Here is a 46,985-nt window from a genome sequence, read left to right as displayed (position 1 = left end):
CCGTCCCGCCGTCGCGGCGGCGGGACCCGGCGGGGTTCCGAGGAGCGGGGCGGCACCGGCCGACGGCGCCGCCGGCCGGCCGGTGGCTCGCATCGCGGGCCTCACTCAGCGGGTCGTGAAGGTGAAGTCGTCCACGTCGTACAGGGCCCCGGTGCCGGTCCCCTTGAAGACGAGGTGGAGCGACGTGGTCCCCCGCGGCGCCCGGGTGAGGGCGGCGCCGACGTCCTGGAAGGTCTCCCAGCCGCCGGTCACGGGGACGGTCGCGGTGCCGAGGAGCCGGCCGGTGGGCGAACCCGCGCGGACCTCCAGCCTGCCACCGGTTCCGCCCGACGAGACCCGTGCCGTGAGCTTCGTGGCGTTGCCGAGGACGTACGGCTCGAAGGCGATCCAGTCGCCGTTGTGGATGTCGCCGACGGTCTTGCCGCCGTGCGCGGTGGCCTTCGACTGGACCGTGACGCCCTTGGACGTGCCGTAGTGCTCGGCCTGGCGGTGCTTGGGCTGGACGACGCTCTGGTCGTGGCCGGTGAGCGCCTCCTGGCCGCCGCCCCCGCCGTCGGTGTACTCCGCGTCGAACACGCCGAAGATGTTCGCGTCCTCGTCGTGCCCGCCGTCGGCGCTCGTCTGGATGGTGCCGGAGCAGCCGTTGGCCGAGGTCACCGGGTGGCCGTGGCTGTCGTGGCCGAGGACGAAGGTGACCTTCACCTTGGCGCAGTCGATCGTGCGGTCCTCCGGGTCGGTCACCCGGACCTTGAAGGGCACGGCCTCACCGAAGGCGAAGAGCTGTCCGTCCTCGGGGAGTTGGAGGGTCACCTTCGGCTCGGTGTTGCCGACCACGACGCGTACGCTCGCGCTTCCGGTGCGGCCGTCCGGGTCCTCGGCGGTCAGCGTCGCCGTGTAGGTGCCGTTCCGCTTGTACTTGTGGGTGGGGTTCGCGGCCGTGGACGTGCCGCCGTCGCCGAAGTCCCAGCGGTACGTGAGGGTGCCGCCGTCGGCGTCCGAGGTGCCCGCCGAGGAGAACTTCACCCGCAGGGGCGCCTGTCCGGACGTGCGGTCCGCCGCGGCCTGCGCCACGGGCGAGTGGCCGTCGGTGGCGTTCTCGATCCGGTAGAGGGCGGAGTGCTCGTCGCCGCCGAACCACGCGGTGCCGTAGTCGAGGACGTACAGCGCGCCGTCCGGGCCGAAGGACATGTCCATGATCTGGGTGCCGGTCCACGGCACGTCGTTGACGGACTGCACGGTGCCGTTGTCGTCGGAGACGATCCGCTTGATCCAGCGGCGGCCGAACTCCCCGGCGAAGAAGTCGCCGTCGTACGCCTCGGGGAACTTGACCGGCGAGTCGAGCGCCGGGTCGTAGTGGTAGACCGGTCCGCCCATCGGGGACTCCGAGCCGTCGCCGAACTCGGGCACGGAGGCGCCGTCGTACGGTATCCAGGCGGCCTCGGCCGGCGGGAGGTCGGTGAGGCCCGTGTTGTGCGGCGAGGTGTTCTTCGGCGCCGAGCAGTCGAAGGCGTCCCCGGACGCGCCGGTCGCGAAGTCGTAGTCCACGTAGGCGTCGTTGTCGCCCGTGCAGTACGGCCAGCCGAAGTTGCCCGGCTTCGTCACACGCGCGAACTCGACCTGCCCCGCGGGTCCTCGCGCGGGGTCGGCGGCACCGGCGTCGGGGCCGTAGTCGCCGACGTAGAGGATTCCGGTCTCCTTGTCGACACTGAACCGGAAGGGGTTGCGGAAGCCCATCGCGTAGATCTCGGGGCGGGTCTTCGCGGTGCCGGGGGCGAACAGGTTCCCGTCCGGGATCGCGTACGAGCCGTCGGCGTTCACCTTGACGCGCAGGATCTTGCCGCGCAGGTCGTTGGTGTTGCCGGAGGTGCGCTGGGCGTCGAACACCGGGTTGCGGTCGGCCCGTTCGTCGATGGGCGCGTAGCCGGAGGACTGGAACGGGTTGGAGTCGTCGCCGGTCGACAGGTACAGGTTCCCGGCCGCGTCGAAGTCGATGTCGCCGCCGACGTGGCAGCAGATGCCGCGCGTCGCCGGTACGTCGAGGATCTTCTTCTCGCTGGCGTTGTCGAGGGTGCCGTCGGCCCTCAGGACGAACCGGGAGAGCCGGTTGACGCCGTCGAAGGGCGCGAAGTCGGCCGCGGTGCCGGTCTCGGGGGCGTCGCCCGCCGGGGTGTCGAGCGGCGGCGCGTAGTAGAGGTAGATGAAGCGGTTGTCGGCGAAGCCGGGGTCGACGCCGATGCCCTGGAGCCCCTCCTCGTCGTGGGCGTAGACGTCGAGTTCGCCGGCGATGCGGGTGTTGCCCGCGGCGTCCGTGATGCGCAGTTCGCCGTCGCGGGACGTGTGCAGGACCGAGCGGTCGGGGAGGACGGCCAGCGACATGGGCTCGCCGACCTCGGCCTCGCCCTTGGCCAGGGTGACCTGCTGGAAGTCCTCGGCCGCGGCGGGCGCGGCGGGCGGATCGGCGACGGCGGCGCCCGCGGGTGGCGTGGTCAGGGTGAGGGAGGCGCCCGCGAGGATCGCCCCGGTGAGGAGAGCGAGCGTCCTGCGGACTCTCGGACGTCGTCTGAGGCCTGTGGTTCTGATGGTGCCCATGTGATCGTTCCCGTGCACGGAATGCCTCCAGAGTGGGGCTGGTGGTACATGCGGGTGCGAGATACGCCGGGGTGCGCCGTCACCCCGGAGACACAGAAGCGTTCGGTCGTCTCCGGAGGCCGACGGCGGGCGTCGGCCTCCGCCGGTGGATCCGGCCGTGGAGACGGATGGCGGTGGTCGGGGGCAGGTCGGGACTGCTGCCCGGGCGGGTTCCGGCCGTCCGGGCCGGGCGGTTGCTCGTGCGTGGGGGGACGGGGCGGCTCGTCAGTCGTTGCCCCCGAACGCCGCGTCGAAGGAGGCCGTGGGCGGCTCGAAGTCGAAGGCCTTCAACCGGGCCAGCGCCTCGGGCGCTCCCTGGAGCCGGTCCATGCCCGCGTCCTCCCATTCGACGGAGATGGGCCCCCGGTAGTCGATGGACCGCAGCATCCGGAACACGTCCTCCCAGGGCACGTCCCCGTGGCCCGCGGACACGAAGTCCCAGCCCCGGCGCGGGTCGCCCCACGGCAGGTGCGAGCCGAGCCGGCCGTTGCGGCCGTCGAGGCGCTTGCGGGCCTCCTTGCAGTCCACGTGGTAGATCCGGTCGCGGAAGTCCCACAGGAAGCCGACCGGGTCGAGGTCCTGCCAGACGAAGTGCGAGGGGTCGAAGTTCAGCCCGAACGCGGGACGGTTGTCCACCGCCTGCAGCGCACGCTGCGTCGTCCAGTAGTCGTACGCGATCTCGCTCGGGTGGACCTCGTGCGCGAACCGCACGCCCTCCGTGTCGAAGACGTCGAGGATGGGGTTCCAGCGCATCGCGAAGTCGTCGTAGCCGCGGTCGATCATCGACTCGGGGGCGGGCGGGAACATCGCGACCAGGTGCCAGATGGCCGAGCCGGTGAAGCCGATGACGGTGTCGACCCCGAAGGCGGCGGCGGCCCGGGCGGTGTCGGCGATCTCGGACGCCGCCCGCTGCCGTACGCCCTCCGCCTCGCCGTCGCCCCAGATGCGGGACGGCAGGATCGCGCGGTGGCGCTCGTCGATGATGGCGTCGCAGACGGCCTGCCCCACGAGGTGGTTGGAGATGGCTGCGCAGGTGAGGCCGTACTTGTCCAGCAGCTCCCGCCGCGAGTCGAGGTACCCGGGGTCCGCGAGCGCCTTGTCGACCTCGAAGTGGTCCCCCCAGCAGGCGAGTTCGAGCCCGTCGTAGCCGAAGTCGCGGGCGAGCCGGCAGACCTCCTCGAGTGGCAGGTCGGCCCACTGGCCGGTGAAGAGTGTGAATGTGCGAGGCATGGGGACCGACCCTTCTCAGCTCGCTGTCGGGGTGTAGACGGAGTTCTTGGCGGCGCTCTCCTCGACCGCCGCGAGGACGCGCTGCACCTGCAGCCCGTCGGCGAAGGACGGCAGGGGCCGGCCGCCCTCGGCGATCGCGTGCACCAGGTCGCGGGCCTGGTGGACGAAGGTGTGCTCGTAGCCGAGGCCGTGGCCCGGCGGCCACCATGCCTCCAGGTACGGGTGGTCGGGCTCGGTGACGAGGATGCGGCGGAAGCCGGCGCGGGTCCCGGGCTCGGTGCCGTCGTAGTAGGAGAGTTCGTTGAGGCGTTCCAGGTCGAACGCCAACGAGCCCTCCTCCCCGTTGAGTTCGATGCGCAGGGAGTTCTTGCGCCCGGTCGCGTAGCGGGTGGCCTCGAAGGAGGCGAGGGCGCCCGAGCCGAACCGTCCGGTGAACAGGGCGGCGTCGTCGACCGTGACCGGGCCGAGGTGCCCTCCTGCGGACGCCGAGAGCCCGACGGACGCTCCGGTGGGCAGCGGCCGCTCGCGTACGAAGGTCTCGGTGAGCGCCGAGACGCCCACCACCGGCTCGCCCGCGAGGTACTGCGCCAGGTCGACGATGTGCGCGCCCAGGTCGCCGAGGGCGCCCGAGCCCGCGGACTCCTTGCGCAACCGCCAGGTCAGCGGGAACTGCGGGTCCACCAGCCAGTCCTGGAGGTACGTCACCCGTACGTGCCGGAGGTGGCCGATGCGCCCCTCGGCGACCATGGTCCTGGCGAGCGCGGCGGCGGGCAGCCGGCGGTAGTTGAAGCCGACCATCGCGACCTGGCCGCGGTCGCCGGCGGCCCGGGCGGCCTCGGCCATCGCCTCGGCCTCCCCCACCGTGTTGGCGAGGGGCTTCTCGCACAGCACGTGCTTGCCCGCGGCCAGCGCGGCCAGCGCGATCTCGGCGTGGCTGTCACCGGGGGTGCAGATGTCGACGATGTCGACGTCGTCGCGGGCGATCAGGGCCCGCCAGTCGGTCTCGGCGGCCGCCCAGCCGAGCTGGTCGGCCGCCGTCCGTACGGCAGTCGCGTCACGGCCGCAGACGGCGGCGAGCACCGGTCGCAGCGGCAGGTCGAAGACGTGTCCCGCGGTGCGCCAGCCCTGGGAGTGGGCGGCGCCCATGAACGCGTATCCGACCATGCCCACGCCCAGCGCGGGCTTGTCGGACCCGGTGCCGGACCGGTCCCCTGCCTCGTCGCCCTCGTGCGGCTGTCCCATGCGGAGGTCCTCCTCGTCGTCTCGGCGCTGTGGGGGTGGGGCCTGCCGGGCAGGCCCCCGGAACAGGGCCCATCACTTGAAGCCGGTGGACATGTACTGCTTGACGTTGTCCTTGTCGACGACGGCCGAGTAGAGCGTCAGGGAGGCCGGGATCTCGAACTCGGCGAGGCCGCCGACGCCCTTGCTCTGGCCGAGCGCGCGGGCGAGGTCGATCGCGGACGCGGCCATGGTCGGCGGGTAGAGGACGGTGGCCTTCAGGACGCTGTCGTCCGACTCGATGGCCTGGAACGCGGAGAGGGCGCCCGCCCCGCCGACCATGAGGAAGTCGTCCCGGCCGGCCTGCTTGATGGCGCGCAGCGCGCCGACGCCCTGGTCGTCGTCGTGGTTCCACAGGGCGTCGAACTTCGACTGGGCCTGCAGGAGCTGGGACATCTTGGCCTGCCCCGACTCGACGGTGAACTCGGCGGCCTGCCGGGCGACCTTCTTGATGTTCGGGTAGTTCTTCAGGGCGGCGTCGAAGCCGTCCGTGCGCTGCTGGGTCAGCTCCAGGTTGTCGAGGCCCGCGAGCTCGATGACCCGGGCGTTCTTCTTGTCCTTGAGCTTCTCGCCGATGTAGTGGCCGGCGCTCAGGCCCATGCCGTAGTTGTCGCCGCCGATCCAGCAGCGGTACGCCTGCGGGGAGTTGAAGATGCGGTCCAGGTTGATCACCGGAATGCCGGCGCGCATGGCCTGGAGGCCGACCTGGGTGAGCGCCTTGCCGTCGGCGGGCAGCACCACCAGGACGTCGACCTTCTTGTTGATCAGGGTTTCGATCTGGCCGATCTGCGCGGCGGTGTCGTTGGAGCCCTCCGTGATCTCCAGGGTGACGTCCTTGTACTTCTTCGCCCGGTTCTTGGCGTTGTCGTTGATCGCGTTGAGCCAGCCGTGGTCGGCCTGGGGGCCCGCGAACCCGATGGTGACCTGCTTGCCGGGCTTGTCGTCGGCGGCGGGCTGGTCGTTGGCCGCCGGCTCGTCGCTGGAGTCGTTGCTGGTGCAACCGGTGAGGAGGACACCGGCCGAGACGGCGGCGGTGCCGAACAGCAGTCCTCTGCGGCTCGTGAGTTCTGGCATGAGGTGGGTCCCTTTCCTCGAGGTGTGTCCCTCAGGTGGTGCTTGCGGTGCGGCGCTGGACGAGCACGGCGGCGACGATGATCGCGCCCTTGGCGATCTGCTGGACGTCGCTCTGCAGGTTGTTCAGGGCGAAGATGTTGGTGATGGTGGTGAAGATCAGGACGCCGAGCACCGAGCCGGTGATGGTGCCCCGGCCGCCGCTGAGCAGGGTGCCGCCGATGATCGCGGCGGCGATGGCGTCGAGTTCGTAGAGGTTGCCGTTGGTGTTCTGGCCCGAGCCGGACAGGACGATGAGCAGGAACGCGGCGATGCCGCAGCACAGTCCGGAGAGCAGGTACAGGTACAGGCGCTGGCGGCGTACGTCGATGCCGGCCAGGCGGGCGGCCTCCGCGTTGCCGCCGACGGCGACCGTGCGGCGGCCGAAGGTGGTGCGGTTGAGCACGAGCCAGCCGATGATCGTCACGACCGCGAACACCATGACGAGGGGCGGGACGCCGAGCACGTAGGAGTCGCGCTCGCCGAGTTCGAGAATCCCCTCGATGGAGACGATCTGGGTCTTGCCGTCGGTGATCTGGAGGGCGAGACCGCGTGCCGAGGCGAGCATGGCGAGGGTGGCGATGAAGGGCACCATCGCCCCGTACGCGATCAGCATGCCGTTCACGAGGCCGCAGCCGACGCCGACGAGGACGGCGGTGAAGAGGACGCCCGCGAAGCCGTACTCCTGGGTGGCGACGGTGGTCGCCCAGACCGAGGCGAGGGCGACGATCGCGCCGACGGACAGATCGATGCCGCCCGAGGTGATGACGAAGGTCATGCCGACGGTGACGACACCGATCACCGAGGCCTGGGTGAGGACGAGTTGGAGGTTTCGGGTGTCGAGGAACTCCTCGGGTTTGGTGATGCCGCCGATGAGGATCAGGGCGGCCAGCACGCCGAGCAGGGACAGGGTGCGGACGTCGGCGCGGGCAGCGACCGTCCGCCACGAACCGGGTTCCGCCTGCGGTGACAGCTTCGGAGTGTCGTCCCTGGGTGGGGACACGGGCTGCGTCATGACGCCGGGCTTCCTTCCATGACGAGGTCGAGTACGCGGTGTTCGTCCAGCTCCTGGGCGGGTGCCGTGTGGACGACATGGCCCTCGCGGAGTACCAGGACGCGGTCGGCCAGGCCGAGCACCTCGGGCACCTCGCTGGAGACCATGAGGACGGCCAGGCCGTCGTCGGCGAGGCGGCGGATGACGGCGTACAGCTCGGCCCGGGCGCCGACGTCGACTCCGCGGGTGGGTTCGTCGAGCAGCAGCACGCGGCAGCCGCGCAGCAGCCAGCGGGCCAGGACGGCCTTCTGCTGGTTGCCGCCGGAGAGGGTCCGCACGGGGGCGGAGGGGTTGTCGGGGCGCAGCGACAGTTCGCGCGTCGCCTTGCGGGCGGCGTCCCGCTCCGCGCTCCTGTCCAGCCAACCCGCGTACGAGAAGCGGGACATGGAGGAGACGGACACGTTCCGGGTGACGGACTCCAGCATCAGCAGGGCCTGTGCCTTGCGTTCCTCGGGGGCGAGTCCGAGCCCGGCGCGGACGGCGGCGCGGACGCTGCCGGGCTTCAGCCGGCGGCCGTCGACGAGGACCTCGCCCGCGCTCGGCCGGCGGGCGCCGTAGACGGTCTCCAGGATCTCGGACCGGCCGGAGCCGACGAGGCCGGCGAGGCCGACGATCTCTCCGGGGCGCAGGGTGAGGTCGAGCGGGGCGAACTCCCCGTCGCGGGCGAGTCCCCGGACCTCCAGCACCGGATCGGGCAGGTCCCGGAGTGTGGGCCGCTCCGGGAAGACGTACTCGACGTTGCGCCCGGTCATCAGGGCCACGACCTCGCGGGTCGGCGTCGACTTGGCGGGCAGCCCGCCGGCCACGGCCCGTCCGTCCTTGAGCACGGTCACGCGGTCGCCGATGCGGCGGATCTCCTCCAGCCGGTGCGAGATGTAGACGACGGCGACGCCCTCCGCGGTGAGGTCCCCGACGATCCGGAAGAGGTTGTCGACCTCGTCGGGGTCGAGGGCCGCGGACGGCTCGTCCATCACGATGAGGCGGACGTCGTGGGAGAGGGCGCGGGCCATGGAGACGATCTGCTGCTGTGCGGCGGACAGTTCGCCGACGCGCCGCGCCGGGTCGATCTCCGGGTGCCCGAGCCGCTTGAGCAGCGCCGCGGTCGCCGTGCGCGCGTCCTTTCCGCGGACCACGAATCCGGCGGTCGTCAGCTCATGGCCGAGGTAGACGTTCTCGGCCACCGACAGGCCCTCCACCAGGTCGAGTTCCTGGTAGATGGTGGCGATGCCGAGGCGCATCGCGGCGATCGGGGAGCGCAGGGTGACCTGTTCGCCCCGCCAGCCGATGGTGCCGTCGTCGGGCTGGTGGGCGCCGGCCAGGACCTTGATGAGGGTGGACTTCCCGGCGCCGTTCTGACCGAGCAGGCAGTGCACTTCGCCGGACAGGACGTCGAGGTCGACGCCGTCGAGGGCCCGGACACCGGGGAACGACTTGGTGATGCCGGACATCGTGAGCAGGGGTGGTTCTGGTGCCATGAGGGTTCCCCTCGGCGTGCGGGCCGGTCGCAGGGCAGGGCGGAGTGAGGCAGGGCTGTACGGAAGGGCGCTGTGCTGAGTGACGCGGTGCGGAGGTGCGCTGTACGACGGCAACTACGGTCAGGAACACCGGAGTTGTGAAGTGCGGAAGCTGCGGGGGTGGTGCGGGGGTGCGGCTCCGGAGAGGGCTGTGCCGTGCCGACGGCTCGGTGGGCGGGTGCTACGCGGGTGAGAAGAGGTGGTCGCTGATGAGCCGGGCCGCGCCGATGACTCCGGCGGTGGGTCCCAGTTCCCCGAGGACGATGGGCAGATTGCCGGTCGCCAGGGGCAGCGACTGGCGGTAGACCTGGGTGCGGATCGCGGCGAGCAGGGTGTGGCCGAGTCCGGTCACACCGCCGCCGATCACCACCAGGCCCGGATTGAAGAAGCTGACTAGTCCGGCGATGACCTGGCCGGTTCGGTTGCCGCCCTCGCGGATGAGATCGAGGGCGGTGGCGTCACCGGCCGCCGCGGCGGCGGCGACGTCGACGGCGCTCAGGGCACCCGCCGCCTCCCACCGTGCCGCGAGTTCCTGGGAAAGCCCCTGCTGGGCGGCCTCCGTCGCGTCGCGGGCGAGTGCCGCGCCGCTGAAGTGGGCCTCCAGGCAACCCCTGTTGCCGCAGGCGCAGGGGCGGCCGTCGGGCACGGCCTGGATGTGCCCGATGTCGCCCGCGCTGCCCGTCGTACCGCGGTAGACCTCTCCGCCGACGACGATCCCGCAGCCGATGCCGGTGCCGATCTTGACGCAGAGGAAGTCGCCCACGGAACGGGCCACGCCCGCGTGCTGCTCCCCCATCGCCATCAGGTTCACGTCGTTGTCGACCATGACGGGGCAGCCGAGGTCCTGGCTGAGCGCCTCGCGCACCGGGAAACCGTCCCAGCCCGGCATGATCGGCGGGGCGACCGGCACGCCCTCCGGGAAACGGACGGGTCCCGGGACGCCGATACCGGCGCCGTCGAACCCCTCCGCGAGTCCGGAAGCCTTCAACTTCGCTGCCATGGACAGGACTTGCTCGAAGACCGCGACGGGCCCCTCGCGCACGTCCATGGGCTGGTTGATGTGCCCGAGCACCTCCAGCTCCGCGTTGGTGACGGCCACGTCCACGGACGTGGCACCGATGTCGACGCCGAGGAAGCGGAGCGCGGGGGCGAGCCGGATGTTGTGGGAGCGGCGGCCGCCGCGCGAGGCGGCGAGTCCGTCGGCCACCACGAGTCCGGTCTCCAGGAGCCGTTCGACCTCCACCGCCAGTTTCGAGCGCGAGAGGTCGACCTGGTCACCCAGTTGTGCGCGGGAGTTGGGGCCCCCGTCGCGCAACAGCCTGAGCAGCCGCGCCTGGTGGGCGTTTCCGGGTCGTGCCGTCATTCGTCTCACGAGCCCCTCCCCGCCTCATCGGCACCGCCGTCGCTGGCTTTCGAGGGGAACGTAGCAGTGGCTGCCCAACCTGGGAAGAAGTTGAGCAGGAATTGCCCACGACTTCTTCCACTCAAAGGACAAAGGCGGGTCGGAGCACACCCGTTCACGGGTCCGCGACAGCACGGAGGGCACGGCGGCCGGAGCCGCCGTGCCCTCGGGTGGAAGGGGTCCGCGCCGGACCGCGCCGCGGACCCTCGCCGCCCCCGGCCGTCCCCCGGCGCCCGGGTCCTCGATGCCGTGGCCTGCGCGGGCCGGCAGGAGGAGCGCGGTCGCCGGCGGGCCCGGACGAAGCTCGTCCGGCCCCGCCGGCAACCGGTCCGCCTAGTCGCGCGGTCGCGCGTGGTAGGTCGCGCGGGTGTGCTCGGTGTGGGCCCGCATCACGTCGGTCGCCCGCTGTTCGTCACGGTCGGCGATCGCGGCGATCAGGTCCCGGTGCTCGATCCAGGACTGGCTGCCGCGCTGCCGGGCGACCGGTGTGTAGTACCAGCGCACCCGGCGGTCGACCTGCGCGGCGAGTTCCGCGAGGACCGTGTTGCCCGCCAACTCCATGACCTTGGCGTGGAAGCGGGCGTTGGTCGCCACCGCGGCGTCCACGTCGTCGGCGCCGACCGCCTCCTCGCCCCGGGCGCACAGCTCCTCCAGCGCGGCGATGCCGGCCGTGCCCGCGTTGGCCGCCGCCAGCCGGGCCGCCTCGGCCTCCAGGAGCGTCCGCACGGTGAGGAGCTGGTCCGCCTCGGCCTCGGTCGGCTCGTGCACGAACGCGCCCTGCGCGGGCCGGAGATCCACCCACCCCTCGGTGTTCAGCCGCTGCAGCGCCTCGCGCACCGGCTGCCGGGACACCCCGAGGTGCCCCGCGAGTTCGCTCTCGACCAGGTGCTGACCGGGCCGCAGGGCGCGCGTGGTGATGAGTTCGAGCAGTGCCTCGTAGACGCGGTCCCGCAGCGGGCCGGGCCGTTCGAGCTTGGGCACCGACCCCTGCGGCAGTCCGGTCGACAACATCGCGTCCCCCTCCTGGGCAGCGGCGCCATCGCGGCGGCCGAAACGCCAGTATCAATTGTCTTTCGTCTACAGTCTACGGCGCACAATGGCCAGGCCGAGGGGGAGTTGGCCTCGTCACACCGCCGCCGCCGAAGGGCCGGGCCCACCGTGGAACGCGCACGTCAGGGCCCGGACGGAGGTCCGGTCAGGGGCAGCGGACGACCTGGCCCGCGTACGAGAGATTGCCGCCGAACCCGAACAGGAGCACCGGGTCGCCGGACGTGATCTCCCCCTGTTCGACGAGCTTGGACAGCGCGATCGGGATGCTCGCGGCGGAGGTGTTCCCGGAGTCGCGGACATCGCGGGCGACGACGGCGTTCACGGCGCCGATCTTCTCGGCCAGTGGCTCGATGATCCGCAGGTTCGCCTGGTGCAGGACGACCGCGGCGAGGTCCTCCGGGACGAGGCCCGCGCGCTCGCACGCCTTGCGCGCGAGGGGCGGCAGCTTGGTGGTCGCCCACCGGTAGACGCTCTGGCCCTCCTGCGCGAACCGCGAGGGAGTGCCCTCGATGCGGACCGCGTTCCCCATCTCGGGGACCGATCCCCACAGCACGGGCCCGATGGCCGGCTCCTCGGCGGCCTCGACGACCGCGGCGCCCGCACCGTCCCCCACCAGCACGCAGGTGGTGCGGTCCGTCCAGTCGGCCACGTCGGACATCTTGTCGGCGCCGATGACCAGGACCCGGGTCGCGGCGCCCGCGCGCACGGCGTGGTCGGCCGTGGCGAGGGCGTGCGTGAAGCCCGCGCAGACGACGTTGACGTCCATCGCGGCGGGTGAGGGGATGCCGAGCCGGGCGGCGACGCGGGCCGCCATGTTCGGCGACCGGTCGACGGCCGTGGAGGTGGCCACCAGGACGAAGTCGATGTCCCCGGGGGTCAGGCCGGCGCTCGCGAGGGCCTTGGCCCCGGCGTTCGCGGCCAGCTCGTCGACGGGTTCGTCGGGCCCGGCGATGTGGCGCGTGCGGATGCCCACCCGGCTCATGATCCACTCGTCGCTGGTGTCCACCAGTTCCGCCAGGTCCGCGTTGGTGAGAATCCTGGCGGGCTGATAGTGGCCTACAGCGGCGATGCGTGAGCCGTTCATGGGCGGTCCCCTTTGGTGCCTGGGTAACGGGACTCACCAGTCTGATCAGGTACTCACGGGTACGAGGGCACGTAAAGTCACAGGAATGGAGGGCCACCCTTGTCGGCTTCCGTCAGACCCCCGGACCCCCGAACACCTACCCCGTGAACAGTTGCGTGGCCTTGCGCACCAGCTCGTACAGGCCGTAGGCGAGTGGTGTCCCGACCCAGATCCAGGCGAGGGCGACCAGGCCGCGGCGGCTAGGCGGGCTGCTGTCGCTCCTGGACATCGGCGACCTCCTTCTGGGCGGGGACGTGGTGCCGGACGTGGACGGGGCGGACGAGTTCGTTGGCCACGAAGCCGACCGCGAGCAGTCCGATCATGATGACCAGTGACAGTCCGTAGAGGGACGATCCGGACTTCCCGGCCTCCTCCTGCCGGTCCGCGATCCAGTTGACGATCAGCGGGCCGAGGACTCCCGCGGTCGACCAGGCGGTGAGCAGCCGGCCGTGGATCGCGCCGACCTGGTAGGTGCCGAAGAGGTCCTTCAGATAGGCCGGGACGGTCGCGAAGCCGCCTCCGTAGAAGGAGAGGATCACCAGCGCGCAGACGATGAACAGGGGCTTCGAGGAGTCCCCCGCCCAGGCGATGAGCGCGTACATCAGCGCGCCGACGCCCAGGTAGACGCGGTAGATGTTCTTGCGGCCGATCAGGTCGGAGGTGGAGGACCAGCCGATGCGGCCCGCCATGTTGGCGGCCGAGAGCAGCGCGACGAAGCCCGCCGCCGCCGACACCGAGACGGGGGTCGAGGTGTCCGCGAAGAAGTCCGTGATCATCGGCGCGGCCTTCTCCAGGATGCCGATGCCCGCCGTGACGTTCATGCACAGGACGACCCACAGGCACCAGAACTGCGGCGTGCGCACGGCACCGGCTGCGGACACCTGCACGCCCTCGAGGGGCACGGGGGTTCCGTCCGCGGCGCTCGCGGCGGGACGCGGCACGCGTACGAGCAGCACGCCGAGCGACATGAAGACCGCGTACGTCAGTCCGTGCACGAGGAACGCCTGGGCGATGCCGGTGCTGTCGGAGCCGAAGGACTCCAGCATCTGCGCGGACCACGGCGAGGCGATCAGGGCGCCGCCGCCGAAGCCCATGATGGCGATGCCCGTGGCCATGCCGGGCCGGTCGGGGAACCACTTGATCAGCGTGGAGACGGGCGAGATGTAGCCGATGCCGAGGCCGATGCCGCCGACGAACCCGTAGCCGAAGACGATCAGCCAGTACTGCTCGGTGGCGGCGCCGAGCGCGGCGATCAGGAAGCCGGACGAGAAGCAGACGAGGGCCACCGTCATCGCCCAGCGCGGCCCGTTGCGCTCCACGAGGGTGCCGCCGAACGCGGCGGACAGGCCGAGCATCACGATGCCGAGCTGGAAGGGCAGGGCGCTCTGGGTGCCGCTGAGGTCCAGGGCGGACTCCAGGGACGGCTTGAACACGGACCAGGCGTAGGCCTGTCCGATGGAGAGGTGGACGGACAGGGCCGCGGGTGGGACGAGCCAGCGGCTCCAACCGGGTGGCGCGATGGGGGGACTCATGATCCCGGACGATAGGAAGCGGTTGCTCGGTTGGGAAGTCGGCCCGTGCGAACTCGTCGACCGTATGCGGTGAGCGGTATCCCGGGCGCGACGAACGGTCGTTGGGGTCCGACGAGCGGTCGGAGGGGGTCGACTCCGCCTGTTCACCGAGGGTGCTGCGGTCGCGACGGGCCGTGCCGTGCGGTGCCGCCCGCTGCCGTGCCGCGCCGATCGGGGCCGTGCCGCGCGATGTCGTGCCGCGCCCGCTCGGCGTCTGCGGCCCTGCGCCGCGCGGGGTGGTCCGTTGGGCGGTCGTCGGCGCTCGTGTTCCAGGTCGTGCGCGAACCCTTGCTGCCCCAACTCCCATACTGTAGACAATATTCCGTCGACACGGTTCTTCGTCATGCGGCTCCACCGCTTCGGAGCCGGGCCGTTCCTGGACTCCGGCGCCCCGAAGCCCACGCGAAGCCCCACCGCCCGACGGCCGAACCGCTCCACAGCCTTTCGTCGGTACCCTCGACCGAACGGAGCCCTCCAGTGAAAGTGGCAGTTCTCGGCGCCGGTGCCATCGGCGCCTACGTCGGTGCCGCGCTGCATCGCGCGGGTGCCGATGTGCACCTCATCGCCCGTGGACCGCATCTCGCGGCCATGAGGCAGCACGGAGTGCGAGTGCTCAGCCCGCGCGGCGACTTCACCGCCCGGGCCCACGCCACCGACGACCCGGCCGAGGTGGGCCCGGTCGACTTCGTCCTCCTGGGCCTGAAGGCCAACTCGTACGCGGCGTGCGGGCCGCTCGTCGAGCCGCTCCTGCACGACACCACCGCGGTGATCGCCGCGCAGAACGGCATCCCCTGGTGGTACTTCCACCGGCACGGCGGGCCCCACGACGGCCACCGCGTCGAGAGCGTCGACCCGCAGGGCGCGGTCAGTGCGGTGCTCGCCCCCTCCCGGGCCGTCGGATGCGTCGTCTACGCGGCCACGGAACTGGAGGGACCGGGGGTCGTCCGCCACCTCGAAGGCACCCGGTTCTCCATCGGCGAGCCCGACCGCTCGGTCTCCGCGCGCTGCACCCGGTTCAGCGAGGCCATGACGGCGGGCGGCCTCAAGTGCCCGGTCGAGCCCGACCTGCGCAACGACATCTGGCTCAAGCTGCTCGGGAACATCTCCTTCAACCCCATCAGCGCCCTGGCCCGCGCGACCATGCGGCAGATGTGCCTGCACGGCGGCACCCGCCGGGTCATCGAGATCATGATGACCGAGACCCTCGCGGTGGCCCGCGCGCTGGGGTGCGAGGTGGGTGTCTCCATCGAGCGGCGGCTGGCCGGCGCGGAACGCGTCGGCGACCACCGCACCTCGACGCTCCAGGACCTGGAGCGCGGCAAGCCGCTCGAACTCGACGTCCTGCTGGCCGCGGTCGTCGAACTGGCGGAGATCACCGATGTCCCGGTGCCCACGCTCCGCACCGTCCACGCCATCTCGGACCTGCTCGCATTGAGGACAGCCGCATGAGCCGACGCGACCGGACCCCCAAGACGTACACCCGACTCACGCATCCCCTGGTCCGCGACTCCCGGGACGAGCCCTTCCGGCGCGCCACCTGGGACGAGGCGCTGGACCGCGCGGCACGCGGCCTCGGCTCCGCCCGCGGCGCGTTCGGCCTGTTCTCCTGCGCCCGCGCGACCAACGAGATGAACTACGTGGCACAGAAGTTCGCGCGGGTCGTGATGGGCACCAACAACGTCGACTCCTGCAACCGCACCTGCCACGCGCCCAGCGTCGCCGGACTGTCGGCGGCCTTCGGCTCCGGCGGCGGAACCTCCTCGTACGCCGAGGTCGAGCACACCGACCTCGTCGTGATGTGGGGCTCCAACGCCCGCTTCGCGCACCCGATCTTCTTCCAGCACGTGCTGAAGGGGATCAGGAACGGCGCCCGGATGTACGCGGTCGACCCGCGCCGCACCTCCACGGCCGAGTGGGCCGAGAGCTGGCTCGGGCTGAACGTGGGCACCGACATCCCGATGGCGCACGCCATCGGCCGCGAGATCATCCACGCCGGGCTGGAGAACCGGGCGTTCGTCGAGCGGGCGACCTCCGGCTTCGAGGAGTACCGGCAGCTCGTCGAGCCGTGGACCCTGTCCCTCGCCGAGAAGGTGACGGGCGTACCGGCGGCGGCCATACGGGAGTTGGCGCACGCCTACGCCCGCGCGGAGCGCGCGCAGCTGTGCTGGACGCTCGGCATCACCGAGCACCACAACGGCACGGACAACGTGCGCGCGCTCATCAACCTGTCCCTGCTCACGGGCCATGTGGGGCGGTTCGGCTCGGGGTTGCAGCCCCTGCGCGGCCAGAACAACGTGCAGGGCGGCGGCGACATGGGGGCGATCCCCAACCGGCTGCCCGGCTTCCAGGACATCCTCGACCCGGACACGAGGCGGAAGTTCGAGTCCGCCTGGGACACCGTGATCCAGCCCCACTACGGGCTGAACCTCACCGAGATGTTCGAGGCCATGGAGGAGGGCTCGCTCAGGGCCGTCTACTGCATCGGGGAGAACCCGGCGCAGTCGGAGGCCGACAGCGAGCAGGCGGTCCGCCGGATGCGGGCCCTCGACTTCCTCGTCGTCCAGGACATCTTCCTGACGAGGACGGCCGAGTTGGCGGACGTCGTGCTGCCCGCGACGGCCGGCTGGGCCGAGACCGAGGGCACGACGACCAACAGCGAGCGCCGGGTCCAAAGGGTCCGTGCCGCCGTGACCCCGCCGGGCGAGGCCCGCGAGGACATCGACATCCTCTGCGACCTCGCCTCGCGTCTGGGCCACGACTGGAAGTACGCGGACTCCGAGGCCGTGTGGAACGAGCTGCGGTCGGTCTCACCCGACCACTACGGCATGACGTACGAGCGGCTGGCGGAGCACCAGGGACTCCAGTGGCCGTGCCCGGCGACGGACCGCGTCGAACCCACGTACCTGCACGGCCGGTTGTGGGCGTCCGATCCGGGCGAGCGGGGGCGGCGCGCGCCCTTCGGGATCGTCGCGCACGATCCGCCGGTCGACCTGACCGACGAGGAGTACCCGATCCGGCTGACCACCGGACGGCGGCTCGACTCGTACAACACCGGTGTGCAGAGCGGCGGTTTCGCCTCGCCCCTGCGGCGCGGGGAGTACGTCGAGCTGTGCCCGGAGGACGCGGAGCGCTACGGCGTCGCGGTCGGGGAGGAGGTCCGGGTCTCCTCCCGGCGCGGTTCGGTGCTGGCCCCGGTGTGGGTCGACACCGCGCTGCGGCCCGGGCTCGCGTTCATGACCATGCACTTCCCCGACGAGGTGGACACCAACCAGCTGACGATCGAGGCGAACTGCCCGATCGCGGGGACGGCGGAGTTCAAGGCGTCGGCGATCCGGATCGACAAGCTGCCGGTTGCTCTTCAAGTGAGGTGATGTGGTGGACCTGCACTTCGGTGACAGCAAACCGACGGACGAGGAGCGGGCCGCGGTCGACGCGCTCCTCGGTCCGCCGGAGTCCTCGTGGGAGGGCGCCGACCGCTCCGACGCCGACCTGAGGTGGGCGCGTGGCGGCCGGGAGGCAAGGGAGCGCCGTGACCTGCTGCTGCCGGGGCTGCACGCCGTCAACGACCGGATCGGCTGGATCAGCGAGGGCGCGCTCGGCTACCTCTGCCGCCGGCTGACCGTGCCCCCGGCGGAGGCGTACGGGGTGGCCACGTTCTACGCGATGTTCTCGGTGCGGCCCCGCCCCTCGACCGTCCTGCACGTGTGCACGGACCTCGCCTGCGCCGCGGCCGGCGCTCCGGAGCTGTGCGCGGGCGTCGAGGCGCGGCTCGGTCCGGGCAGCGGCGTGAGTGTCGAGCGCAGCCCGTGCCTCGGCCTGTGCGAGCGCGCGCCCGCCGCCCTGGCGGTCCGGGCCGGCGACCCGGTCCGTACCGCCGTGTCGGCGCCCGCCACCGTCGCGGCGGCGGTGCTCGCGGCGACCGCGCCCGACTCGGCGCCCGTGGAGCCGCCGGCCGCCGCGGCGGTGCCCCAGGCGGGCCGGGACGGCCTCGTCCTGCTGAGCCGCGTGGGCGTGGTCGACCCGTCGAGCCTCGACGACTACCGGGCGCACGGCGGCTACACCGCGCTGCGCCGGGCCTTCGCGATCGGCGCCGCCGGGGTCATCCGCGAGGTCACCGAGTCGGGCCTCGTCGGGCGGGGCGGCGCCGCCTTCCCCACCGGCCGCAAGTGGCAGGCCACGGCCTCGCAGCCGGACCGGACGCACTACCTCGTCTGCAACGCCGACGAGTCCGAGCCGGGCACCTTCAAGGACCGTGTGCTGATGGAGGGCGACCCGTACGCGCTCGTCGAGGCGATGACGGTCGCCGGGTTCGCGGTCGGGGCCCGCCAGGGCTATCTGTACCTGCGCGGGGAGTACCCCCGCGCGCTGGCGAGGCTGGAGCACGCCCTCGGGCAGGCGCGCGCCCGCGGACTGCTCGGCGACGACATCCTCGGGCAGGGGTACTCCTTCGACATCGAGATCCGGCGGGGCGCCGGCGCCTACATCTGCGGCGAGGAGACGGCCCTGTTCAACTCCATCGAGGGCCATCGGGGCGAGCCCCGCTCGAAGCCCCCGTTCCCCGTGGAGAAGGGCCTGTTCGGCAGGCCCACCGCGGAGAACAACGTGGAGACGCTGGTCAACGTGCTGCCCGTGCTCACGATGGGGGCGCAGGCCTACGCGGCGGTCGGCACCGGCGCGTCCACCGGCCCGAAGCTGTTCTGCGTGTCGGGCAGCGTGGACCGGCCCGGCGTCTACGAGCTGCCCTTCGGCGCGACGCTCGGCGAACTGCTGGAGCTCGCGGGCGTGCGCGAGGGCCTGCGCGCGGTCCTGCTCGGCGGCGCGGCCGGCGGGTTCGTACGTCCCGACGAACTGGACATCCCGCTCACCTTCGAGGGGACGCGGGAGGCGGGCGCGACGCTCGGGTCCGGGGTCGTGCTGGCCTTCGACGGCACGGTGCCGCTGCCCCGGCTGCTGCTGCGGATCGCGGAGTTCTTCCGGGACGAGTCGTGCGGGCAGTGCGTGCCGTGCCGGGTCGGGACCGTGCGCCAGGAGGAGGCGCTGCACCGCATCGCCGAGCGCAGGGGCGCGGCGGCCGAACCGGACATCGCCCTGCTCCGCGAGGTGGGCCGCACCATGAAGGACGCCTCGATCTGCGGTCTCGGACAGACCGCGTGGAACGCCGTGGAATCCGCCATCGACCGCTTGGGGGCGTACGAATGACCGTGACACCGCTGGGTATCCCCCGCCGTCTGCTGGAGTTCACGCTCGACGGCGAGCCCGTCCGGGCGCCGGAGGGTTCGACGATCCTGGACGCCTGCCGGTCGGCGGGCAAGGACATCCCGACGCTGTGCCAGGGCGACACCCTGACCCCGAAGAACGCGTGCCGGGTCTGCGTCGTCGAGGTCGCGGGCGCCCGCACCCTGGTCCCCGCCTGCTCACGCACCGCGGAGGCGGGCATGGAGGTGCTCACCGACACCGAGCGGGCCCGGCACAGCCGCAAGGTAGTCCTGGAGCTCCTCGCCTCCTCGGTGGACCTGTCGACGACTCCGGGGGTCGCGGGCTGGCTGAAGGAGTACGAGGCGAAGCCCGACCGCTTCGGCCCGGACGCGGCCCGGCTCAACGAGGAGCCGAGGGTCGACAACGACCTGTACGTGCGCGACTACGACAAGTGCATCCTCTGCTACAAGTGCGTGGACGCCTGCGGCGACCAGTGGCAGAACACGTTCGCCATCTCCGTCGCCGGGCGCGGCTTCGACGCCCGGATCGCGGTCGAGCACGACGCGCCGCTCACGGACTCGGCGTGCGTGTACTGCGGCAACTGCATCGAGGTGTGCCCGACGGGCGCGCTCAGCTTCAAGTCGGAGTTCGACATGCGCGCGGCGGGTACGTGGGACGAGTCGGCGCAGAGCGAGACGACCACGGTGTGCGCCTACTGCGGCGTGGGATGCAACCTCACCCTGCACGTGCAGGACAATGAGATCGTCAAGGTCACCTCGCCGCACGACAACCCGGTGACCCACGGCAACCTCTGCATCAAGGGCCGCTTCGGCTACCAGCACGTACAGAACCGGGACTGATCAGGACATGGGACGAGTCACGGAACGACGCAAGGTGATCCGCATCAGGGACGGGGCGGTCTCGACCCGCCCGGACACGCTCGTCGCCGAGGAGCCACTGGAGATCCGGCTCAACGGGAAGCCCCTCGCGATCACCATGCGCACGCCGGGCGACGACTTCGCGCTGGCGGCGGGCTTCCTGGTGAGCGAGGGCGTGCTCGGCCGGGCCGAGGAGCTGCGGAACATCGTCTACTGCGCGGGCGCGACGGCGGACGGCTCCAACACGTACAACGTCGTCGACGTGACGACGGCCCCCGACGTCGTGATGCCCGACATCACGCTGGAGCGGAACGTCTACACGACCTCGTCCTGCGGTCTGTGCGGCAAGGCGAGCCTGGACGCCGTGCGCACCACGGCGCGCTGGCCGATCGACGACACGCACGGCGACACGGCTCCCCCGGTGCGCCTCGGGCCCGAACTGCTCGCGAGCCTCCCCGACCGGCTGCGCGCGGCGCAGCGGGTGTTCGACCGGACCGGGGGTCTGCACGCGGCGGCGCTGTTCACCGAGGACGGCGAACTCGTCGACATCCGGGAGGACGTGGGGCGGCACAACGCGGTCGACAAGCTGGTCGGCCGCGCGCTCCAGGACGGCCGCCTCCCGCTGTCCCGGACGGTCCTCCTGGTGTCGGGGCGGGCCTCCTTCGAACTGGCCCAGAAGGCGGTGATGGCGGGCATCCCCGTGCTGGCCGCGGTCTCCGCCCCCTCCTCGCTCGCGGTGGACCTGGCCGCCGAGTCGAACCTGACGCTCGTCGGCTTCCTGCGGGGCGCCTCCATGAACGTGTACGCGGGCGAGCACCGCATCGCCCTGCGGGCCGCGGCCGGCCAGGGCTGAACGGTCTCCCCGCGGCACGGCGGCGGGGCCCCGATCCGGCGGGGAGCGCCCCCTGCGCCGGAGGGGCCCCGCCTCGGCCCGCCCGGACCTGTGACCCCGGACACCGCGCCGGGACTGCCCATGGACCGGCGGGGCCTGGGCCACTAACGTCCCGTGCGTGCCCGCCGACACACGAGCACGACAGCGCACGGGGACCGGTCTGGGCCTTCTGCTGGCCCTGGTCCTCGGGGCCGTGCTGCTCACCGCCCTCCCGGACGACGGGGACCGGCACGACGCCTGCGGGGCCCGGACGGTCTCCTCGTGGGCACCGGACGCCGGCCTCACCGACGAGTTCGCCCGGTACGGGAACGACGCGGCGCGGACCGACGACTGGACGGGCGGCGACGGCACCCACTCCGTGCGGCTGCCGGACGGGCGGGTGCTGTGGCTCTTCTCGGACACCTATCTGGGCCGGGTGTACCGTCCGCCCAACCCGGCGGGCGAGTCGTACGCGTGGCGGGACACGGGGGCGCCCCTGGTGCGCAACTCGGCCGTGGTGATGGAGGACGGCCGGCTGCTGCGCACGCTTCCCGCCCCGCTGTTCGCGGACCCCGCGCCGGGCCGCTGGCGCTGGCCGGTGGCGGCGCGCGTCGAGCCCCGCACCCCCGGCTCGTCCGAGCAGGTCGTACGGGTGGTGCTGTGGACCCGCGCGACCGGTGCGGCCCCGTGGATCTACGGCGTCCCGACGGCCACGGAGGTGGCCACGCTGTCGCTGCCCGATCTGCGGGTCGAGGGCATCGTGAGGGTCCTCGACCAGGAGGGGGTACGGGACCCGGCGCGGCGGGTGCTGTTCGGCACGGCGGCGCTGACCGGCGACGCCGACTGGACGTACGTCTTCGGCGGGGACGACGCCCGCGCGGCCTCACGCCCCGCGTCGCGGGCCTACGTCGCGCGGGTGCCGCGCGGCCGGCTCGCGGACCCGTCCGCGTGGCGGTACTGGGACGGCACGCGGTGGAGCATCCCCTCCCTGATGAGACCGGTGCTGGGGGACGGCGGGCACAAGGGGGTGGGCAGCACGTTCACCGTCACCCGCGACCGGGGGACGTACGTGCTGTTCACGATGGCGTCGGGCGCCGAGGGCCTGACGGCGGTCACCTCGTACTGGGCGTGCTCCCCCACCGGGCCCTGGCACGGGCCCGGCCGGGACTTCAGTCCGCCGCTGCCCGAACGGCGGGCGGGCGTCGCGGCGTACAACCCGCAGCTCCATCCGGCGCTCGGCCGGCTCGTGCTGAGCTACGACGTCAACTGGCTGGACACGAACGGGATCGCGGCCCAGGCGAACCTCAGCCGGAACGTGTCCCTGTACCGGCCGCGATTCGTGACGCTGCGGCTGGGTTCCGGCTGACGGGCGGCCGTGGGGCCGCGAGGTCGCGGGAGCGCCGTTTCGCGATGACCGCGCAGACCATGAGCTGCATCTGGTGGAAGAGCATCAGCGGCAGGACGGCCAGCGAGGCGTGGGCGCCGAACAGCACGCTCGCCATGGGCAGTCCGGACGCCAGGGACTTCTTCGAACCGGCGAACTGGATGGCGACGCGGTCCTCGCGCCCGAAGCCGAGCGCCTTCGACCCGTACCAGGTGAGGGCGAGCATCACCGCGAGCAGCACCGCCTCGACCACGAGCAGGCCGCCCAGGCGGAGCGGGCTGATCCGGTGCCAGACGCCCTCCACCACGCCCTCGCTGAACGCGGTGTAGACGACGAGGAGGATCGAGCCGCGGTCGACAAGGCCGAGCACCCTGCGGCGGCGGCTCACGAACCCGCCGATCCAGCGGCGCAGCAACTGCCCCGCCAGGAAGGGCACGAGCAGTTGGAGCACGATCCGCAGCAGCGAGCCGACGGAGAAGCCGCCGCTGCCGCCGAGCAGCGCGGCCGCGAGGAGCGGGGTGAGCACGATGCCCGCGAGGGAGGAGAAGGAGCCGGCGCAGATCGCCGCGGGCACGTTGCCCCGGGCCATCGAGGTGAAGGCGATCGACGACTGCACAGTGGAGGGCACCAGGGTGAGGAAGAGCAGTCCCGTGTACAACGAGTGGTCCAGGAAGGCCGGTTCGAGCCCCCGGGCCGCCAGGCCCAGCAGCGGGAACACGACGAACGTGCAGGCCAGGACCGTGGCGTGGAGCCGCCAGTGGCGCACGCCGTCCATCGCCTCACGGGTGGACAGCCGGGCCCCGTAGAGGAGGAAGAGGACCGCGATCGCGGCGGTGGAGGCGCCGGAGGCGACCTCCGCACCGGTGCCCCTGGCAGGCAGGAGCGCGGCCAGGCCCACCGTCCCGAGCAGCAGCAGGATGTACGGGTCGATCGGCGGCCGGGACGGCCACTTCAGGCGTTTCACAGTGCTCCGTCGTTCGGTCGGTCCGGTGCTCGGTCGTGCCCTCCCCATCGTCCTCCCCGGAGCCTTGATCGGGAATCCCGCACACCGCACTGACTGTCATCACGCTTCGCGATAGCCTGGCCGGGTGTACGACCCCTCGCAGCTCCGTACGTTCCTGGCCGTGGCCCAGACGCTCAGCTTCACCCGGGCCGCCCGCCGGCTGGGGCTGCGCCAGTCCACCGTCAGCCAGCACGTGCGGCGCCTCGAGGAGGCGGCGGGGCGGCAGCTGTTCTCGCGGGACACCCACTCCGTGGAGCTGACGGAGGACGGCGAGGCCATGCTCGGCTTCGCGCGCCGCATCCTGGAGGCGCACGAGCAGGCGGCGGCGTTCTTCACGGGCACACGGCTGCGCGGCCGGCTGCGCTTCGGGGCGTCGGAGGACTTCGTGCTGACCCGGCTGCCCGAGGTCCTGGAGCGCTTCCGCCACGACCACCCCGACGTCGACCTGGAACTGACGGTGGAGCTGTCGGGCACCCTGCACGAGCGGCTGGCCGAGGGGAAGCTCGACCTGGTGCTCGCCAAGCGCCGCCCCGGGGACCCGCGCGGCGAGCCCGTCCGGCACGACCGGCTGGTCTGGATCGGCGCGGAACGCCTCCGGCTGGACCCCGAGCGCCCGGTGCCGCTGATCGTCTACCCGCCGCCGGGCATCACCCGGGCCCTCGCCCTGGAGGCCCTGGAGCGCCAGGGCCGGGCCTGGCGCATCACGTGCACGAGCGGCAGCCTCAACGGGCTCGTCGCGGCGGCGCGGGCCGGACTGGGCGTGATGGCCCACTCCCGCGGCCTGATCCCGCCGGGCCTGGTCCGCGTCCCCGACCGGGCCGGCCTCCCCGAACTGGGCGGGGTCGAGTTCGTCCTCGTCCACGGCCGCCGGGCCACGGCGGCCCGCGGGGCGGCCGACGCCCTGGCCGCGTCGATCCTCTCGGCGGGCGACACCCTCCGGCGGAACCCCTGACCGCTCTCCCCGGGGGCGGGAGGGGCCGGGCGTTCGGACGCACCCCCCACGGGCCCGCACGGACGCGGAACAGGGCTCGACCCGACCTCGCGGCCGCCCTCGGCGCACCGTCCCGGACCCGCCCGGGCGCCCGGGCCGCCGCCCCGTAATCACCCCGTACAGATTCCGTGGAGATTACGGAACCGAAACTTACGGAAGAGTAAGGATTCTGTCCCGGCCTCCCCCCTTGTGGCCGCATTTCAACGCCTGACCAGTGCGTACGCCCCACCGCGCCCCGCTGCGCCACCCCTCCCGCCCCGGCGCCCGGTGGGGTAGCTTTCACCGCGCTGCGAGCGCCACGAGGAGCTGGATTGCACGAGTTCACCAACCCTCCCCTGGCGTCGGCGCCGCCGGTGGGCGGCCTGGCCGACGTCGTCTTCGAACATGCCCAGGAGGATCCCCTCCACATCGCGCTCGGCCGCAAGGACGACGAGGGCCGATGGCGCGACGTCACGTCCGCCGAGTTCCGCGACGAGGTGCTGGCCCTGGCCAAGGGCCTCCTGGCACACGGCGTCCGGTTCGGCGACCGGGTCGCCATCATGTCCCGTACGCGCTACGAGTGGACCCAGTTCGACTACGCCCTGTGGTCGATCGGCGCCCAGGTCGTGCCGATCTACCCGACCTCGTCGGCGGAGCAGGTCTTCTGGATGCTGCACGACGCGCAGGTGTCGGCCGCGATGGTGGAGCACGAGGACCACGCGATGACCATGGCCACGGTCATCGACCGGATCCCCTCGCTGCACAAGCTGTGGCAGCTCGACGCGGGTGCGGTGCAGGAGCTGTACGAGGCCGGCGGCCACATCGACGACGAGGTGGTGCACCGGCACCGGCGCGCGGTCACCCCGGACTCGACGGCGACGATCATCTACACGTCCGGGACGACGGGACGCCCCAAGGGCTGCGTCATCTCGCACGCCAACCTCATGTTCGAGACCGACACCGCGATCGCGCGCTGGGAGCCGCTCTTCCACTCCAAGCGCGGCGACGAGGCGGCCACACTGCTGTTCCTGCCGCTCGCGCACGTCTTCGGGCGGATGGTGCAGGTCGCCGCGGTCCGGGGCAAGGTCAAGTTCGGCCATCAGCCCCAGCTCCACGCGTCGGCCCTGCTGCCCGACCTGGCGGCGTTCCAGCCGACGTTCTTCCTCGCGGTGCCGTACATCTTCGAGAAGGTCTTCAACGCGGCCCGCAGGAAGGCCGAGCGCGAGGGCAGGGCCGGCCCGTTCGAGAAGGCCGTCGACGTCGCCGTGCGGTACGCGGACGCGGTGGAGGCGAAGGCCTGGGGCATCGGCCCCGGACCGTCGGCGGCCCTGCGGGTGCAGCACCAGGTCTTCGACAAACTGGTCTACTCCAAGATCCGTGCCGCGATGGGCGGACGCGTACGGCACGCGATGTCCGGCGGCTCCGCCATGGACCGGCAGCTCGGGCTGTTCTTCGCGGGCGCCGGGGTGCAGATCTTCGAGGGGTACGGGCTCACCGAGTCCACCGCGGCCGCGACCGCCAACCCGCCGGAGCTCACCCGTTTCGGCACCGTCGGCCAGCCGCTCCCCGGCACCACCGTGCACATCGCGGAGGACGGCGAGGTCTGGCTGCGCGGCCCCAACGTGTTCCAGGGCTACCTCAACGACCCCAAGGCCACCGACGCGACACTGCACGACGGCTGGCTCGCGACGGGCGACCTGGGCGCGCTCGACGAGGACGGCTATCTGACCATCACCGGACGCAAGAAGGAGATCCTCGTGACCTCCGGCGGCAAGAGCGTGTCGCCGGGCGCGCTGGAGGAGCGGGTGCGCGACCATCCGCTGATCGCCCAGTGCATCGTCGTGGGCAACGACCGGCCGTACATCGCCGCGCTCGTCACGCTCGACTCCGAGGCCGTCGAGCACTGGCTGCAGATGCGGGGCAAGCCGCAGCCGACCGCGGCCGAGCTGGTGCGCGATCCGGACCTGGAGACCGAGGTGCGCCGTGCGGTGGTGGCGGCGAACACGCTCGTCTCCCAGGCGGAGTCGATCCGCACGTTCCGCATCCTGGCCCACCAGTTCACCGAGGAGCACGGGCTGCTGACGCCCTCGCTGAAACTGAAGCGCAGGGCCATCGAGGACGCGTACTCGTCCGAGGTCGAGGCGCTCTACCGCGCCTGACCGGCCCCCTCCCGCCCCGCGGGGCGGCCCGGCACGTCACCACTCCGCCGTTTCTGACGGATCGTCAACTGTCGATGCATCAGATATTGACGCCTCGTCAGATCCCGCCGATTATGCGGTCACTCGACGGAGGGGGACCGACCGTGTCGCGACCGATTCGCACCATCGCCGCCGTCGCGGCCGCGCTGCTGCTCGCCGGCGCCTGCAACTCGGCTTCCACGGGCGGGAGCCCGGATGAGAAGGGGTCCGCGGTACGCGGCGTGACGGACACCTCCGTGAAGGTCGGGGGCATCGTCTCGATGACCACCGCCAGCGGCTACTCGAAGAAGGACACGGACCTCGGCGCCCGGGCCCGTTTCGACCGCGCCAACGCCGAGGGCGGCGTGCACGGACGGAAGATCGACTACCTCGGCGCGCAGGACGACGGCCAGGACCCGGCCAGGAATCTCGCCGCGGCCCGCAGACTCGTGCAGCAGGACGAGGTGTTCGCGGTGGCGCCGATGAGTTCGACCACCTTCTCGGGCGCCGACTTCCTGCAGAAGCAGCGGGTGCCGACCTTCGGCTGGGGCACGCTGCCCTCGTTCTGCGGACCCTCGTACATCTACGGATTCGGCGGCTGCATGGTGCCGATGCCCGGCGGCACCATCTCCCAGACCTGGCCCGAGGGGCTCAAGAAGGTGATGGGCGGCTCGGCCGGCCGGAGCGTGGCGATCCTCGCCAACGACAGCGACGCGGGGACCTTCGCCATCCGGACCTACCGGCAGAGCTTCGCCTCGGCCGGTTTCGAGGTGACGTTCGCGAAGGCCTCGGTGCCCGCCACCTCCGTACCGAGCGACTGGTCGGCGTACACCAAGGAGATCCTGCGCAGCGACGGCGGCAAGGCCCCCGACGCGGTCGTCTCCGTGATGCAGACCCCGTACAACATCGGCCTGTTCACCGCCGTCAAGCGCACCGGGTACGACGGCGTGCTCACCGATCCGACCGACTACGACCCCGGGCTGCTCACGAAGAGCGCGACGAGGAAGGCGCTCGACGGGGTGCACGTCCTGCTCTCCTTCCAGCCGTTCGAGCAGGACAGCGCCGACATGACGCGGTTCAGGCAGGACATCCGGAAGGCGGCGGGCAAGGAGGTGCCGCTGAACATGCACATGATGACCGGATACATGTCGGCCGACCTGTTCCTCGCCATCGCGGGGAAGGCGGGCAGGAACCTGACCACGGCCTCCTTCCAGAAGGCCGCCGACGGCTTCTCCGACACCGGGACCATGGTCGGCGACCGGGCGGAGCCCAAGGGGCAGAAGGAGTCCTTCGGCTGCGGCGCCCTCGTCAGGCTCAAGGGCGACACGTACGTCGTGTCGGCGCCCTTCACGTGCTACCCGCCGATCCCCTTCTCGTAGGCGGGCCCCGGCGCACCTCGGCCACGACGAGGAGGACTCGGCATGTCGGACCTGCTCGGATTCGTCCTGAGCGGACTCGTGTCGGGCGCGCTGTACGCGCTGCTCGCCACCGGGCTCGTGCTCTCCTACTCGGCCTCGGGCCTCTTCAACTTCGCGCACGGGGCGACCGCCTACCTGTGCGCGCTCGCCTTCCACGAACTGCACTCGGGGTTCGGCCTGCCCGCCGTTCCGACGGCCGTCCTGCTGGTGTGCGCGGTCGCCCCCGCGCTCGGCCTGGGACTCGACCGGCTCATGTTCCGCAGACTGGCGCGGGTCGGGGAGACCGCGCAGATCGTCGCGACCATCGGGCTGCTGGTGGCACTGCCCGCCCTCGGGCTGTGGACGGTGGAGCTGCTGGAGGACGCCGGCGCCCCCGTGAGACCGGCCGAGAACCAGTTCGGGCTGCCCGGCGTCGGGCCGAGCCCCGCCGTGTCCTGGCAGGTGGCGGACGGCGTCGGCGTCGACTCCGACCAGCTCATCACCTGGGTGGCCACCGCGGCGGTGGCCCTCGCCCTGTGGGTGCTGATGCGGCACACCCCGCTGGGTCTGAAGCTCCGGGCCACCGTCGACAACCGCTCGCTGGTGGAACTGCGCGGGATGAGCGCGGACCGGCTGTCGTCGATCGCCTGGATGCTCTCGTCGGCGCTCGCGGGCCTGGCGGGCGTCCTGGCGACACCCCTGCTCGGCCTGTCCGCGCACGACTTCACGCTCTTCCTGTTCGTGTCGGCGACGGCAGCGGTGCTCGGGCGGTTCGTCTCCGTGCCGCTGGCGTTCGCGGGGGGCCTCGGCCTCGGGGTACTGCAGAACCTGGTCGCCGGGTACGCCGGCTTCGCCGAGCGGATCACCGGATTCCGTACGGCGGTGCCGTTCCTGATCCTCTTCGCCGGCCTGCTGCTGCTGACGCGGCGCGGCCGGACCGCCGGCACCGCGGTGGTCGACGCTCCGCCGGTCGACCCCCAGGCCGGGCTGCCGTGGTCGCGCCGCTGGGGCCCGTGGGCCGCGGCCGCCGTGCTGCTCGGCTCGTCCTTCTACACCGTCACGACGCCCTTCTGGAGCGGACTGCTCGCCCAAGGACTGGCGCTCTCACTGGTGTTCGTCTCCTTCACGGTGGTGACCGGGCTCGGGGCCATGGTCTCGCTGGCCCAGGCCACCTTCGTGACCGGGGCGGCGCTGACGGCGGGGCTGCTGATGAGCCACGGCTGGCCCTTCGCCGCCGCGGCGGCGGCCGGAACCTGCGCGGCGGCCGTGCTCGGCGGCCTCGCGGCGCTGCCCGCACTGCGGCTCGGCGGCCGCGCCCTCGCCCTGGCGACCCTCGCCCTCGCCTTCCTCGCCGATCAAGTCCTGTTCCAGATCGGCTGGTTGCGCAACGGCGACACGGGGTGGCCGATTCCGCGCCCGGTCCTCGGCCCGCTCGACCTGAACGACGACCGGGCGCTGGGCGTCGCGTTGACCGTGCTCGTGACCGCGGCCGTCGCGTCGCTCGGCGCGCTGCGCGCCTCGCCGTCCGGGCGCGCGATGCTCGCGGTGCGCTCGGCTCCGGCGGCGGCGATGGCCTGCGGGGTGTCCGTCGTACGCACCAAGCTGGTGCTGTTCACCCTGTCGGCCGGCCTCGCGGGCTTCGGCGGGATCATGTACGCCTCGTACAACACCCGTGTCACGGCGACCGACTTCACCGCGATGACGGGGCTCGTCTGGCTGGCGGTGGTGGTCGCGGCGGGCCTGCGGCGGCCGCAGTTCGCGGTGGTCGCCGGCCTCGTCTACGTCCTCGTGCCGCAGGTGGTCGCGGACCATGTGACCGAGTCGCCCCACCTTCCCGTGATCCTCTTCGGACTGGCGGGCCTCGCGCTCGCGAACGATCCGGACGGGTACTGCGCGGCCGTGCCGGTACGGATGCACCGGCGGCGGGCGGCGAGAGCGGGGGCCCGAGCGGGGGCGGGGGGCGGTGGGACCGACAGCGCGGCCCGTGCGGCCGGTACGGCCGGTGAGCCCGCCGCGGGAGGTGGACCCCTGGCGGACGGCCGCCCGGTCGCGGGCCCCGGCGCCGCTGCGGGCGCCTCGCGCGCCGCGCCTCCTGCGGGGCCACCCGCCGCGCCACCCGCGCCACCCGCAGCACCCGCAGCACCCGCAGCACCCGCAGCACCCGCAGCACCCGCGCTCGAACTCCTCGGCGTCCGCGCCGGATACGACGGCGCGCCCGTCCTGCACGGGGTGGACCTCGTCGTGCGCCCCGGCGAGATCCTGGCGCTGCTCGGCCCCAACGGGGCCGGCAAGTCCACCGCGTGCCGCGTCGCCGCGGGCCTGGTCGCCCCGCTCGGCGGCCGGGTGCGCCTGGCCGGCCGGGACGCCACCCGGGACGACCCAGTCGCGAGGTCACGGGCCGGGGTGCTCCTCGCGCCGGAGGGCCGGGGCATCTTCCCCTCGCTCACCATCGAGGAGAACCTCGCCCTGTACCTGCCCGTACGGGACCAACGGGACGCCGTGTACGAGCGGTTCCCCGGCCTCGCCGGACGGCGGGGCGTCGCCGCGGGTTCGCTCTCCGGCGGCGAGCAGCAGATGCTCGCCCTCGCACCGCTGCTCCAGCGCCCCCCGCGGGTACTGGTCGCGGACGAGCCCTCCCTCGGCCTCGCGCCCCGCGTGGTCGACGAGGTGTTCCGGCTGCTGGCCGAACTCCGGTCAGGCGGGACGGCGTTGCTCCTCGTCGAGGAGAAGGCGACGGAGGTGCTCCGGGTCGCGGACACGGTCGCGTACCTGGCGCACGGGCGGGTCGCCTGGTGCGGTCCGCGGGCGGCCGTCGAGGCGGACCGGCTGACCGAGGCGTACCTGGGCCTGGCGGCGGCCGCCCGTCAAGTGCCGGGCGGGACCGGCACCGTCGAGGGACAGGAGCCCGGCCCCGGGGGACACGTCGCCCCTCCGCGGTCCGGGGACGGGGTCCGGCCGTGAGCGGCGCGCCCGCGCTGCGGGCGGAGGGCATCGGGGTCCGCTTCGGCGGTGTCCGTGCCCTGGACGACGTGGGGATCACGCTGTGCGCGGGGGAAGTCCGCGGACTCATCGGCCCCAACGGGGCCGGGAAGACGACCCTGTTCGACGTGCTGTCCGGCATCCGGCGCCCCGACGCGGGCAGCGTCCGCCTCGACGGGGTGGACGTGACCCGCCACTCCCCCGTCCGCCGCGCCCGGCACGGGATGCGCCGGACCTTCCAGCGCCAGCAGTTGTTCGGGCAGCTCACCGTGGCCGACAACCTCCTGGTGGCGCAGGAGTGGCGCGGTGGCGGCGGTGGCCTCGCGGCCGACCTGCTGGCACTGCCGGCCCGGCGCTCGTACGAACGGGCGAGACGCGAGCGCGCCGGGAAGGTGCTGGCGGACTTCGGGCTGGACGGCCGGGGTGACGCGGCGGCGGGCACCCTTCCCGTCGGTCGCGCACGGATGGCCGAACTGGCGCGGGCTGTCGCCGACCCGCCGCGCGTGCTGCTGCTCGACGAGCCGGCGTCGGGGACGACGGACGACGAGCGGCGCCGACTGGCCTCGGCCGTCCGCCGACTGGCTGAGGACGAGGGCTGCGCAGTCCTCCTCGTCGAGCACGACGTCGCCTTCGTCATGGAGCTGTGCTCTCGGGTGCTCGTCCTCGACCTCGGCCGGGTCCTGGCGGAGGGTACCCCCGCCGAGGTGCGCGCCGACCGCCGGGTGAGGGACGCGTATCTGGGTTCGGCGCCCGGGTGACCGGCGCACCCGCCGACGCCGGCGCGGGCGCGGGAGGGGTGCCCGTGCGCCCGGACATCCGTTTTCGGCCAAAATCCGAATCGGTCGGCGGACGCGCGGGACAGGAATGCACGGCGCCCCGTGATCGTTGACGATGGGAGTCCCAACCGACGACTGAAGGATCGAGAGCTCGTGAGCAAGGTCCCCCCGATCATCCTGAACAACGGCGTCGAGATGCCCCAGCTGGGCTTCGGCGTCTGGCAGGTGCCGGACGACGAGGCGGAGCGGGCCGTCGCCACCGCGCTGGAGGCCGGGTACCGGAGCATCGACACCGCCGCGATCTACGGCAACGAAGAAGGCACCGGCAAGGCCCTGAACTCCTCCGGCGTCGCCCGTGAGGACCTCTTCGTGACCACCAAGCTGTGGAACGCGGACCAGGGGTACGACGCGACCCTGCGCGCGTTCGACGCGTCCCTGGACAAGCTGGGCCTGGACTACGTCGACCTGTACCTGATCCACTGGCCCATGCCCGCGAAGGCGCTGTACACGGACACGTACAAGGCGTTCGAGAAGCTGCACGCGGACGGCCGCGCCAAGTCCATCGGTGTCTCCAACTTCCTTCCGGAGCACCTGGAGAGGCTGATCGACGCGACGTCCGTCATCCCGGCCGTCAACCAGATCGAGCTCCACCCGCACCTCCAGCAGCACGCGGCCCGCGAGTTCCACGCGGAGCAGGGCATCGCCACCGAGGCCTGGTCCCCGCTGGGCCAGGGCAAGGGCCTGCTGGAGGTCCCGGCCGTCGTGGCCATCGCGCAGAAGCACGGCCGCACGCCCGCCCAGATCGTGCTGCGCTGGCACCTCCAGCTCGGCAACGTCGTGATCCCCAAGTCCGTGACCCCGTCCCGGATCGAGGAGAACATCGACGTCTTCGGCTTCGCGCTCGACACCGAGGACATCGCCGCGATCAGCGCGCTGAACGAGGACCGCCGCCTGGGCCCGGACCCGGCGTCGTTCAACCAGGGCTGACCCGCCCACCGCACGGCGATGCCGCCGCCCCGACGGGCGGCGGCATCGCCGTGACCGGGCGGCGGTCCGCCCCGCATTGTGCGTGAATGCGTGAGGACGTCTCCTCCCGCAGAAGGGCTTCACAGTGCGCATGTCCACGCTGACCCTCGCCGTGACCGCCGGTGCCGCGCTGCTCGGCGCCGCCTCGATCCCGGCGGGAGCCGCACCCGGGCGGGACCGGACCCGGGAGGGTGCCGTCACCGCCTCCGAGCTGCTGGCCGAGGTGACGTCCTGTTCCCGGGTCTCCCGGGGCAAGTACCGCACCGACCACGGCTCCCCCGCCACCGTCCCGGTGTGCGGCCTCAAGGGCGCGGTCTTCTGGAAGGCCGACATGGACATCGACTGCGACGGCCAGGTCACCGCGCACTGCAACCGCACCGCCGATCCCTGGTTCCAGAGCCAGACGGCCTTCACGCAGTCCGACGGGAGACCGCTCGTCTCGGAGAAGCTGCCGTACGTCGTCGTCCCCGGCCCCAGCGCCCTGTGGGACTACCGCGCCGCCGGCCTGAAGGGCGGCAGCGTGGTCGCGGTCGTCCACGGGGACCGGGTCGGGTACGCGGTGGTCGGCGACACCGGTCCCGCCGAGATCATCGGTGAGGCCTCGTACGCCGCCGCCCGCTCGCTGGGCGTCGATCCCGACCCGGCGACCGGCGGCACCGCCGCCGAGGTGACGTACATCCTGTTCACCGGCTCGCGGGTGCGCCCGATCGAGGACCACGGCGCGGCGGTGGCCCTCGGTCGGACACTGGCCGAGCAGTTCCTGCGGGACAACTGAGGGCGCCCGCCGGACGGCTCCACGGGATCCGCCTCCGGCTCCCCGGCCCCGGGACGGCCCGGCGGCGGTTCCGTCTCCGTCCCGGGCGGGCCGTGCGGTCAGACCGGCTGCCCGACCGGGCGTACGACCAGGGTGTTCACGTCGACCCCGGCGGGCTGCCGGATCGCCCACACGACCGACTCCGCGATCTGGTCGGAGGTCAGCAGGTGTCCGGGGGGCAGGCTGCCGTAGTTGTCCCAGAAGGGCGTCTCCGTGCGGCCGGGCGAGACCAGGGTCACCCCGACGCCGTACTCGGTGACCGCGCGCCTGGTGTTCTCGGCCAGACCGGTGACGGCCCACTTCGTCGCGCCGTAGATGTTGCCCGGCGTGTGGACGTGTCCGGCGACGCTGCCGATGAGCACGATCCGGCCACGCGTCTCCTTGAGCCGGTCGATCGACGCCCGGACGAGCAGCGCGGGCCCCAGGACGTTCGTCAGCACCATGTCCCGCCAGCCGGACGGATCGCCGTCGACGACGGAGTCGTGCGTGGCGAAACCGGCGTTGGCGACGACGGTGTCGAGCCGTCCGAACTCCCGTACCGTCGCCGCGACGGCGGCCTCCACGTGCTCGTGGTCCGCCGCGTCCCCCGCGAGCGTCAGCAGCTCCGCGGGATCGCCGAGTCCGCGGGAGAACGCGCGCAGCCTCTCCTCCCCGCGCCCGGTCACCGTCACCCGGTGTCCGGCGTCGAGCAGGCGCCGCGCGACCGCCGCTCCCATCCCGCTGCCGCCGCCCGTGATCAATGCCACCGGTGAGTCCGCCATCAGTGCCCCCAAGTCGTGTCCCGTGCCGTGCCGTGCCGTGCCGTGCCGTGCCGTGGGAGTCCATCACTTGAAGCGCACTCGATGTCAACACGCCCTGGAGCAGGCCCGATCCGGGTCTATCGCGGCTTCACTCCGACGTACAGCGTGCGGGCCGCGAGCACGAAGACGTCGGGCCGTCGGTGCACGCCCGCCTCGTCCCGCGGGTCGAGGAGCCGGTCGAGCGTGGCCAGGTCCTCGGGGTCCAGCGAGTCGCCGAGGCCGTCCCGGCGGTGCGCGAGGCCGGTGGCGACGAAGGCCCGCCCCTGCCCGGAGAGGGGAGCGGGCAGGTCGAGCAGGAACGTGCGGGTCGCGCCGTGCCGCAGACCGGCGGCGGTCAGCAGGGCGGGCCAGTCCTCGGTCTCCTCGGCGGCACCGGGAAGCCCGGCCCGCATCCGCGCGAACGACTCCTCCTGGACGGCGTCCATCCGGGCCTGCAGTCCCGGGCGGCCGATGCCGATGTCGCGCGGCAGGTGGCGGGAGGGCAGGCCGCCCTCCATCAGCGCGAGTGCGCCGCCCGGGGCGAGCCGGTCGGCGAAGCCCTTCAGGGCGGCCCGCTGGTCACCGACGTGGTGCAGGGACCCGCTCGCCCACAGCAGGTCGGCCGGATACTCCAAGTCGCCCAACCCGGAGCCGAGTTCGGCCTCCAGTGTGCTGAAGCGGTCGGCGAACCCGAGGCGCTCGGCGCGCTCGCGGGCCCGGTCCAGCAGCGGTTTCGCCCCGTCCACGGCGACGATCCGCGAGCCGGGGAACGTCTCGGCGAGGACGCCGGAGATGACACCGGGGCCGCTGCCGGCGTCCACGATCATTCCCGGGTCCGGCCGCCACTCGCGCAGCCAGGCCGCCACCCGGGCGTACATCGGGGAGTACAGCTCCGCCTCCTGCTCCAGCACGGGCAGCATCCCGGCGAAATCGATGTGGCCGTGCGTGTGACCGTGCTCGTGGCCGTGGTCGCGGCGACCGCCCTCCCGGCCGTGCTGGTGGTCGTGGTCGTGGGCCATGGGCCGAGCCTCTCGTTCGGGATGCCCACAGAGTGCTCCGCGACTTCCGGAAACGGCCACTTCGGTTGCCGGAACGGCAAAGGAACGCGGCTCACTGCCCGGTCGCGCCTGTCGCGCGGCGAAGGGCCGACGCTCACTCCCGCAGCCGGCGGTGCCGTCCGCCGGGAGGGCCGGGCAGATGCCCCGCCCTCCCGGCGGACCGCCTCCTGGATTCAGCGCGCCCGGGGGGTCACAGTGCCGGGTACGCGTTCTTCATGAGCTCCTGGAACTGCGCCGAGAACCAGTGCCCGGACAGCGGCGCGTTCGCGAGCGCGCCCGACATGTTGTTGTTGTTCCGCGGGTTGCCGGTGTACGTGGGGTCGCACATCCGGTCGAAGCCCTTGCCCTCGTCGTTCGGGATCGCCGTGCTGGACCCGTCCGACTCGCCCGGGGGCTTGATCCACACATAGGCGTCGATCCCGGCGACCGGCGCGGCCTGCGGGCGCTCGCCGAGGCCGGCACCCGACTGGTTGCACCAGTTGCCGAGGTGGATGCGCCGGTCGTAGCGGCCGCCGTCCACATAGGTGTCCACGCTGGTGGTCGCTCCCGGACCGGTGGGCCGTGCGGTGCCGCCCCAGCCGTTGCGGGAGGTGTCGATCAGCATGCCGATGCCGGAGCCGAATCCGATCGAGACGAGCTGGTTGCGCATGGCGAGCGCGTACGACTGCTCGTCGGTGTAGCGGTTCCAGTCGATCCACTTCGACGTGCGGACCGAGGCGCCGTTCACGGTGTCGTTGATCGTGAAGTGGTTCTCCTTGAGAGCGCTGTAGTTGGCCGTGTTCACGATGAACCCGTGCACGTCGGCGACCGTCGCGCCCTCGGCGGTGGCGGCCTGCTTGAACAGGGCCGCGGAGGGCGCGAAGTTGTCGTCCCAGCCGAGCCAGCCGTGGTGTCCCGCGTCCACGTAGTTGTAGACGTTGGGCGCGTCGCCGAGCTTGTTCAGCGCGTAGCCGACGCCCTTGATGTAGTTGCCGTTCGCCTTCATCGTGTCGCAGTTGGCGGTGGCCGTGGCCCGCGGCGTGACGTTGGTGACGAGGTTCGGCAGCGAGTCGATCTCCACCGTGGTGACGATGCGCAGCCCCGCGTACTTGCTGTCCTTCAGGATCGCGGCGATGGGGTCGATGTACTGGGTCTTGTACTTGTCGATCTCCGTGGCGCCGAGTTCGCCGTTGGAGGCGAGGGCCGCGCAGTCACGGCCCGGCAGGTTGTAGACGACCAACTGCACGGCCAGTTCGCCGGAGCCCTTCTGCTCCAGGGCCTCGTCGAGGTGGTCGCGCAGGCCCATCCCGCTGCCCACGCCCTCGATCGCGGCGATCCGGTCGAGCCAGACGCCCGTGGGCTGGTCGGCGATCCGGCTGCCGCCGGGCTCGGCGGCGGCCTTCGCCGACCACTCCGGGTTCACGTACACCTTGGCGCCCGCGTACGGGTTGTCGACCCTGTCGCCCGGTTCCTCCGGCGGGTCCGTGGGGCCGCCGCCCCCGTCGTCGACGTTGCAGGCCACGCCGTCCAGGGTGAAGGCCGTGGGCAGCGCGTTGGTGCCGCTGTACGAGCCGTTGAACCCGAAACTGACGGAACCCCCGGTGGCGAGCGTGCCGTTGTAGCTCTCGTTGGCCGCGGTGACCGCGGTGCCGCTCTGGCTGATCCTCGCGTTCCAGCCGCTGGTGACCTTCTGGTTGCCCGCGTACGACCACTTCACGGACCAACTCGACTTGGCCGCACTGTTGTTGGTGACGGTGACCGCGGCGGTGAAGCCGGAGTCCCACTGGTTCTGCACCTTGTAGTCGACCGTGCAGGGGACGGCGAGGGCGCCGACGTCCTGGGGGATCGCCGCGACGGCGGCGCCTGCGGTGCCGGCGACCAGCGCCAACGCCGACAGGAGTGCTGTTCTGGTACGGCTCATGTGCGGGGTGTCCTATCCGTCGAGGGAGCGCGGGTGACCGCGCGGCCCGGTACCGGACGGCATGGGAGTGCCGTCTCGCTGGGGGGTCGGGGCGGGCCCGGGAACACGGTCCCGGGTGTTCCGGGTCCGGCCCGGGTGGGAGAGAGGTCGCGCCCGCCGGACCGGGCGACGACCCGGTCGGCGGTGGAGCGGTCGCGGGAGCGCCCGCCGGTCCCGCCCGCCGTGAACGGCACTGCGGCCGCGAGCGGGACGGGCGTGCCGGTCCGGCGGTTCTCCGTGGAGCGGACATTGACGTTGTGGACGCGCCGTGCGGTCGCGCGCCGGCCGACGGGATCGGCCGGCCGCCGTCCCGGCCGCCGGGGCGGGTCGTGCGCGTGCGGGGTCCCGCCGGCCGGGAGGGTTCTCCCGACCGTGGTGCCACGGACCGGGCCGACTTGGGGACGCAGACCCGGGGGTCCGTGACGGAAGCCGGTACTCCGGCCGCGGACGGCCCGCCGGACGCGCCCGGGACGCGGCCCGGCGGCAGTGCGGCCCCGCGCTTCGACGTGCCTGGTGACGGGTGCGGCTTCCTCGGGGCCACCGCCCGGCCGCCGGGTGGCCGAGTGCTCCACCTTGCGGACGGCCGAGGCCGTGGAGGCCGTGACAGCCGGCTCGGCCGCGGAGCCCGCGAGGGCTGTCACGGCAGCGCCGTACAGGGAGAACGAGGTGTGCGGGGGTGGCGCATGAGCGGTCTCCTTGCAGCTCTGACGCGCTGTGACGCACGCGTCGACTGATGGAACCGCTCCCACTGGTGCGGAAGAAGGTAGCGCCAAGCGATGGCGAAGGACAGAGGAGTCGCACTCTTGATCTATCGAATCATTTCGACTCTTCAAGCACCTTGACCCCCTCAACCCTCCTCTCCACTATGGGAGCGCTCCCACTGGTTCAAGGCTTGTTGCTCCTCCCCCCATCTCCGAGCCGCAAGGAGAGGAACCAGAACATGGCACCCAGACGGAGACGCCGCCTCGCGCGGCGGATGTGGACCGCCGTGGTGGCGGCCCTCGCCCTCCCGCTGACCACGTTGGCGACCGGCGCGACCCCCGCCCGGGCGGCGGCGGTCCAGTGCAGCGTCGACTACCGGACCAACGACTGGGGCTCCGGCTTCACCGCCGAGCTCACCCTCACCAACCGCGGCACGGAGCCGATCGGCGGCTGGACGCTGACCTACGACTACGCGGGCAACCAGCAGCTCTCGAACGGCTGGAACGGCACCTGGTCGCAGTCGGGCCGCACGGTCACCGCGAGGAACGCCTCGTGGAACGGGACGATCGCGGTCGGGGCCGCCGTGACGACGGGCGCCCAGTTCACCTACAGCGGCTCCAACGCCGCGCCCGCCGCGTTCGCGGTCAACGGGACATCCTGCGCCGGGGCCCATCAACCGCCCATCACGGTCCTGACCAGCCCGGCGGCCGGCGCCGTCTACTCGCAGGGCGACGCGGTCCCGCTCGCCGCGACCGCCGCCGCGGCGGACAACGCCACGATCGGCAAGGTCGAGTTCTACGACGACACCACGCTCCTGGGCACGGACACGACCGCGCCCTACTCCCTTTCGGCCACTGGCTTGACCGTGGGCAGTCATTCTCTGCTCGCGAAGGCCTACGACAGCCTGGGCGCCTCGGCGGAGTCCACGCCGGTCGGCATCACGGTCGCCGCGGGACCCGCCGTCGTGGCCTCGCCGACCCAACTCGGCGTCCAGCAGGGCAAGTCCGGCACCTACGACGTGAAGCTGTCGACGCGGCCCCAGGCGAACGTGACCGTGACGAGCGCGCGCGTGAGCGGCAACACGGGGCTGTCCGTGACCGGCGGGGCATCCCTCACCTTCACCCCGTCGAACTGGAGCACGGCGCAGCGGGTGACCGTCACCGCGGACGCCTCGGGCACCGGCTCGGCGAGCTTCGAGTCCACGGCCACCGGGCACGCGAAGGCCGCGGTCACCGTGACCCAGCTCGCCGCGTCCAAGGACTACGACGCCCGGTTCCTGGAGCTGTACGGGAAGATCACCGACCCGGCCAACGGCTACTTCTCGCCCGAGGGCATCCCGTACCACTCGGTGGAGACGCTGATCGTCGAGGCACCCGACCACGGGCACGAGACGACCTCGGAGGCGTACAGCTACCTGCTGTGGCTCCAGGCCATGTACGGCAAGGTGACGGGCGACTGGACCAGGTTCAACGGCGCCTGGGAGATCATGGAGAAGTTCATGATCCCCACGCACGCCGACCAGCCGACCAACTCCTTCTACAACGCGTCGAAGCCGGCGACGTACGCACCCGAACTGGACACTCCGAACGAGTATCCGGCGCAGCTCGACTCGGGGGTGCCCGTCGGCCCGGACCCGATCGCCGCCGAGCTGAGGAGCGCGTACGGCACGGACGACGTGTACGGCATGCACTGGCTCCAGGACGTGGACAACGTCTACGGCTACGGCAACTCGCCCGGCAAGTGCGAGGCGGGCCCGGCCGACACCGGACCGTCCTACATCAACACGTTCCAGCGCGGCGCGCAGGAGTCGGTGTGGGAGACGGTGCCGCAACCGACCTGCGACGCCTTCAAGTACGGCGGCGCGAACGGCTACCTGGACCTGTTCACCAAGGACGCCTCGTACGCCGAACAATGGAAGTTCACCAACGCCCCCGACGCCGACGCGCGCGCCGTGCAGGCCGCGTACTGGGCCGACGTGTGGGCCGAGGCGCAGGGCAAGGGCTCCGAGGTGTCGGCGACCGTCGGCAAGGCGGCGAAGATGGGCGACTATCTCCGCTACTCGATGTACGACAAGTACTTCAAGAAGATCGGCAACTGCGTGGGGCCGACGGCCTGCCCGGCGGGCACCGGGAAGGACGCGTCCCACTACCTGCTGAACTGGTACTACGCGTGGGGCGGCGCCACCGACAGCTCGGCCGGCTGGGCCTGGCGCATCGGCTCCAGCCACACCCACGGCGGCTACCAGAACCCGCTCGCGGCGTACGCGCTCAGCTCGTACGCGGCCCTGAGGCCCAAGTCGGCCACAGGACAGGCGGACTGGGCCAAGTCCCTCGACCGGCAGCTGGAGTTCTACCGCTGGCTGCAGTCCAGCGAGGGCGCCATCGCGGGCGGTGCGACCAACAGCTGGGCGGGCCGCTACGCGACACCGCCGTCGGGCACGCCGACCTTCCACGGCATGTACTACGACGAGAAGCCCGTCTACCACGACCCGCCGTCCAACCAGTGGTTCGGCTTCCAGGCGTGGTCGATGGAGCGGGTCGCCGAGTACTACCAGCAGACGGGCGACGCGGACGCCGGGCTCGTCCTCGACAAGTGGGTCGACTGGGCACTGGCCAACACCACGGTCAACCCCGACGGCTCCTTCCGCATCCCCAACACGCTCCGGTGGTCCGGAAAGCCGGACACCTGGAACGCGTCGAGTCCCGGCGCCAACGCGGGACTCCATGTCACCGTCGCCGACTACACGGACGACGTCGGCGTGGCCGCCGCGTACGCCAAGACCCTGACGTACTACGCCGACCGCTCCGGTGACACCCGGGCCGGGACCACGGCCAAGGCGCTGCTCGACGGCATGTGGGAGAACAACCAGGACGCCCTGGGCATCGCGGTCCCGGAGACCCGCTCCGACTACAACCGCTTCGACGACGGCGTGTACGTCCCGAGCGGCTGGACCGGCACGATGCCGAACGGCGACGCGGTCGACTCGTCGTCGACCTTCGCGTCGATCCGCTCGTTCTACGAGGACGATCCGGCCTGGTCGAAGATCGAGGCGTACCTGGCGGGCGGCGCCGCGCCCTCCTTCACGTACCACCGGTTCTGGGCCCAGGCGGACATCGCACTCGCCATGGGCTCGTACGCGGAGCTCCTCGAATAGCCCCCGCCAGGCGCCCCGCGGTTCGTCGGCATCCGGCCGCGAGCCGGGTGCGGCCGGTCGCGCGGTCCCGCGTGCCCTCGCGGGCGCCGGTACGGCGCCGTGCCTCCCCGGGGCGCCTGGAGTTCCGCGTGCACAAGGCCGGACGGTTCCCTCCGCACGGGGAGCCGTCCGGCCGTCGCACCCCACACCTCGCGAAAGGCCCCCACCGTGCGAAGAACCCGCATCCTCACGGCCGTGCTGGCGCTGACCGCCGGACTGCTCGCGGGCGCCCCGCCCGCCCTCGCCGCGAGCCCCGCGCGCACCGCTCCCGCCGCCGACACGTACACCTGGCGGAACGCCCGGATCGACGGCGGCGGTTTCGTCCCGGGCATCGTCTTCAACCGCACCGAGAAGAACCTCGCCTACGCCCGGACCGACATCGGAGGCGCGTACCGCTGGCAGCAGTCGACGAAGACCTGGACCCCGCTGCTCGACTCCGTCGGCTGGGACCGCTGGGGCCACACGGGAGTTGTCAGCCTCGCGTCCGACGCGGTGGCGCCGGACAAGGTGTACGCGGCCGTGGGCACGTACACGAACAGCTGGGACCCGGGCAACGGAGCCGTCCTCAGGTCCGCCGACCGGGGCGCGACCTGGCAGAAGGCCGACCTGCCGTTCAAGCTGGGCGGCAACATGCCCGGCCGCGGCATGGGCGAGCGGCTCGCCGTCGACCCCCACCGCAACAGCGTGCTGTACCTGGGCGCGCCGAGCGGCAAGGGGCTGTGGCGTTCCACGGACTCGGGCGCCTCCTGGTCGCAGGTGGCGAACTTCCCCAACGTCGGCGACTACGCGCAGGATCCGACGGACACGAGCGGCTACGCGTCCGACAACCAGGGCGTCGTCTGGGTCACCTTCGACGAGTCGACCGGTACGGGCACGAACGCCACACGGACGCTGTACGTCGGGGTGGCCGACAAGGAGAACGCGGTGTACCGCTCGACCGACGCGGGCGCCACCTGGTCCCGCCTCGCCGGTCAGCCCACCGGCCAACTGGCCCACAAGGGCGTGCTGGACGCGGAGAACGGCCACCTCTATCTGGCGTACAGCGACAAGGGCGGCCCCTACGACGGCGGGAAGGGCCGGCTGTGGCGGTACGCGACGGCGACCGGGGCCTGGACCGACATCAGCCCGGTCGCGGAGGCGGACACCTACTACGGTTTCGCCGGACTCACCGTGGACCGGCAGAACCCGGGCACGGTGATGGCCACGGCGTACAGCTCCTGGTGGCCCGACACGCAGATCTTCCGGTCGGGGGACAGCGGCGGCACGTGGACCAAGGCCTGGGACTACACGTCGTACCCGAACCGCACGAACCGCTACACGATGGACGTCTCGTCCTCGCCGTGGCTGAGCTGGGGCGCCAACCCGTCGCCGCCCGAGCAGAGCCCCAAACTGGGCTGGATGACGGAGGCACTGGAGATCGACCCGTTCGACCCGGACCGCATGATGTACGGGACGGGGGCGACGGTCTACGGCTCGGAGAACCTGACGCAGTGGGACAGCGGCGGCCGGTTCACCGTCAGGCCGATGGCGCGGGGGCTGGAGGAGACGGCCGTCAACGACCTGGCCGCTCCCCCGTCGGGCGGTGCCGTGCTGCTCAGCGCGCTGGGTGACATCGGCGGTTTCCGGCACACGGACCTCACCGAGGTCCCGTCGATGATGTTCACCTCACCGAACTTCACGTCGACGACGAGTCTCGACTTCGCGGAGGGCTCGCCGAACACCGTGGTGCGGGTGGGCGATCTCGACGCGGGTCCGCACGTGGCCTTCTCGACGGACAACGGCGCGAACTGGTTCCCGGGCACCGACCCCTCGGGCGTGAGCGGCGGCGGCACGGTGGCGGCGGCCTCGGACGGCAGCCGGTTCGTGTGGAGCCCGCAGGGCGCGGGCGTGCACCACACGACCGGGTTCGGGACGTCGTGGTCGGCGTCGAGCGGAATCCCCGCCGGTGCCGTCGTGGAGTCCGACCGGGTGGACCCGAGGACCTTCTACGGGTTCAAGTCCGGCAGGTTCTACGTGAGTTCCGACGGCGGCGCCACGTTCACCGCCTCGGCGGCGACCGGACTGCCCAGCGGCGACAGCGTACGGTTCAAGGCGCTGCCCGGCACGAAGGGCGACGTCTGGCTGGCGGGCGGCGCGAGCGACGGGGCGTACGGGCTGTGGCACTCCACGGACTCCGGCGCGACCTTCACCAAGCTGCCGGGCGTCGAGCAGGCGGACACGATCGGCTTCGGCAGGGCCGCCGCCGGCGCCTCCTACCAGACGCTGTTCACGAGCGCCAGGATCGGCGGTGTGCGCGGCATCTTCCGTTCCACGGACCGGGGTTCGACCTGGACGCGCATCAACGACGACGCCCACCAGTGGGGTTGGACGGGTGCGGCCATCACGGGTGACCCGCGGGTGTTCGGGCGCGTGTACGTGTCGACGAACGGGCGCGGTGTCATCCACGGCGACTCCTCCGACGCGGGCGGGGGCGGCGGCACCGATCCGCAGCCGCCGGGCGCCTGCGCGGTGACGTACGAGGTCACCAACCAGTGGTCGGGCGGCTTCCAGGCCGAGGTGCGGCTCACCAACACGGGCTCCGCCGCCTGGAACGGCTGGGAACTGGGCTGGTCGTTCCCGAACGGACAGACCGTGAACCAGGTGTGGAACGCCGCGCACACCCAGTCCGGGGCGGCGGTCACGGTGCGCAACCTCGGCTGGAACGCGGACGTGGCCGCCGGTTCGTCGGTGGGCCTCGGCCTCACCGGCAACTGGTCGGGGGCCAACGGGAAACCGTCGGCGTTCCGGCTCGGCGACCGGTCCTGCCCGGTGACCTGACCACCCGGACAGGACCAGCGGGAGGGCGCGTGCTGTGCGGCACGCGCCCTCCTCGGCGACGGCTCCCGAGACTCAGGGCGCGTCGTCCGGGGGTGTGCCGGGTTTCGTGTGGAGGACCTCGCGGGCCTGCTCCGCGGCGCGGGTGAGGCTCTCGGAGACGAAGTCCAGGAAGCGGGCGATGTTCTCCAGGCGGACGGCGGCGGGAGTGCCGGCGCCGAGCACGCCGACGCCCTGCCGTGCCGTCTCGATGATCCGCTCGTTGGCCCGGGCGCTCGCGATCATCGCCTGGAACCAGACGTCGTCGTCGACGACATAGCGGTCCCGCCGGCGTTCGTCGCGTTCCCGGCGGACGAGTCCCTGGTCCTCCAGGAACGCGACCGCCTTGGAGATGGACGCCGGGCTGACCTGGAGGCGCTGGACCAGTTCGGACGCGGTGAGGCTGCCCGCGTCGGTGAGGTAGAGGCACGCCATCACCCTGGCCATCATCTTGGGCGTGCCCGCCTGTATCAGGACGGTGGTGAACATCTCCTCGTACTCGCGCACCGCCCCGGCGTCGCGGCCATGGGCCGGCGGGGGCGCCTGCGGCCCCCGCGGGACGGCCGGACCCCGGCGCTGCGTGCGGCGTTCGGTGGCGCGGTGGGCCAGGTCCGCGCGGTAGGAGGCGGGGCCGCCGTTGCGCATCACCTCACGCGTGATCGTCGAAGTGGGGCGGTCCAGGCGCCGGGCGATCTCCGCGTAGGCCAGGCCGTCGGCCAGGCCCGTCGCGATCTGCTGGCGTTCCTGCTGGGTGAGTCTGCCTCCCGGCATCGAGGTCCTCTCCGTACTGCTTCCCCCGGCGCCGCGCGGCGCCGTTCCATACCCCCAGCATAGCGTTCACCGACACTTCATTGCAACGATCCCTGCGCTGGCGTTGCATTAAATCGGAATCGATTGCAACGAATTACTAGCTCTGACCTGCAATGATGAAACTTAGACGCAACGATCGTGTTGTCAGATCAATGAACGCAACGTAGCTTTTCCATCATCGGAAACAGCGGGCCGAAGGAGCGCACGCTGAAGACCAAGGAGAGCACGATGCAGAAGTTCGACACCCCCGCCCCCGTCGCCGCCGTCCTCGACATCCCCGCCGGGCGCATCCGTTTCATCGCCGCCGACCGGACCGACACCACGGTCGAGATCCTTCCCTCGGACGCCTCCCGGCGCGTCGACGTGAAGGCCGCGGAGCAGACCACCGTCGAATACGGCGACGGAGTCCTGCGGATCGGCGCCGCGCCGTCGAAGAGCCGGATCCTCGGCAGCTCCGGCTCCGTCGAGGTGACCGTCCAGCTGCCCGCCGGGTCCCGCGTCGAGGCCAAGGCCGCCCACGCCGAGTTCCGCGGCGTCGGACGGCTCGGCGACGTCGCCTTCGAGGGCGCGCAGGGCACGGTCAAGCTCGACGAGACGGCCGCCGCCCGCCTCACCCTCCTCGCCGGCGACGTCGCGATCGGACGCCTGGGCGGCCCGGCGGAGATCAGCACGCAGATGGGCGACGTCCGGATCGGCGAGGCCGTGCGCGGCACGGTCGTACTGCGCACCGAGTCCGGCGAGGTGTCGGTCGGCGCCGCCCCCGGCGTCTCCGCCTCCCTGGACGCGGGCACCGCCCACGGCCGCGTCCACAACGCCCTCAGGAACACCGAGGGCGCCGACGCCGAGCTGAACATCCACGCGACCACCGCCCACGGCGACATCACCGCCCGCAGCCTGTAGAGCCCGCGGCCCACAGCGAAGGAGCACACACCATGACCCAGCCGGCCATCACCGCGAACGGTTTGCGCAAGTCCTACGGAGACAAGGTCGTGCTCGACGGTGTCGACCTGTCCGTGCCGCGGGGGACGGTGTTCGCGCTGCTCGGTCCGAACGGCGCGGGCAAGACCACCGCGGTGAAGATCCTGTCCACCCTGGTGTCCGCGGACGGCGGGCAGGCCCTCGTCGACGGCCACGACATCACCACCGCCCCCGACCTGGTCCGTGCCGCGATCGGGGTCACCGGGCAGTTCTCCGCCGTCGACGGCCTGATCACCGGCGAGGAGAACATGCTCCTGATGGCCGACCTGCACCACCTGCCCAGGCCCCGGGGCCGACGGGTGGCGGCCGAACTCCTGGAGCGCTTCGACCTGACCGACGCCGCCAGGAAGCCCGCGTCCACCTACTCCGGCGGCATGAAACGCCGCCTGGACATCGCGATGACCCTGGTCGGCGACCCCCGGATCATCTTCCTCGACGAACCCACCACCGGACTCGACCCCCGCGCCCGCCACAACATGTGGCAGATCATCCGCGAACTCGTCACCGGCGGCGTCACCGTCCTGCTCACCACCCAGTACCTCGAGGAGGCCGACCAACTCGCCGACCGCATCGCCGTCCTGCACGAGGGCAGGATCGCCGCACTGGGCACCGCCGACGAACTCAAGCGCCTGGTCCCCGGCGGACACGTCCGCCTGCGCTTCTCCGACCCCGCCACCCACCACCGCGCCGCCGCCCTGCTGCCCGCGGCCACCCGCGACGACAACGCCCTGGCCCTGCACGTCCCCAGCGACGGCAGCCAACGCGCCCTGCGCACCCTCCTGGACCTCCTCGACACCGCCCACCTCGAAGCCGACGAACTCACCCTGCACACCCCCGACCTCGACGACGTCTTCTTCGCCCTCACCACCGACACCACCACCGACCCCACCACCGCCGACACCAGTGCGACCGCCACCACCGCTGCCGCTGCCGTGCCCGCCCCCGGCAACCCGTCCAAGGAGACCGTCCGATGAGCCCCCTCGCCCCGGCCGTGCGCGACTCCACCACCATGCTGCGCCGCAACCTCCTGCACGCCCGCCGCTACCCCTCCCTGACCCTCAACCTGCTCCTCACCCCCGTCATGCTGCTCCTGCTGTTCGTCTACCTGTTCGGCGACGTGATGAGCGCCGGCATCGGCGGCGCGGGCGCCGACCGCTCCGCCTACATCGCCTACCTCGTCCCCGGCATCCTCCTGATGACCATCGGCGGCACCGTCGTGGGCACCGCCGTGTCCGTGTCCAA

The 46,985-nt window shown here is 72.2% G+C and carries 33 protein-coding genes and 1 pseudogene; 18 read left to right on the top strand and 16 right to left on the bottom strand.

Annotation, left to right across the window (positions count from 1 at the left end; genetic code table 11):
- Positions 1 to 105 precede the first annotated feature (105 nt).
- The 11 genes from IE265_RS36030 to IE265_RS35985 form a co-directional block, all read right to left on the bottom strand.
- Positions 106 to 2,589, bottom strand: a complete 2,484-nt coding sequence (locus tag IE265_RS36030; RefSeq protein ID WP_190040000.1) for a PQQ-dependent sugar dehydrogenase — start codon at positions 2,587 to 2,589, stop codon at positions 106 to 108.
- Positions 2,590 to 2,853: 264 nt separating this feature from the next.
- The gene (locus IE265_RS36025) at positions 2,854 to 3,858 is read right to left on the bottom strand and encodes a sugar phosphate isomerase/epimerase family protein (RefSeq protein ID WP_190039999.1); all 1,005 of its coding nucleotides are present in this window, start codon (positions 3,856 to 3,858) and stop codon (positions 2,854 to 2,856) included.
- Positions 3,859 to 3,873: 15 nt separating this feature from the next.
- Entirely contained in the window at positions 3,874 to 5,100 is a 1,227-nt protein-coding gene (locus tag IE265_RS36020) for a Gfo/Idh/MocA family protein (protein WP_190039998.1), read from the bottom strand.
- 72 nt (positions 5,101 to 5,172) lie between these two features.
- Positions 5,173 to 6,210 (bottom strand): substrate-binding domain-containing protein, encoded by a 1,038-nt coding sequence (locus tag IE265_RS36015; RefSeq protein ID WP_190039997.1) that lies wholly within the window; start codon positions 6,208 to 6,210, stop codon positions 5,173 to 5,175.
- A gap of 31 nt (positions 6,211 to 6,241) precedes the next feature.
- On the bottom strand, positions 6,242 to 7,261 hold the full coding sequence (locus tag IE265_RS36010; protein WP_190039996.1) for an ABC transporter permease: 1,020 nt from the start codon (positions 7,259 to 7,261) through the stop codon (positions 6,242 to 6,244).
- Positions 7,258 to 8,775 carry a sugar ABC transporter ATP-binding protein gene (locus tag IE265_RS36005; RefSeq protein WP_190039995.1) on the bottom strand — a complete coding sequence of 506 codons (1,518 nt, stop codon included), beginning with the start codon at positions 8,773 to 8,775 and terminating at the stop codon, positions 7,258 to 7,260. The genes IE265_RS36010 and IE265_RS36005 overlap by 4 nt, the downstream gene beginning before the upstream one ends.
- A 220-nt stretch (positions 8,776 to 8,995) precedes the next feature.
- Positions 8,996 to 10,177, bottom strand: coding sequence for an ROK family transcriptional regulator (locus IE265_RS36000; protein ID WP_190040002.1), 1,182 nt, complete (start codon positions 10,175 to 10,177; stop codon positions 8,996 to 8,998).
- Positions 10,178 to 10,549: 372 nt separating this feature from the next.
- Complete coding sequence (locus tag IE265_RS35995) at positions 10,550 to 11,227, bottom strand: GntR family transcriptional regulator (RefSeq protein WP_190039994.1); 678 nt, start codon at positions 11,225 to 11,227, stop codon at positions 10,550 to 10,552.
- Positions 11,228 to 11,411: 184 nt separating this feature from the next.
- Positions 11,412 to 12,350, bottom strand: coding sequence for a beta-ketoacyl-ACP synthase III (locus IE265_RS35990; protein WP_190039993.1), 939 nt, complete (start codon positions 12,348 to 12,350; stop codon positions 11,412 to 11,414).
- Between the two features lie 136 nt (positions 12,351 to 12,486).
- Complete coding sequence (locus IE265_RS39055) at positions 12,487 to 12,618, bottom strand: MFS transporter small subunit (protein ID WP_268255917.1); 132 nt, start codon at positions 12,616 to 12,618, stop codon at positions 12,487 to 12,489.
- Positions 12,590 to 13,921, bottom strand: coding sequence for an OFA family MFS transporter (locus IE265_RS35985; protein WP_190039992.1), 1,332 nt, complete (start codon positions 13,919 to 13,921; stop codon positions 12,590 to 12,592). Before IE265_RS35985 ends, IE265_RS39055 begins: the two co-directional genes overlap by 29 nt.
- Before the next feature lie 516 nt (positions 13,922 to 14,437).
- Here IE265_RS35985 and IE265_RS35980 point away from each other — a divergent pair.
- From IE265_RS35980 to IE265_RS35955, 6 genes are all read left to right on the top strand, one after another.
- On the top strand, positions 14,438 to 15,409 hold the full coding sequence (locus IE265_RS35980; protein ID WP_190039991.1) for a 2-dehydropantoate 2-reductase: 972 nt from the start codon (positions 14,438 to 14,440) through the stop codon (positions 15,407 to 15,409).
- The gene (locus IE265_RS35975; RefSeq protein ID WP_190039990.1) at positions 15,406 to 17,331 is read left to right on the top strand and encodes a molybdopterin oxidoreductase family protein; all 1,926 of its coding nucleotides are present in this window, start codon (positions 15,406 to 15,408) and stop codon (positions 17,329 to 17,331) included. Before IE265_RS35980 ends, IE265_RS35975 begins: the two co-directional genes overlap by 4 nt.
- A gap of 4 nt (positions 17,332 to 17,335) precedes the next feature.
- Positions 17,336 to 19,159 carry an NADH-ubiquinone oxidoreductase-F iron-sulfur binding region domain-containing protein gene (locus tag IE265_RS35970; RefSeq protein WP_190039989.1) on the top strand — a complete coding sequence of 608 codons (1,824 nt, stop codon included), beginning with the start codon at positions 17,336 to 17,338 and terminating at the stop codon, positions 19,157 to 19,159.
- Positions 19,156 to 20,016 carry a 2Fe-2S iron-sulfur cluster-binding protein gene (locus IE265_RS35965; protein ID WP_190039988.1) on the top strand — a complete coding sequence of 287 codons (861 nt, stop codon included), beginning with the start codon at positions 19,156 to 19,158 and terminating at the stop codon, positions 20,014 to 20,016. Before IE265_RS35970 ends, IE265_RS35965 begins: the two co-directional genes overlap by 4 nt.
- 7 nt (positions 20,017 to 20,023) lie before the next feature.
- Positions 20,024 to 20,887 carry a formate dehydrogenase accessory sulfurtransferase FdhD gene (fdhD, locus tag IE265_RS35960; RefSeq protein ID WP_190039987.1) on the top strand — a complete coding sequence of 288 codons (864 nt, stop codon included), beginning with the start codon at positions 20,024 to 20,026 and terminating at the stop codon, positions 20,885 to 20,887.
- A 157-nt stretch (positions 20,888 to 21,044) separates the two neighbouring features.
- A complete protein-coding gene (locus tag IE265_RS35955) occupies positions 21,045 to 22,271 on the top strand; it encodes a DUF5005 domain-containing protein (RefSeq protein ID WP_190039986.1) in 1,227 nt (408 codons plus the stop codon).
- Here the strand turns inward: IE265_RS35955 and IE265_RS35950 are convergent.
- Positions 22,210 to 23,253 (bottom strand): bile acid:sodium symporter family protein, encoded by a 1,044-nt coding sequence (locus tag IE265_RS35950; RefSeq protein WP_190039985.1) that lies wholly within the window; start codon positions 23,251 to 23,253, stop codon positions 22,210 to 22,212. The genes IE265_RS35955 and IE265_RS35950 overlap by 62 nt on opposite strands.
- Before the next feature lie 124 nt (positions 23,254 to 23,377).
- Here IE265_RS35950 and IE265_RS35945 point away from each other — a divergent pair, with 124 nt between their 5' ends.
- The 7 genes from IE265_RS35945 (at position 23,378) to IE265_RS35915 (ending at position 33,392) form a co-directional block, all read left to right on the top strand.
- Entirely contained in the window at positions 23,378 to 24,244 is an 867-nt protein-coding gene (locus tag IE265_RS35945; RefSeq protein ID WP_190039984.1) for a LysR substrate-binding domain-containing protein, read from the top strand.
- Positions 24,245 to 24,594: 350 nt separating this feature from the next.
- Positions 24,595 to 26,421: an AMP-dependent synthetase/ligase gene (locus IE265_RS35940; protein ID WP_190039983.1), complete on the top strand. Its 1,827-nt coding sequence runs from the start codon at positions 24,595 to 24,597 to the stop codon at positions 26,419 to 26,421.
- 143 nt (positions 26,422 to 26,564) lie between these two features.
- Positions 26,565 to 27,818: an ABC transporter substrate-binding protein gene (locus IE265_RS35935; protein WP_190039982.1), complete on the top strand. Its 1,254-nt coding sequence runs from the start codon at positions 26,565 to 26,567 to the stop codon at positions 27,816 to 27,818.
- Positions 27,819 to 27,860: 42 nt separating this feature from the next.
- Positions 27,861 to 30,797 carry an ABC transporter permease subunit gene (locus IE265_RS35930; protein ID WP_190039981.1) on the top strand — a complete coding sequence of 979 codons (2,937 nt, stop codon included), beginning with the start codon at positions 27,861 to 27,863 and terminating at the stop codon, positions 30,795 to 30,797.
- Positions 30,794 to 31,573: an ABC transporter ATP-binding protein gene (locus IE265_RS35925; RefSeq protein ID WP_190039980.1), complete on the top strand. Its 780-nt coding sequence runs from the start codon at positions 30,794 to 30,796 to the stop codon at positions 31,571 to 31,573. Before IE265_RS35930 ends, IE265_RS35925 begins: the two co-directional genes overlap by 4 nt.
- Positions 31,574 to 31,786: 213 nt before the next feature.
- Positions 31,787 to 32,578: an aldo/keto reductase gene (locus IE265_RS35920; protein ID WP_190040001.1), complete on the top strand. Its 792-nt coding sequence runs from the start codon at positions 31,787 to 31,789 to the stop codon at positions 32,576 to 32,578.
- Positions 32,579 to 32,702: 124 nt separating this feature from the next.
- Positions 32,703 to 33,392, top strand: coding sequence for a glycoside hydrolase family 75 protein (locus tag IE265_RS35915; protein WP_190039979.1), 690 nt, complete (start codon positions 32,703 to 32,705; stop codon positions 33,390 to 33,392).
- A 98-nt stretch (positions 33,393 to 33,490) separates the two neighbouring features.
- On the opposite strand, the gene IE265_RS35910 is transcribed toward IE265_RS35915, so the two are convergent.
- The 3 genes from IE265_RS35910 to IE265_RS35900 form a co-directional block, all read right to left on the bottom strand.
- Positions 33,491 to 34,192 carry an SDR family oxidoreductase gene (locus IE265_RS35910; protein ID WP_190039978.1) on the bottom strand — a complete coding sequence of 234 codons (702 nt, stop codon included), beginning with the start codon at positions 34,190 to 34,192 and terminating at the stop codon, positions 33,491 to 33,493.
- A 116-nt stretch (positions 34,193 to 34,308) separates the two neighbouring features.
- Positions 34,309 to 35,229, bottom strand: a complete 921-nt coding sequence (locus IE265_RS35905) for a class I SAM-dependent methyltransferase (RefSeq protein WP_190039977.1) — start codon at positions 35,227 to 35,229, stop codon at positions 34,309 to 34,311.
- Positions 35,230 to 35,458: 229 nt separating this feature from the next.
- A complete protein-coding gene (locus tag IE265_RS35900; protein ID WP_190039976.1) occupies positions 35,459 to 37,168 on the bottom strand; it encodes a glycoside hydrolase family 6 protein in 1,710 nt (569 codons plus the stop codon).
- Positions 37,169 to 38,147: 979 nt separating this feature from the next.
- Between IE265_RS35900 and IE265_RS35895 the strand changes: the two genes are divergently transcribed.
- Both IE265_RS35895 and IE265_RS35890 read left to right on the top strand, forming a co-directional pair.
- Positions 38,148 to 41,063, top strand: a complete 2,916-nt coding sequence (locus IE265_RS35895; RefSeq protein ID WP_190039975.1) for a glycoside hydrolase family 48 protein — start codon at positions 38,148 to 38,150, stop codon at positions 41,061 to 41,063.
- Positions 41,064 to 41,270: 207 nt separating this feature from the next.
- Entirely contained in the window at positions 41,271 to 43,919 is a 2,649-nt protein-coding gene (locus IE265_RS35890; protein ID WP_190039974.1) for a cellulose binding domain-containing protein, read from the top strand.
- Positions 43,920 to 43,991: 72 nt separating this feature from the next.
- On the opposite strand, the gene IE265_RS35885 is transcribed toward IE265_RS35890, so the two are convergent.
- Entirely contained in the window at positions 43,992 to 44,726 is a 735-nt protein-coding gene (locus IE265_RS35885) for a GbsR/MarR family transcriptional regulator (RefSeq protein ID WP_190039973.1), read from the bottom strand.
- 267 nt (positions 44,727 to 44,993) lie between these two features.
- On the opposite strand from IE265_RS35885, the gene IE265_RS35880 reads away from it, so the two are divergent.
- The 3 genes and pseudogenes from IE265_RS35880 to IE265_RS35870 form a co-directional block, all read left to right on the top strand.
- A complete protein-coding gene (locus IE265_RS35880) occupies positions 44,994 to 45,665 on the top strand; it encodes a DUF4097 family beta strand repeat-containing protein (RefSeq protein WP_190039972.1) in 672 nt (223 codons plus the stop codon).
- A gap of 32 nt (positions 45,666 to 45,697) precedes the next feature.
- Positions 45,698 to 46,717 carry an ATP-binding cassette domain-containing protein gene (locus tag IE265_RS35875; RefSeq protein WP_190039971.1) on the top strand — a complete coding sequence of 340 codons (1,020 nt, stop codon included), beginning with the start codon at positions 45,698 to 45,700 and terminating at the stop codon, positions 46,715 to 46,717.
- Positions 46,714 to 46,985, top strand: a pseudogene (locus tag IE265_RS35870) (ABC transporter permease); the annotation flags it as partial. The gene IE265_RS35875 and the pseudogene IE265_RS35870, both read left to right, overlap by 4 nt.

Origin of the sequence: Streptomyces fructofermentans, from assembly GCF_014651055.1 — a bacterium.
Taxonomy (GTDB): domain Bacteria; phylum Actinomycetota; class Actinomycetes; order Streptomycetales; family Streptomycetaceae; genus Streptomyces; species Streptomyces fructofermentans.
Note: the sequence above shows the minus strand (reverse complement) of the source record. Positions and strands in the feature narration are given on the sequence as shown.

Bases quoted from the DNA above. Each gene is read 5' to 3' on its own strand.
- IE265_RS36030 (WP_190040000.1), bottom strand. From the start codon at position 2,589: ATGGGCACCATCAGAACCACAGGCCTCAGACGACGTCCGAGAGTCCGC.
- IE265_RS36025 (WP_190039999.1), bottom strand. From the start codon at position 3,858: ATGCCTCGCACATTCACACTCTTCACCGGCCAGTGGGCCGACCTGCCA.
- IE265_RS36020 (WP_190039998.1), bottom strand. From the start codon at position 5,100: ATGGGACAGCCGCACGAGGGCGACGAGGCAGGGGACCGGTCCGGCACC.
- IE265_RS36015 (WP_190039997.1), bottom strand. From the start codon at position 6,210: ATGCCAGAACTCACGAGCCGCAGAGGACTGCTGTTCGGCACCGCCGCC.
- IE265_RS36010 (WP_190039996.1), bottom strand. From the start codon at position 7,261: ATGACGCAGCCCGTGTCCCCACCCAGGGACGACACTCCGAAGCTGTCA.
- IE265_RS36005 (WP_190039995.1), bottom strand. From the start codon at position 8,775: ATGGCACCAGAACCACCCCTGCTCACGATGTCCGGCATCACCAAGTCG.
- IE265_RS36000 (WP_190040002.1), bottom strand. From the start codon at position 10,177: ATGACGGCACGACCCGGAAACGCCCACCAGGCGCGGCTGCTCAGGCTG.
- IE265_RS35995 (WP_190039994.1), bottom strand. From the start codon at position 11,227: ATGTTGTCGACCGGACTGCCGCAGGGGTCGGTGCCCAAGCTCGAACGG.
- IE265_RS35990 (WP_190039993.1), bottom strand. From the start codon at position 12,350: ATGAACGGCTCACGCATCGCCGCTGTAGGCCACTATCAGCCCGCCAGG.
- IE265_RS39055 (WP_268255917.1), bottom strand. From the start codon at position 12,618: ATGTCCAGGAGCGACAGCAGCCCGCCTAGCCGCCGCGGCCTGGTCGCC.
- IE265_RS35985 (WP_190039992.1), bottom strand. From the start codon at position 13,921: ATGAGTCCCCCCATCGCGCCACCCGGTTGGAGCCGCTGGCTCGTCCCA.
- IE265_RS35975 (WP_190039990.1), top strand. From the start codon at position 15,406: ATGAGCCGACGCGACCGGACCCCCAAGACGTACACCCGACTCACGCAT.
- IE265_RS35965 (WP_190039988.1), top strand. From the start codon at position 19,156: ATGACCGTGACACCGCTGGGTATCCCCCGCCGTCTGCTGGAGTTCACG.
- fdhD (WP_190039987.1), top strand. From the start codon at position 20,024: ATGGGACGAGTCACGGAACGACGCAAGGTGATCCGCATCAGGGACGGG.
- IE265_RS35930 (WP_190039981.1), top strand. From the start codon at position 27,861: ATGTCGGACCTGCTCGGATTCGTCCTGAGCGGACTCGTGTCGGGCGCG.
- IE265_RS35920 (WP_190040001.1), top strand. From the start codon at position 31,787: ATGCCCCAGCTGGGCTTCGGCGTCTGGCAGGTGCCGGACGACGAGGCG.
- IE265_RS35910 (WP_190039978.1), bottom strand. From the start codon at position 34,192: ATGGCGGACTCACCGGTGGCATTGATCACGGGCGGCGGCAGCGGGATG.
- IE265_RS35905 (WP_190039977.1), bottom strand. From the start codon at position 35,229: ATGGCCCACGACCACGACCACCAGCACGGCCGGGAGGGCGGTCGCCGC.
- IE265_RS35900 (WP_190039976.1), bottom strand. From the start codon at position 37,168: ATGAGCCGTACCAGAACAGCACTCCTGTCGGCGTTGGCGCTGGTCGCC.
- IE265_RS35895 (WP_190039975.1), top strand. From the start codon at position 38,148: ATGGCACCCAGACGGAGACGCCGCCTCGCGCGGCGGATGTGGACCGCC.
- IE265_RS35885 (WP_190039973.1), bottom strand. From the start codon at position 44,726: ATGCCGGGAGGCAGACTCACCCAGCAGGAACGCCAGCAGATCGCGACG.
- IE265_RS35880 (WP_190039972.1), top strand. From the start codon at position 44,994: ATGCAGAAGTTCGACACCCCCGCCCCCGTCGCCGCCGTCCTCGACATC.
- IE265_RS35875 (WP_190039971.1), top strand. From the start codon at position 45,698: ATGACCCAGCCGGCCATCACCGCGAACGGTTTGCGCAAGTCCTACGGA.